This is a genomic window from Streptomyces sp. NPDC104226 (assembly GCF_055584085.1).
Window position 1 is genome coordinate 1,185,335 of the sequence record NZ_JBVJMS010000001.1, and the last position, 46,330, is coordinate 1,231,664.

A 46,330-nucleotide genomic window follows, 5' to 3' on the forward strand; every position below is an offset into this window, starting at 1 on the left:
GTCGGCCGCGGCCGCCGGATGGGGGGTGGCGCCCCGCTACGGAGCTCCAGACGTCCGACAGCTGCTGGTCTCGGCGGCCCTGTCGACGGCGATGGGGATCCGGAACGTGACGAGCCTGCGGGTGAACCTGGCCGGGGTGCCGACCACCCTGGTGACCCGCTCGCTGACCTCCTTCCTCGGCGGCTCGGTCATCGGACAGGACCGGGCCTTCGGGTACGGGACCGCGGCCTGGGTGCGGCGGGGCTCGTCGGTCGGCGCGATGTTCGCGGGCGGGCTGGCCGGGGCGCTGCTCGTCCGCACCGGCTGGTCGGTGGGGTGGCTGCTGCTGCCGGCCGCCGTACTGGTCCTGGCGGTGGCGCTGGTGTACCTGACCCAGCCGCTGATGCACCCCGGCGGGGAGGCATCGGTCTGACCGGCCTGCCTCACCGAAAAGCGATGCGGAAACGGTGCAAGTTGGTTGCGGATGCCGTTCTCGCGAGGCTCGGGGCATGGACAACCAGGACGACACGCGGCTGGCGGCGGGGTTCACGGCGGGCGACGAGCAGTGCGTGGCCGTGGTCTACCGGCGCTGGCGGCCGCTGGTGCACGGGCTCGCCGTGCGCTCGCTCGGCGACGAGCGGGAGGCCGAGGACGTGACCCAGCAGGTCTTCCTCGCCGCGTGGCGGGGCCGCGGCGGATACCGGCCCGGGCCGGGCGGCCTCGGAGCCTGGCTGACCGGCATCACCCGGCACAAGGTGGCCGACGCCCTGGAGGCCCGTACCCGGCGGGCCCGGGTGGTCCGGGCCGCCGCGTGCGTCTGCGCGCAGGCCCGTCCGGAGCCGGAGCCGGGACCGGAGCGGGCCGTGGAACGGGTGCTGCTGCTCGGTGAGCTGGCCCGGCTGCCCTCGACGCAGCAGCGGGTACTGCGGCTCGCCTTCTACGCGGACCTGACCCAGTCGCAGATCGCGGACCGCACCGGGCTCCCGCTGGGCACCGTCAAGAGCCACATGCGGCGGGCGCTGCATGTCCTGCGGCAGTCCCTCGCGCCGTCCCTGGAACGCTCCCTCGAACCCCGGATGCCACAACCGACTCGATGACGGCCAGCCCCGAGCGCAGCCCGAACAGCCGCTCGGCGCGGACGGGCGGGGCCGTGGCCGCGGCGCCCCAGCCGGGTCCGGCGAGCAGCAGCGCCGAGTGGCCGCGGGCACCGCGCGGGCCCCATTCGATGGCCGCCACCGACCGGGCGAGCGAGGCGTCCGCGGTCGTACGGGACTGCGCCCACAGGACGACGGCCCGCGGACCCGTCCGCCGGACGGCCTCGCACAGGGCGTCCGCCGGCAGGGCCGCCCCGAACATCCGCACCGGCAGGGCACGTTCGCCCAGGGCGGCGGCCAACGCCTCCATCGGCAGGCTGTGTTGCTCCCCCGGTGTGCAGGCCAGCAGCACGGGCGGGGCTGGGAGCCGCTCCGGGGCGGGCCGGATCCGGTGCAGGGCCGCGGAGACGTACCAGGACAGGAGGTGCTCGACCTCGACGTAACGCTCCCCCGCCGTGGCCCACTTGCGGCCCACGGCGTGCAGCGTCGGCGCGATGACCTCCTCCCAGGCCGTGACCGGGCCCAGATCCGCGAGCACGGCCGCCAGCAGGTCCTCCACGGCCGGCGCGTCCAGGCGTACGGCGGCCCGCGCGAGCCCCCTGCACTCCGGGCGGACGTCCCCGAGGCGGAGCGCGCGGGGCCCTCCGGGAGTCGGGGCGGCGAGATCGACGGGATCGGCGGGATCGGCGGCGGCCGGCTCCTCCGCGGTGACTCCCCTGGCCACCCGGGCGGCTTCGGACGGGGGTGCGCCCTGGGCGGTGAGGCGGCACATCAGTTCCAGCCGGGCGATGTCCTCGGGGGTCCAGCGCCGGTGCCGGCCCGCTTCGCGGCGGCCCGGGCCGATGGCGTAGCGGCGCTCCCAGGAGCGCAGCGTGGTCGGGGAGACGCCGAGGCGCCGGGCGACGGCCCCGGTGCCGAGGGCGACGGGCGGGGGCTGCAGCCGGGTCTGCGGGGGTTCGGGCTCCACCGTTCCACCGTACGGCGCGAGCGCCGGGCGGGGGGTCACGGGGAGTCCGGCCCCGCCCTGCGGCCGGCGCGGAAGCGGTCGAGGCCGTCGGCGAGGGCGACCAGCGGGTCGGGGTAGTCGTAGCCCGCCCGTTCCAGGCCGCGGAGCCGCCAGGGCTCGTGCACGCGCGGCGCGGGGAGGCCGGCCAGCTCGGGGACCCAGCGGTGGACGTAGCCGCCGTCGGGGTCGTACCGCAGGCCCTGGCGGACCGGGTTGAGGACCCGGTTGGGGCGGGTGTCGGTGCCGGTGCCCGCCACCCACTGCCAGTTGAGCTGGTTGTTGGCGAGGTCTCCGTCGACGAGGAGGTCCATGAAGTGGCGGGCTCCGACGCGCCAGTCCACGTACAGGGTCTTGGTGAGGAAGCTCGCGACCAGCAGCCGGGCGCGGTTGTGCATCCAGCCCTCGTGGGCCAGTTGGCGCATGGCCGCGTCCACGACCGGATAGCCGGTGCGGCCCTCCTTCCAGGCCAGGGTCTCCTCCTCGGCGGCGGGGCCGGTGCGCCAGAGGTCGCCGCGGTCGCGGTAGTCCGCGGCGGCGGCCGCGGGCCGGGCCGCGAGCACCTGGTGGTGGAAGTCGCGCCAGCACAACTGCCGTACGAAGGCCTCCGCGCCGGGGCCGCCGGCGGCGCGGGCGCGGTGCACGGCCTCGGTGGGCGAGAGCGTGCCGAAGTGCAGGTGCGGGGAGAGCCGGGAGGTGGCGTCGCCGGCCAGGTCGTCGTGGGTCTCGTGGTAGCGGTCGATGCCGGAACGCAGCCACCGGGCCAGCAGCCGGCGCGCCTCGGACTCCCCGCCGGGGGCGAGGCCCGGGGAGGTACCGGTGACGGCGGCGCGCTCGGGCAGGGGCTCGGAGCGGATCGCGTCGGGCACCGGGACGGCGCGGGGCGCGGGAGCGGCGGCCCGCAGCGGGTGCTCCGACCAGCGGCGGTGGTACGGGGTGAAGACGGCGAAGTGGTCCGACCCGGCCCCGCTGGGAGTGACGGCCCCCGGGGCGACCGCGGTGATCACGGCATCGTGGACGTGGAACCGCCTGCCCTCCGCTTCGAGGGCCTCCCGCAGCCGCTCCTCGCGGGCATGGGCGTAGGCACTGACTCCGGCCGCCATGTGCACCTCGTCGGCATCGGCCTCCCGCACGAGGGCCATGGTCGCGGCGACCGGGTCGCCGGACCGTACGACGAGGCGGCCGCCGCGGGAGCGCAGTCCGGCGTCGAGCGCGGCGAGACTGTCGGCGAGGAAGGCGAGCCGGTTGGGCGGGGCGGCGACGGACGGGTCGCGCACGAAGAGCGGCACGACCTGCTCCGATGAGGACAGGGCGGCCCGCAGCGGCGGATGGTCGTGCAGCCGCAGGTCGGAGGTGTAGAGGACCACCGCGACGTTCATGGGGTTCGCTCCGCGTGAGGGGGGTGGGGTACGGGCTGTCGTGGGGTACTTCAGCGCCTGCCCCCTCCCCGGATGCGGTGGCGCCACCGCTCGGTGCCCGGGGTGTCCGGCACGGGCGCCCCGGGGTGTCCGGAGCGGTGCCCGCGCGGCGTCCACCCGCAGGGCGTCTACCGCGGGGGGTTCCCGGGGGTTCCCCTCGGCTCGGGCCGGCGCAGGGACGCGTCCAGGACGGTCATGAGCTGCGCGGTACGGCTCGGGCCGACCGGGGCCGGAGGATATCTGCGCAGGACGTCGACCAGGACGGGAGCGGCGCGCCGGCGGGCCTCCTCGATCAGCCGGAGCCCGACGGCGGGATCGTCGTCCGCGTTCAGCTCGCCGATGCGTGCCGCGCTCGCGGCGGCCCTCAGGATGTGTCCCACCTGGGTGGCCTTCGCGATCGGGTGGAGGTAGGCAGCCGCCGCGGCGTCCCCCGCGGCACGCGCGGCGAGCCGGGCGGCCTCCGTGCCCGCCTCCCTGGCCGCCCGGTGGGCGTCGGTGGAGGCAGTGCGCTGGAGGTTGGTCCTCCTGGCACCGCTCACGAAGGCCGCCGCGGCCTCGACGGCCGCACGGGGCCGGCGATCGCCGGGCACGGCTTCCTCGAAGACGTGCAGGACCTCCTCGGCGCTCTCCAGCGCGTAGCGCGCGACGACGCGCAGTTCGTCCATGGTCAGTTCGAAGTCTCCGGGTCCGGTCGTCACGGGCCCGAGTCTCCCATCGCCCCGGACCGCCCATCGAGCGGTCGTCACCTGCGGTCCGGGGAGGGACCCGGCGTGCCGCTTTGACGGTCCTGTGCCGCACCCGTGTCGCCGTCGCCCGCCCGCTCCGCCGCGCGGGCGATGTTGCGTGCCATGCCGCCGAAGACGACGGCGTGGAACGGTGACACGCTCCACCAGTACAGGTGGCCGAGCAGGCCGTGCGGATGGAACAGCGCCCGCTGGCGGTAGCGGGACCCGGTCTCCCCCGGGGACGGCGGATCGGCGTGCAGTTCCAGCCACGCCAGCCCCGGCAGCCGCATTTCGGCGCGCAGCCGCAGCAGCCGGCCCGGTTCGATCGCCTCCACCCGCCAGAAGTCCAGGGAGTCCCCCACCCGCAGCCGCGCGGCGTCCCGGCGGCCGCGCCGGATGCCGACTCCGCCGACGAGCCGGTCCAGCCAGCCCCGTACGGCCCAGGCGAGCGGGAAGGAGTACCAGCCGTTCTCCCCGCCGATGCCCTCCACCACCCGCCACAGCGCCGCGGCAGGTGCCGCGACGGCCAGCTGCCGGCGGTCGGTGTAGAGGCTGCCGCCGGCCCAGTCGGGGTCGGTGGGCAGCGGGTCGCTCGGCGCGCCCGGGACGGCGGCGGAGGACCAGCGGGTGGTCACCCGGGCCTCGCGGATCCGCCGGAGGGCCAGGGCGAGGGCCTCGTCGAAGCCGATGGGCGCGCCCGGCGGGTCCGGGACGTGGCCGGCGATGTCGTGCTCCGCGCAGACCACCTCGTGCCGCAGGGATTCGGCGAGCGGCCGGGCCAGCGCCCTCGGCACGGGGGTGACCAGGCCGATCCAGTGGCTGGACAGCCTCGGGGTGAGCATCGGGACCCGCAGGATGAGGCGGGTGGGCAGCTGCGCCACGACGGCGTAGCGGCGCATCATCTCCTCGTACGTCAGCACGTCGGGCCCGCCGATGTCGAAGGCCCGGTTCACCTCGGGCGCCATGCCCGCGCTGCCGACGAGGTAGCGGAGCACGTCGCGGACGGCGATGGGCTGGCAGCGGGTGCCGACCCAGCTGGGGGTGACCATGACGGGCAGCCGTTCGGTCAGGTAGCGCAGCATCTCGAAGGAGGCGGACCCGGAGCCGATGACGACGGCGGCGCGCAGCACGGTCGCCGGGACGGCTCCGGCGAGGAAGACCTCGCCGACCTCGGCGCGGGAGCGCAGGTGCGGTGAGAGGCTCCGGACGGGGAGGTCCGTGGGGGTGAGGCCGCCGAGGTAGACGATGCGGCGGACCCCGGCGGCGCGGGCCTCGTCCGCGAAGGCCCGGGCGGCGTCCCGGTCGCGCTGCTCGAAGTCGGATCCGGTGCCGAGGGAGTGCACGAGGTAGTAGGCGACGTCGATGCCGGTCATCGCCCCCGCGAGGGACGAGGGGTCGGTGACGTCTCCGCGGACGGTCTCGACGTCCCCGGCCCAGGGGTGGTCGCGCAGTTTCTCCGGGGTGCGGGCCAGACAGCGGACCCGGTGCCCGGCGTCCAGGAGTTCGGGGACGAGGCGTCCGCCGATGTATCCGCTGGCCCCGGTGACCAGGCAGTTCTTGCCCGTCATGGCTGTCTCCGCTCTGTGCGCGCTGCTCTTCGGTACCTCCGCCCTCCCCTTCCGATTCCCCGCGGCGCGCCGGATCGGATGCGGGATTCCCCCGAACGGCACATCCAAGACCCCCCTCCGCTCCGAAGAAGGGGTGCCGGGATGGCCCGGTGACGGGGGGACGAGGAGGAACACGATGACCGAGCGAGGGGCGCCGCGCCCGCGGACGGCCGTGATCGGCGGGGGCGTGTCGGGGCTGACGGCGGCGTACGTCCTCGCGCGCTCGCACGAGGTGACCCTGTACGAGGCGGACGACCGGCTGGGCGGGCACGCGCACACCCACGAGCTGAAGGGGCCGGACGGGGTGGTGCGCGCGGTGGATTCGGGGTTCATCGTCCACAACGACCGCACCTACCCGCATCTGCTGCGGCTCTTCGGCGAGTTGGGGGTGGCCACCCGGCCGACGACGATGAGCCTGTCGGTCCGCTGCGAGGGGTGCGGTCTGGAGTACGCGGGTGCGCGCGGGCCGCGCGGGCTCTTCGCCGGGCGCCGGTCCGCCGCGAACCCGCAGTACCTGCGGATGCTGGCCCGGATCCCGGCGTTCCACCGGCGGGCCAGGAGCCTGCTGGCCGCCCCGTCCGCGGCCACGACCTCCGGCACCGGCACCGGCACCGGCGAGATCACCCTGGCCGAGTTCCTGGAGCGGGGCCGCTTCGGGGCCTACTTCACCGCGCACTTCGCGATCCCGCTGGTCGCCTCCGTGTGGTCCTGCCCTCCGGACACGGCGCTGGGGTACCCGGCCCGGTACCTGTTCCGGTTCCTGGAGCACCACGGCCTGCTGTCGGTGGGCGGCTCGCCGCGCTGGCGTACGGTCGAGGGCGGCTCGGCGCGCTACGTGGAGCGGGTCCGCGAACGGCTGGACGCCGTGTACCTGGCCGCGCCGGTACGGGCGCTCGCGCGCACCGGGCAGGGCGTGTCGGTCACCACCGCCGGCGGGGCCACCGAGCACTACGACGCGGCGGTCGTCGCCGTCCACGCCGATCAGGCGCTGCGGCTGCTGGCCGATCCGACGGACGCGGAACGCGCCGCGCTCGGCGCCTTCCGCTACTCCCGCAACCGGACCGTGCTGCACACCGACACCTCGGTGCTGCCGCGCACGCCCGGCGCCCGGGGCTGCTGGAACTACCGGCTGTCGGGGTGCCGTCCGGCCGATGCGCACGTACGGGTCAGCTACGACATGAACCGGCTCCAGGGGCTGGACGGTCCCGAGCCGTACATGGTCACGCTGAACGCCGGCGACGCGGTGCGGCCGGAGTCGGTGCTGGCCGAGATGGAGTACGAACACCCCGTCTACACCACGGAGTCGGTGGCGGCCCAGCGGCTCCTGCCGGCCCTGTCGGGGCCGGTGACGGCCTTCGCCGGCGCCTATCACGGGTGGGGGTTCCACGAGGACGGCTGCCGCTCGGGCGTGGAGGCCGCCGCCGCGCTGGGGGTGACGTGGTGAGCCCCCTGCGGAGCGGGGACGGCCCGGCGGAGCCACGTCTCTACGCGGCCGACGTCCGGCACGTCCGGTCGGGCGGGAGCAGCTACCGGCTCCGGCACCGCACGTACCTGTGGCTGGTGGACCTCGACCGGCTGCCCCGCCTCCCGCGGGCGCTCCGGCCGCTCGCCCGGTTCGAGGCCCGTGACCACTTCGGCGGTGGCGCCCCCTCGATCCGGGCCGGGCTGGACGCGTTCCTCGCGGCGCACGGCGCCGGACTCCCGGCGGGTTCGCGGGTGTCGATGCTGGCGCACGCCCGGGTGTTCGGCCACGTCTTCAACCCGCTGACCGTGTACTGGTGCCACGGACCGGACGGCGCCCTGCGGCAGGTGGTCGCCGAGGTGCACAACACGTACGGCGAACGGCACTGCTACCTCCTCCCTCCGGAAACGGCCCGGAGCGGCCCGCGCGGACCCGAAGACACCGCCGTCCCCAAGGAGTTCTACGTCTCCCCCTTCCTCCGGGTGGAAGGGGACTACCGCATGCGGCTGCCCGAGCCGGACGACCGCCTCGCGCTGACCGTCCGGCTGGCCGGCGGTACCGACGGCGCCCGCCTGACCGCGACCGTCCTCGGCACCCGCCGCCCGGCCGGCGCCCGGGGACTGCTGCGCGCGGCGCTGCGCCGTCCCTGGTCCACCGCCGCCGTCAGCCTCGGCATCCGCTACCACGGCGTCCGGCTGTGGCTGCGCGGGCTGCCGGTCCGCCCGCGACCCCGACACGTACCCCAGGAGGGCATGAAGTGAGCACGTCGACCACCACCACCGCCGGCGCCCCGGCCGTACCGCAGTGCTCCCGGGCCAGGGCCGCCGTCGGGCGGCTGCTGATCCGCCGGGCCCTGGACCGGCTGCCGCTCCAGGTCCGGATGGGTCCCGACGGGACCCTGGGGCGGGGCGGCCCCGCGATGGCGGTGTACGACCCGGACGCCTTCGAACGCCGGATCGCGGCCGAGGGGCTCATCGGCTTCGGCGAGTCGTACCTGGCCGGGGAGTGGGACGCGCGCGACCCGGTCGCCGTGCTGACCGTACTGGCGGGGCACGTGACGGGGCTGGTCCCGGCCCCGCTCCAGCGGCTGCGCGGCCTGTGGGCCTCCCGCCACCCGGCCTCCGAACGCAACACCCCGGACGGTTCGCGGACGAACATCCAGCGCCACTACGACCTGTCCAACGAGCTCTTCGCCGAGTTCCTCGACCCGACGATGACCTACTCCTCGGCGGTCTTCCACACCCTGCCCGCCGGCCGGGAGGAACTCGCCGAGGCCCAGCACCGCAAGATCGACATGCTGCTGGACCTGGCGGAGGCCGGTCCCGGCACCCGGCTGCTGGAGATCGGCACGGGCTGGGGCGAGCTCGCCGTCCGGGCGGCCCGGCGCGGTGCGCACGTGGTCACCCTGACCCTGTCGCGGGAGCAGCGGGAGCTGGCCCTGCGCCGGATCGCGGCCGCCGGGCTGTCCGACCGCGTCGAGGTGCGGCTGTGCGACTACCGGGAGGCCGAGGGGAGTTACGACGCCATCGTGAGCGTCGAGATGATCGAGGCGGTCGGCGCCGAGTACTGGCCGGTGTACTTCGCCACGCTGGACCGGCTGCTGGCCCCCGGCGGGCGGGTCGCGCTCCAGGCGATCACCATGCCGCACGAGCGCATGCTCGCCACCAGGGACACGTACACCTGGATCCACAAGTACATCTTCCCCGGCGGCATGCTGCCGTCGGTGCGGGTGGTGGAGGAGATGGCGCGCTCGCACACCGGGCTGCGCGTGATCCGCTCCGAGGCCTACGGGGCCCACTACGCGCAGACGCTGCGGCTGTGGCGGGAGCGCTTCGCCGAGCGGGCCGACCGGGTGGCGGAGCTCGGCTTCGACGCGGCGTTCCAGCGGATGTGGACCTTCTACCTGGCCTACTGCGAGGCGGGGTTCGCCTCGGGCTACCTGAACGTGCACCAGTTCCTCCTGACGGCCGAGGGCGGTGGTACCCGGTGAACTGGGGGGCCTTCGGGCTCAACCTGGCCGTCTCGGCGGGGGCGGCCCTCGCCGTCATGCTGGCCGCCTTCGCCGTCGGGGTCCGCCTGGACAGGCACCGCGGGGTGGACGTGGCCTGGGGCCTGGCCTTCGTCGCCGTCGCGGTGGCCACGTACGCGCTGTCGGGCGGCCGACACCCGCTGCCGGCGGTCCTGGCGGTCGTGTGGGGCCTGCGGCTGTCCGGGCACATCGCGTGGCGGGGCCGGGGGCACGGCGAGGACCCGCGCTACGAGCGGATGCTCGCCAAGGCTCCGGGCAGCCGGAACGCGTACGCGCTGCGCATGGTCTACCTGCTCCAGGCGGGCCTGGTCTGGCTGGTCTCGCTGCCCGTGCAGGCGGCGGCGTACGCCACCGGGCGTCCCGGGGCCCTGGCCGTGGCGGGCGCGTTGCTGTGGCTGTGCGGGCTGCTCTTCGAGGCGGTCGGCGACCACCAGCTGGCCCGGTTCAAGGCCGATCCCGCGAACCGGGGACGGATCATGGACCGGGGCCTGTGGTCCTGGACCCGGCACCCGAACTACTTCGGCGACTTCTGCGTGTGGTGGGGGCTGTCCCTGGCCGCCTGGACCTCGGGCGGAGCGGTGGCGGTGTCGGTTGTCTCCCCGCTCGTGATGTCGTACCTGCTGATCGGCGGCAGCGGGAAACGGCTGCTGGAGCGGCACATGGCGGAGCGCCCCGGCTACGCCGCGTACCGGGCGCGGACCAGCGGATTCCTGCCCCTGCCGCCCGGGCGGGCCCGGCGCCACCGCAGGTCACAGGGGGTTTGATCCGGGACGCACGAGGTCGCGTTGGTACAGTCGCGGCATGGCGGTGGACGAGCTCGACACACGGATCCTGCGCCTGCTGATCGAGCAGCCGCGCACCAGCGTCCGGGAGTACGCCCGGATCCTCGGCGTCGCGCGCGGCACCCTCCAGGCCCGGCTCGACCGGCTGGAGCGCACCGGGGTGATCACCGGAACCGGCCCCGTGCTCTCCCCCGCCGCGCTCGGGCATCCCGTCCTGGCCTTCGTGCACATCGAGGTCACGCAGGGGCACCTGGACGAGGTCGGCGATGCGCTGGCCTCCGTACCGGAGATCATCGAGGCCTTCTCCATCACCGGCGGCGGGGACCTGCTGACCCGGGTGGCCGCCCGGGACAACGCGCATCTGGAGGACGTCATCCAGCGGCTGATCCGGCTGCCCGGCGTGGTGCGCACGCGGACCGAGGTCGCGCTGCGCGAGCGGGTGGCGCACCGGCTCCTCCCCCTGGTCGAGTCCGTGGGACGAGCGGCGCGGAAACCCTAGAAATCCTGACAAGATGGTCGGGACAGAACAAGACAGGCACCGGCAGGACGGGCACAACGGATGATCTCCGTCATATTCGATCTCGACGGCACCCTCGTGGACAGCGAGCCGAACTACTACGAGTCCGGGCGGCGCACCCTGGAGCGCCACGGGGTCCCCGATTTCACCTGGGAGCAGCACTCCCGGTACATCGGCATCGGCACCCTGGAAACCCTGGAGATCCTCCGGGAGGCGTACGGGATCGCGGCACCGGTGGAGCAGCTGCTCGCCGAGCAGAACGCCGCCTACCTGGAGCTCGCCCGGACGCACACCGAGGCCTACCCCGAGATGAGCGCCTTCGTGCGGCGGCTGCACTCCGAGGGGGTCCCGATGGCGGTGGCCTCGGGCTCCTCGCGCGAGGCGATCGACGCGGTCCTGTCGGGCACCGGGCTGGACGCACTGCTGACCACCGTGGTCTCCGCCGAGGAGGTCGCCCAGGGCAAGCCCGCCCCGGACGTGTTCCTGGAGGCAGCGCGCAGGCTGGGCGCGGACCCGGCCGACTGCGTGGTCGTCGAGGACGCGGCGCCGGGCGCCCTGGCCGCGCACGCGGCGGGCATGCGGTGCGTGGCGGTCCCGTACGTGGCGGCCACCGCCGACGACCCGGCCTTCGCCGCGGCCGGGCTGCTCTTCCCCTCCGGGCAGACGGAGTTCAGCGCGGAGAGCGCCTACAGCTGGCTCACCGCGGCACAGGCGGCCTGAGCCGTCGGACGCCGGGGTCCGTCGCGCTCTGGCGCCCTGGGGGCGGCGCTGTCACCATGCCGGGGTGACCGCCACCCTGACGCCCCCGGGCTCCGAGCGCGGACCGCGCCGCTGGCCCCTGGTGGGGAACCTGCCCGCCTTCGCCCGCGATCCGCTGGCCTTCTTCGAGTCGCTGCGAGACGAGTACGGGGACTGGGTGCCCTGGGCACTCGGCCCGCAGCGCAATGTCCTGGTCTCCCAGCCGGAGCACGCCGGTGAGCTGCTCGGCGCCGTGGAGTCCACCTTCAAGCCGACCGAACTGGGCTGGGCCTTCCGGCAGTTGCTGGGCAACGGGGTGGTCGTGGCCACCGGCGAGGACTGGCGGCGCAAGCGGGCACTGGTCCAGCCCTCGGTGCGGCCGCGCCAAGTGCGCGCGTACGCCGCCACGATGGTGGAGTGCGCCGACGCGCTGGTCTCCGGCTGGAGCGACGGCGCGCAGATCGACGTGCACCGGGAGATGGCCGGACTCACCCAACGCATCGCGGTGCGGACCCTGTTCGGGAGCGATGCCGCGGGCCGGGAGGCACCCATCAGTGCGGCCATGGCCACGGCGCAGCGCGAGCTGGGCGCCGAGTTCCGGGGTGTGACGATGTTCCTGCCGCCCTGGGTGCAGACTCCGGGGCGGCGCCGGATGCGCGCCGCCGTGGACGTCCTCGACCGCGAGATCGAGCACGTCATACGGGAGCACGAGGCGGCCTCGGCGGCCGGCGAGGAGCGGGACGACCTCCTCAGCAGGCTCCTCTCCGCCCGTGACGAGGACGGCGGGCCGCTGTCGCGCACGGAGCTGCGGGACGAGTCGATCACCCTGTACATCGGCGGCCACGAGACCACGTCGACCACCTTGACCTGGGCCTGGCAGCTGCTCTCGGGGGCGCCGGAGGCCCGCGAACGGCTGACGGAGGAGCTGGACCGGGTGCTCGGCGGCCGGCTGCCGACGTACGAGGACTACGCGCGGCTGCCCTGGACCCAGCAGGTGGTCAAGGAAGCGCTGCGGATCTACCCGCCGATCTGGCTGATCTCGGCGGTGGCCGGGGAAGGCGCCACGCTCGGCGGCCGCCCGATCCCGGCCGGCCTGTCGGTGTGGATCAGCCCGTGGTCGATGCACCGGGACGAGCGGTGGTTCCCGGAGCCGGAGGCCTTCCGCCCCGAGCGCTGGTCCGCCGATGCGGGCGCCGCCCAGCAGATCCCGGAGCACGCCTGGTTCCCCTTCGGCGGCGGCCCGCGCGCCTGCCTGGGCGCCCGCTTCGCCCTGGTCGAGGCCGCCCTGGTGCTGGCCGTCGTGGCCCAGCGCTTCCACCTGGACAGCGGCCCGGCCCGCGCGAGGGTCCTCCCGGGGCTCACCCTCCAGCCCCGGGACCCGGTCCTGGCCACGCTCCGCGCGCACCGCTCCTGACGGCGGTGGCGGGGGCCGGGATCCGGGAAGATCTCGGCCCCGCCGCCAGTTGGTAGAACCGTGAACGATTTCGCGGTGCAGGACGTGAGTGCGGACGTGGACGTCGACGTGGATGCTGACGTGGACGTGGTCGTCGTGGGCGCGGGACAGGCGGGACTGTCCAGCGCCTACCACCTGGCGCGGGCGGGCATCCGCCACGTGGTCCTGGACCACGCACCGCGCCCGGGCGGCGCCTGGCAGTTCCGCTGGCCCTCGCTCACGTACGGCAAGGTCCACGGCATGCACGCCCTGCCCGGGATGGAACTGACCGGCGCCGATCCGCTGCGGCCCTCCTCCGAGGTGATCGCCGAGTACTTCGCCGCCTACGAGGAACGCTTCGGCCTGCACGTGCGCCGCCCCGTGGACGTCACGGCCGTACGCGACGGGGCGGACCGCCGGCTGCTGGTGGAGTCCGGATCCGGGACCTGGTCGGCGCGGGCCCTGATCAACGCCACCGGGACCTGGGACCGGCCGTTCTGGCCGCGCTACCCGGGACAGGAGCTCTTCCGGGGCCGCCAGCTGCACACCGCGAACTACCCCGGGCCGGACGAGTTCACCGGGGCCCGGGTCGTCGTCGTGGGAGGCGGCACCTCGGCGGTGCAGCACCTGCTGGAGATCGCCGAGGTGGCGGCGGAGACCACCTGGGTCACCCGGCGGCCCCCGGTGTTCCGCGACGGGAAGTTCGGCGAGGAGCAGGGCCGAGCGGCGGTGGCCCTGGTGGAGGAACGGGTACGACAGGGGCTGCCGCCCCGGAGCGTGGTCAGCGTCACCGGGCTGCCCCTGAACGAGGCGGTCCGGGGCGGGCTGGAATCGGGCGTCCTGGACCGCCGGCCGATGTTCGACCACCTCACGAGGACGGGGGCCGCCTGGCCGGACGGCAGCCGCGTGGAGGCGGACGTGATCCTGTGGGCCACCGGCTTCCGCCCCGCCATCGACCACCTGGCTCCGCTACGCCTGCGCGAGCCGGGCGGCGGCATCCGCCTCGACGGCACCCGCGCGGTCCGCGACGAGCGGATCCACCTGGTCGGCTACGGCCCGTCGGCGTCGACCATCGGCGCCAACCGCGCCGGCGGCGCCGCAGTCCGCGAAATCCACCGCCTCCTCACCCGCACCGGGGCCGTGGCCTGATTCCTTGCGGCGGAGGCGGGCTCAGGTCGCGCGTGACGCCGCGCGGAGGCGGTTGAACTCGGCCACGTGGCGCTTGTGTTCCTCGTACGTCGACGAGAAGCGGGTGTCGCCCTGTTTCACGGTGACGAAGAAGAGCCAGTCACCGGGTGTCGGGGCCACTGCGGCCGCCATGGCCTGCAGGCCGGGGCTGTCGATCGGGGTGGGCGGCAGGCCCTGGCGTTCGTACGTGTTGAAGGGGCTGTCGATCTTCGTCTCGCTCAGCTTGGTGTCCACCGTGGAACGGTTCAGCGCGTAGTTGATGGTGGAGTCCATCTGGAGCGGCATCGATTTCGCCAGCCGGTTGTGCACCACCCGGGCGACCTTGCCCATGTCTCCGCGGGTCTCGGCCTCCGCCTCGATGATGCTCGCGAGGGTGGCCGTCTGGTACGGGGTCATCCCGTGGGCCTTGCCGCCGTCCGCCACGGACTTGGTGGCGAGGCTCTTGTTGGCCGTCTCGACCATGTAGGTGATCAGCGAGGCCGGGGTGGACTGCGAGGTCACCGGATAGGTGGCCGGGAAGAGGTACCCCTCCGGGTTGCCCTTCGCCTCGGCGGGCAGGGGCAGCGCGATCGTGGCGACCGCGGCCTTGGCGGAACCGGCCGGGAGCTTCAGTTCGCGGTCGATGGCGGCGTAGACCTGTGCGGCCCGCCAGCCCTCGGGGATCAGCAGCAGGCGCGGCTTCTCGGGAGCCCGTTCCCCGGGAAGCAGGGGGATCAGGAGGGCTGCCCCGAGTCCCAGGACGGTTCCGAGGAAGAGCGCCAGCCTGCCCCGGCGGGTGAGCCGGGAACGGCGCGGTGACGGCGGCCGGTTCTCATGAGGCATGCGGGCACGCTAACCCGCGAACCGCCGGATTCCCGGCATCCCACCCGTGTGCCGGTCATACGATCACACGTTTACCGGGGTCTGCTCGGTGCCGCGCAGGGTGTCCGGCTTGAACGTCCCGGGCTTGAGCAGATCCGCCTTGCGCATCTCGGAGCCGAGCGCCCCGAGGAGCGCGCCGGACGCCGGAGCCTCGGGCTTGAGGGCACTCTCGCGGTCGCGGCGGACGAGGGCGGCGTACCGGCCGTCGGCCCGCAGCAGCTCCTCGTGGGTGCCGCGCTCCGCGATCCGGCCGCCGTCGAGCACCACGATCTGGTCGGCATCGCGGACGGTGGAGAGGCGGTGGGCGATGGTGATGGTGGTGCGCCCCTGGGAGAGGTTGTCGATGGCGCGCTGCACGGCGTGCTCGGTGCGGGTGTCCAGGGCGCTGGTGGCCTCGTCGAGGATCAGGACCGGCGGGTCGCGCAGGATGGTGCGCGCGATGGCCAGGCGCTGCTTCTCCCCACCGGAGAACCGGTACCCGCGCTCGCCGACCAGGGTGTCGTATCCGTCGGGCAGGGACTCGATGTGATCGTGGATCTGGGCCGCGCGGGCCGCCTCCACTATCTCCTCGTCGGTGGCGTCCGGCTTGGCGAAGCGCAGGTTGTCGGCGACGGAGGCGTGGAAGAGGTAGGTCTCCTGGGAGACCACGCCGATGGAGCGGGCCAGGGAGTCGAAGTCGAGGTCGCGCACGTCCACGCCGTCGAGGGCGACCCGGCCGCCGGTGACGTCGTAGAGCCGGGGCACGAGGTAGCTCAGCGTGCTCTTGCCTGACCCGGTCGGGCCGACCACCGCGAGGGAACCGCCGGCCGGGACCGTGATGTCGATGCCGGTCAGGGTGGGGCCGCTCTTGGCGTCGTAGGCGAAGTGGACGTCCTCCAGCCGGACCTCGCCCTTGGCGCGGTCGAGGCGGACGGGGTCCTCGCGCTCGGTGATGTCCACCGGCAGGTCGAGGTACTCGAAGATGCGGGCGAAGAGCGCCAGGGAGGTCTGGATCTGGACGCCGGTCGACAACAGGCTCACGGCGGGCCGGAACAGGCCCTGCTGGAGGGTGACGAAGGCGACGAGGGTGCCGACCGAGAGCGAAGGGGCTCCGCTCTGCAGGGCTATGCCGGCCGCCCAGTAGATGAGCGCGGGCATGGCGGCCATGACGATGCCGATGGTGGACATCCGCCAGCGCCCGGCCATGCTGGAGCGCACTTCGAGGTCGACGAGCTTCTCGGACTCCTCCGCGAAGGAGGTGGTGAGCGAATCGGCGCGGCCCATGGTGCGGCCGAGCAGGATGCCGCTGACCGACAGGGACTCGGTGACCGTCGCGGCCATCGTGGCCATCTGCTTCTGGCGCTGCGCGGTGATCTTCTTGCGCTCGCCGCCGACGCGGCGGCTGATCCACACGAAGACGGGCAGCAGGGCGAGCGAGACGAGCGTGAGCCGCCAGTCGAGCGCGAGCATCGCGACGACGGAGGCGATGACGGCCGTCGCGTTCGAGACGAGGGAGGTCGCCGTGGAGGTGACCGTGGCCTGCATGCCGCCGATGTCATTGGCGATGCGGGACTGCACCTCGCCGGTGCGCGTACGGGTGAAGAAGGCCAGCGGCATCCGCTGGAGCTGTGCGTAGACGGCGGTGCGCAGATCGTGCATGACGCGCTGGCCGACGGTGGTGGATATCAGGGTCTGGAGCACGCCGAAGATGCTGGTGACGACCGCGGTCGCGATCATGCCGAGGGCGAGCAGGCTGAGCAGCCCGGTACGGCCCTGCGGGATCGCGACGTCGAGGACCTCCTTCAGCAGGAAGGGGGTGGCGACTCCGACCAGCGAGGAGGCGGCGACGAGGATGCCGACCACGGCGAGGCGGCCGCGGTAGGGCCGGAAGAGACCGGCGATGCGGCGCAGTTCGCGCGGCCGCTCGTGCGGCGCGGGGCCGCCGGGGTCGAGGGATTCTTTCGAGGGTTCCCACTCGGGTTCTTTGGGGCGCATGGGCCTCCTTCATGACAGATGACGAGACTCGCATGAGCATAGCTCATTGTTACCTATACTCACAATGAATCTGGTCCTGATATCGTTCCCATTATGAGGACCGCAGCATGAGCACCGCTTCCGAGACCGACAGCAGCCAGGGCGCCGGCGGCACCGCCGCACCCGACGGCACCGACGGCGCCGACACCACCGACGGCGTGCTCGCCGAGCAGCTGCTCCGCCTGACCCGGCGGCTCCACCGCATCCAGAAGCGCCACCTGGAGCCGCTCGGCATCACCCCGGCCCAGTCCCGACTGCTGCGCACCGTCGCCCACCTCTCCACCGTGCATCCGCCCCGGATGGCGGACCTCGCCGCGCGTCTGGAGGTCGTGCCCCGTGCCGTGACCACGCTCGTCGACGGCCTGGAGGGCGCCGACTGCGTGCGCCGCGTGCCCGACCCGGCGAACCGCCGTGTCATAAGGATCGAGCTCACCGACACCGGCCGCGCCACGCTGCGCCGCCTGCGCAACGCGCGAACCGGGGCCGCAGAGGAGATCCTGGCTCCATTGACCGCCGATCAGCGCGAGGTGCTCGGCGGTCTGCTGAACGCCCTGGCCGACGCTCCGGCGGAGCAGGGCTGCTGACGGGCGACGGTCCGGCCGGAACCGGGCCGGGGCTGCGCCGAACGAGTGAGATCGACCCAGTGAGACCGACCCAGTGTGATCGACCGACACGGCGCGAGTTGAGGGGCTGCAGATGCCACTGCTGGAACCGAAGCCGGGGGCCCTGCGCCCGCGCACCCTCGGCGGCCCCGCCCCCGACCGGGTGCCCGACCGCGCCTCGACGGGCACCCCCGAGCCGCTGCGCAGCGAGCTGGCGGAACTGCTGGGGGCCGACAAGGTGCTCTCGGGCGTCTCGGACCTGGTCCGCTACGCCTCCGACGCCTCCCCGTACCGGTTCCTGCCGCAGGTCGTCGTGATCGCGGAGGACATCGACGACGTCTCCGCCGTCCTGTCCTACGCCCACGGCAAGCAGCGCGAGGTGGTCTTCCGGGCCGCCGGGACCTCCCTCAACGGGCAGGCCCAGGGCGAGGACATCCTCGTCGACGTCCGCCGCCACTGGGCCGGGGTCGAGGTGCTCGACGAGGGCCTGCGGGCCCGGATCCAGCCCGGCACCACGGTCCTCCGCGCCAACGCCGCGCTCGCCCGGCACGGCCGGATCCTCGGCCCGGACCCGGCCAGCGCCATCGCCTGCACCCTCGGCGGAGTCGTCGCGAACAACGCCTCGGGCATGACCGCGGGCACCACGAGGAACTCGTACCGCACCCTGTCCTCCCTCACCTTCGTGCTGCCGAGCGGCACCGTGGTGGACACCGCCGATCCGCTCGCCGACGAGGAGCTGGAGCACGCCGAGCCCGCCCTGTGCCACGGCCTGATGGAGATCAAGAAGGAGATCGAGGCCGATCCGGAGCTCGTCGCCCGCATCCGGGCCAAGTACGAGATCAAGAACACCACCGGCTACCGCCTCGACGCCTACCTCGACGGCGCGACCCCCGTGGAGATCCTGCGCGGGCTGATGGTCGGCTCCGAGGGCACGCTCGGCTTCATCGCCGAGGTCGTCTTCGACACCCTGCCGCTGGACCGCGAGCTCACCAGCGCCCTGCTCTTCTTCCCCTCGCTTCCCGCCGCGGCCGCCGCCGTACCGCTCTTCAACGAGGCGGGGGCCCTGGCCGTCGAGCTGATGGACGGCAACACCCTGCGCGCCTCGGTGAGCGTCGCGGGCGTCCCCGCCGACTGGGCCTCGCTGCCCAAGGACACCACCGCGCTGCTGGTGGAGTTCCGGGCTCCCGACGAGGCCGGCCGCGCGGAGTACGAGCGGCGGGCCGCCGAAGTGCTGGCCGGGCTGGACCTGGTGGCCCCGGTGGCCTCGGTGACCAATGCCTTCACCCGCGACGCCAAGACCATCTCCGGCTACTGGAAGGCCCGCAAGGCCTTCGTCACCGCCGTCGGCGGCGCCCGCGCCTCCGGCACCACCCTGATCACCGAGGACTTCGCGGTCCCCCCGTCCCGGCTGGCCGAGGCCTGCGAGGCGCTCCTCGAACTCCAGGCGGAACACGGCTTCGACGCAGCCGTCGCCGGGCACGCCGCCCACGGCAACCTGCACTTCCTGCTCGCCTTCGACGCCGCCCGGCCCGCCGACGTCGAGCGGTACGCCGCGTTCATGGACGCCTTCTGCCGGCTCACCGTGGAGCGCTTCGACGGCTCGCTGAAGGCCGAGCACTCCACCGGCCGCAACATGGCCCCCTTCCTCGAACTGGAGTGGGGACCCCGGGCCACCGAGATGATGTGGCGGACCAAGCGGGTCGTCGACCCGGACCTGGTGCTCGCCCCGCGGATCCTCCTGGACCGCGATCCCACGGCGCACCTGCGCGGCCTCAAGACGATCCCGCAGGTGGAGGCCGTCGCCGACCCCTGCATCGAGTGCGGGTTCTGCGAACCGACCTGCCCCAGCGAGGACCTGACGACCACCCCGCGCCAGCGGATCGTGCTGCGCCGGGAGATGATGCGCCAGCAGCCCGGCTCAACCGTGCTCGACGGCCTGCTCGACGCCTACGGGTACGACGCCGTGGACACCTGCGCCGGCGACTCCACCTGCAAGCTCGCCTGCCCCGTCGGCATCGACACCGGCGCCCTGATGAAGGACTTCCGGCACCGCCGGCACAGCCCGCGCGAGGAGCGCGCGGCCGAGCTCGCCGCCCTGCGGTTCGGCGCCGTAGAGGTCGCCGCACGGCTCGCCGTGGCAGCCGCCGACAAGATCACCGACGCCGTCGGGGACGGGCTCCTGGAGGCCGTGACGGGGGCGGCGCGCAGGATCGTACGGCCCGACCTGGTCCCGGAGTGGCTGCCGCAGGTCCCCGGCGCCGCGGCCCGGAAACTGCCCGTCACCCGGCGCGGGGGCGCCGCCGCGGTCTACTACCCGGCCTGCGTCAACCGGATCTTCGGCGGCCCCGGCGGCGCCGGCGGACCCTCCCTGCCCGAAGCCGTGGTGGCGGTGTCGGAGCGGGCCGGCAGGCCGGTGTGGATCCCCGGGGACGTCCGGGGCACCTGCTGCGCGACCATCTGGCACTCCAAGGGGTACGACGCCGGGAACCGCGTGATGGCCAACCGGATCGTGGAAGCCGCCTGGGGCTGGACGGCCGGCGGGCGACTGCCGCTCGTGGTCGACGCCTCCTCCTGCACCCTGGGCATCGCCCACGAGGTGGTCCCGTACCTGACGGACGACAACCGGTCGCTCCACGCCGAGCTGCGGATCGTCGACTCCATCGTCTGGGCGGCCGAGGAGCTCCTTCCGCACCTGGAGGTCCGGCGCACGGTCGGCTCGGCGGTGCTCCACCCCACCTGCTCGATGCGGCACCTCGACGACGAGGCGCACCTGCGGGCCGTGGCCGAGGCCTGCGCCGACGAGGTGGTGGTCCCGTACGACACGGGGTGCTGCGCCTTCGCGGGCGACCGCGGCATGCTGCACCCGGAGCTGACGGAGTCGGCGACGGCGCGCGAGGCAGCCGAGGTGACGGCCCGGCAGTTCGACGCGCACCTGTCGGCGAACCGGATGTGCGAGGTGGGCATGGACCGGGCCACGGGCCGCAGCTACTACTCGGCGCTGCTGGAACTGGAGCGCGCCACCCGGCCCTAGGTCGTCTCTTTCGGATCTTGCCGGGCCCGCGGTGTCTGGTACCGCGCCCGGCCGCACTGCCGGGGCGACCACGTACACCCAGCACGCGAGCGCCCCGACAGCACGCCCAGGCACGGCACCAGACACCGCGAGCTCGACCGACAAGATCCGAAAGAGACGACCTAGAAGTTCTCGCGTCGAGGTCAGATCACGCTCACCGGGTGGCGCACCACCGCGTCGAACAGGTAGCCCTGCGTGTTGTGGGGCGTGGTCGCCGGCTGGGTCCGGCCGGTGGTGTCGGTGGCCCGCGCCAGCAGCGCGGTCGGGCCGGTGGCCCGGGGCGTCCAGGGCAACGACCAGCGCACCCAGCTGCCCCGGCACGGGACGTCGTGCAGCCGGGCCCGCTGCCAGTGGTCCCCGCCGTCGGTGCTGACCTCCACCCGGTGCACGGGCGCCGCTCCCGACCAGGAGCGCCCGGTCAGCAGCCGCGTCCGGCGGACGGGCACGGTCGCGCCCGGCTCCAGCTCGAAGGCGCTCTTGATGGTCTGGCGGGTCAGCGGGGCACTGCCCTGCGGCGGCTGGTCGGGCCCGAACAGCCGGTACAGGTCGGTGTTCCACGGTGTGTAGAGGGGCTGCCCGCTCACCTCGATGTCCCCGACCCACTTGATCGAGGAGATCCCGATCCAGTTCGGTACGACCACGCGGACCGGACCGCCGTGGTCGGGCGGCAGCGGCTCGCCGTTCATCTCGTACGCGAGGATCACGTCGTCGAGGGCCTTGGAGACGGGCAGTGGGCGCCGCACCCGGCCCAGGTTCACCCCGTTCGTGACGACCTCGTCGTCCAGCCCGCGGGGCAGCACGTCCACGGCCCCGCGGGTCAGGCCCGCCCGCCTCAGGACGTCGGACAGCCGGGCGCCGCGCCAGCGGGCCACACCGATCGCGCCGAGGGTCCACGCGGTCCCGCTCACCTGCTGGCCCTGCTGCGTGGTGTAGAAGCTGCGGCCGTTGCCCGCGCACTCGATGAACAGGGTCCGCTCGACCGCCGGCAGCGCGCGCAGCCGGTCGTAGGAGAACTCCACCGGCCCGCCGGACAGGGCGTCGCCCCACACCGTCAACCGCCAGTCGTGCGCGTCGAGGCGCGGGGTGACGGTGTGGTTGCGTACGAAGAACCGGTCGAGGGGGGTCAGGGGGCCCGTGCCGCGCAGGGCGGCGAAGTTGGTCTCCGCGTTGGTGCCCCGGATGGTGAACAGCTCGGGCGGCAGCGGCTTCACGGTCCCGGGCAGCGCGGCAGCGGCGGTCGCCGCACTGCCGGTGGCGGCCGCGGCGGTTCCGGCGGCGCCCAGTCCGAGGGAGCCGGCCGTGGCTCCCGCCACGAACAGTCCGAGCAGGTCCCGGCGGTCCACCCCGGCGGAGCGTGCGCGGTCGCGCGCCCACTGCTTCAGGCGCAGGCGGTCGTACTGGCTCTCGTCCGACAGGTCGAGGGGCATGGCGGGGCGCTCCTTGGTCGTGATTCCCGACGGACCGTAGAACCCCGGCCCCACCTGCGGGAACCTCCTCGTCCCGATGGCCACGAACCTGCAACACGGCCGCAATGACAGCCGGTTCACCCCTCAGTGGCCGGTGCCCGGCTGCCGGAACAGCCGGTTCTCCAGGCACTGCGTCAGATAGGGGACGCCGTCGGTGTAGCCCGAACCGTGGGCGTCGCCGAGCATGCGCGCGGCCAGACCGCGATGTGCCGACTTCCACCGCTGGTGCCCGCGCTCCAGACGGCCGATCGCCCTGTCGAGGCGGGTCCACCGCGCCGGGTCGACGCGCCCTCCGCTCCGGAGGTCGTGGTAGGCCCGGGTGACGGTGTCGTGGCCGGGATCCCGCACCTCGGCCCGTACGGCGGGCACGCTCGTGAATGCGGACGAATCCAGGCGCGGTACGGGCGGAACTCCGCACAGGCCCTCGAACCGTTTGTACTGTTCGGACTGAATGGCGCTGGCGCCCTGGGTGTACTGCCGGAAAGCGGAGAACTGTTCCGCCCGCATGGTGGCCACGACACGGAAGAGCGTCGCGGCCCGCTCGAACATCGCCACCCCGTGATCCACTAGCTCCGCGGCCCTTTCCGGATCCCCCGCACGCAGCGACCCGATCACCTCTTTCATGGCAGCCGCCAGTGCGGTGAAATGCATTTCGTGGGTCTGGAGGACACGAATGAAGAAGTATTCGTCGTGCACGGTGGAAACCGGCTGGACGGTGACGTCGAACCACCGGGCATGGTCCGTCGCCGACGGTCTGGGCAGGCGATCGGCAAGGTCTTCGAGGCGGGTCCGGGGAGCGTGCGCCAGCCGCGACGGAAGGTCGCCGTCCTGCGCCCGGTCGAGCCCTGTCACGAGGCGCAGGGCATGCCGCAGCCGCGTGCTCAGCGTGGGTGCATCCGGCCGGTCCCGCCCGGAGCCCTCGGGCGACCCGGCTGCCGCCTCGATCTCGAAGCGCACCACGTCGGCCATCAGCAGGGTCGACATCCGGTCCGCGCTCGGCGCGGCGTGCCGGTCGTCCATGAGGAGTTCCAGGACCGGCAGCGCGAGGTAGGTCCGGTTCTGGAAGCGTCCCTCGTGTTTGTCGAGGGTGCAGTCGAGAAAAGCGCTGAGGAACGGCCGGTCCGCCCCGTGCCGTCGCCCGATGTCGCTCAAACGCAGGAGCGTTTCGTTCGAAAGGAAGTGCTTTCCCGTCCGTCGTACCTGGTTCGTCACGGACCGGGCGAGCGAGATTCCGTCGCATTCCTCCGGCATGCGGTCGGCGGACGCCCAGCGCGTGATCTCGGAGTGTGTCGCCATGCGTCTCTCCCAAGCCGTCCTGCGGAATGAAGGGTCGCTTTCCACTAGGCACGATCGGAACACCGCACGTCATGTCTCGGAAATTCGGGGCTTGACAGCGGGACCCGGATCCGCTCCGGCAGGCCCGGCCGCCGGGTGCGCAGACCCTGCTGCGAGGAGGCGCGGCCAACGGAAAATCGATTGCCCCGGACCGGTCCGGAACGCGAACCTTGCACGGTTTGGAACACTCGACCAGTCATGGGGCGTCATGCAGATCAGCGATCTTCCGTATCCGGACCCAGGGGTACCCGACGCTCGCTCCGGCCCCCGCTTCCTCTGGTGGCTGGGGCGGGGCCAACTCGGCGGACAAGCCAAAAGCCTGTGCTGGGGGCTCCTGCACTTCGGCGGCGTCGCGGGGCTGCCGTACACCGTGGGCCTGGGTGTCGACGCGGTCGTGGACCGCGACGGCGCCCGGCTGCTGTGGGTCGGCGGCCTGATCGCGCTGCTCGGCGTCGCGATCTCGGTCGGCGACGCGATGCTGCACCGCACGGCCGTCACCAACTGGATCACCGCCGCCGCCCGGGTCCAGCAGCTGCTCGCCCGCAAGACCGCCGAGCTCGGTTCCGCCCTGGCCCGACGGGTCGCGGCGGGCGAGGTCGTGGCCGTGTCCACGGGCGACGTGGAGAAGATCGGCTGGTTCGTCGAGGCGGTCTCCCGTTTCCTGGCCGCCGCCCTGACCCTGGTCATCGGCTGCGCCGTCCTGCTGTTCTACGCGCCCACGATCGGCGTGGTCGTGGCGATCGGCATGCCGGTGCTCGCTCTGGCCGTCCTGCCGCTGCTGCCGCGCGCCACCCGGCGCGCCGACGTCCAGCGGGAGAAGGCGGGCAAGGCCACCGAACTGGCCTCGGACACCGTGGCGGGGCTGCGGGTGCTGCGCGGCATCGGCGGCGAGGAACTCTTCCTCGGCCGCTACCGCGAGGCCTCGCAGCAGGTCCGCGAGGCAGCGGTGCACAGTGCCCGGATGTGGGCGCTGATCTCCGCGATCCAGGTGCTGCTGCCGGGCGCGCTGCTGGTCACCGTGGTCTGGTACGGGTCCGCGCTCGTCCTGGACGGCCGGCTGGACGTCGGCGAACTCGTCGCCGCCTTCAGTGCGGTGGCGACCATGCTCTACCCGCTGCGGCACTTCGAGGAGATCGCCATGGCGTACTCCTTCTCCCGCCCCTCCGCGAAACGGGCCGCCCGGGTGCTGTCGCTGACCCGGACCGGCGCACAGGCGGAGGCCGGTGTGGAGCCGGAGAGCGCCGGGTCGCCGGAGACGGCCGCGCCGCCGGAAAAGGCTGCGGAGCCCATCGTCGCCACCGAGGCGGTGCGGGCCCCCGCCGCCGGCGGGGACCTGTACGACCCGGAGACCGGGCTGCTGGTTCCGGCGGGCCGGTTCACCGCCGTGGTCTGCGGGGACCCCGACCTGGCGGGCCGGCTCGCCGAGCGCCTGGGCGGGCACCCTATGGACGCGGCGGCCGGTCCCTCCGTCCTCCTGGGCGGGGTCGCACTGGACGAGCTCGCGCTCGCCGATGCGCGCACGCTGGTCCTCGTACAGGACAAGGATCCGGTCCTGCTGTCCGGAACGCTGCGCGAGCTGTTCGACGTACCGGCATCCGGAGCGGTCGTACCGTCCGAGGCGCTCGCGGCGGCCCAGTGCGCGGACGTGCTGGACGCCCTGCTGCAGTCCGCCCCGGACGGGGTCGACGACCCGATGGACGCCCGGATCACCGAGCGCGGCCGCTCGCTGTCCGGCGGGCAGCGCCAGCGGCTGGCGCTGGCGCGGTCCCTGGTGACCGACCCCGAGGTGCTGGTGCTCGACGAGCCGACCTCGGCGGTCGACTCGCACACCGAGGCCCGGATCGCGGAGGGCATCTCGGCGCTGCGCTCCGGTCGCACGACGGTGGTACTGGCTTCCTCGCCGCTGCTGCTGGACCGCGCCGACCGGGTCGTCCTGATCCACGAGGGCAAGGCGGCGGCGAGCGGCACGCACCGCGAGCTGCTGCACGGCGACCCGCGCTACCGGGCGGTCGTCACCCGCGAGACCGAGGAAGAACAGCGGCTCCCGCGGCTGGAATCCGTACTGACAGAGATCGAGGAATCCGCATGATCGGCGTGGCGCCGCCGCACTACGATCCGGCCGCCCCGGAAACGGCCGCGACCCTGCCCGTGGGCAGCTCCGCGACGGTACGGAGCTACGTGCGCGGCCTGTTCCGCCGCCACCGGCGGGCCTTCCTGGTCCTGGTGGGGGTCAACACGGTCGCGGTGATCGCCTCCATGGTCGGCCCGTACCTGCTGGGCCAGGTCGTGGACCGGCTCTCGGAAGGGGCCCGCGAACTCCATCTGGGCCGGGTGGGGCTGCTGTTCGCCCTGGCACTCGTCGTCCAGACCGTGTTCGTGCGGCTGGTCCGGCTACGCGGAGCGATGCTCGGCGAGGAGATGCTGGCCGATCTGCGCGAGGACTTCCTCGTGCGGTCGGTGGGCCTGCCGCCGGGCGTGCTGGAGCGTGCGGGAACCGGTGACCTGCTGTCGCGGATCACCACGGACATCGACCGGCTGGCCAACGCGATGCGCGAGGCCGTGCCGCAGCTGGCCATCGGCGTGGTGTGGGCGGGCCTGCTCTACGGGGCGCTCGCGGTGACCGCGCCGCCGCTGGCGCTCGCCGCGCTGGTGGCGCTGCCGGTGCTGGTCGTCGGCTGCCGCTGGTACTTCAAGCGGGCGCCCCGGGCCTACCGCTCCGAGGCGGCCGGGTACGCGGCGGTCGCGGCCGTGCTCACCGAGACGGTGGATGCGGGCCGCACCATCGAGGCGCACCGCCTCGGCGCGCGCCGGATCGAGCTGTCGGAGCGGCGGATCAAGGAGTGGACGGCGTGGGAGCGGTACACGCTGTTCCTGCGGACGGTCCTCTTCCCTGTCGTCAACGTCACCTACGTGACGATCCTCGGCTCGGTGCTGCTGATCGGCGGGTACTGCGTGATCCAGGGCTGGATGTCGGTGGGGCAGCTGACCACGGGCGCCCTGCTGGCGCAGATGATGGTCGACCCGATCGGTCTGATCCTGCGCTGGTACGACGAGCTGCAGATCGCGCAGGTCTCGCTGGCCCGGCTGGTGGGCGTACGGGAGATCGAACCCGACGCGGGCGACGCGGGCGTCCGTCCGGACGGCAGGGACGTCCGGGCGGACCGGGTGCACTTCGGGTACCGCGAGGGCGTCGACGTACTGCACCAGGTGTCGATGGCGGTGCCGCCGGGCACCCGGATGGCCCTCGTCGGGCCCTCGGGCGCCGGCAAGTCCACACTGGGCCGGCTCCTGGCGGGCATCTACGCGCCGCGGACCGGGGAGATCACCCTCGGCGGGGCGCAGCTGTCGCAGATGCCCGCGGAAAAGGTCCGCGAGCACGTGGCCCTGGTCAACCAGGAACACCACGTGTTCGTGGGCTCCCTGCGGGACAACCTGCGCCTCGCACGCCCGGAGGCCGGTGACGGCGAGCTGTGGGCGGCGCTCGGCGCCGTCGACGCGGAGGACTGGGCGCGGGCGCTGGACGCCGGCCTGGACACCGAGGTCGGCTCGGGCTCCACGGCGCTGACCCCGGCGCAGGCGCAGCAGATCGCGCTGGCCCGGCTGGTGCTGGCCGATCCGCACACGCTGGTGCTGGACGAGGCCACCTCGCTGCTGGACCCGCGCGCGGCACGGCACTTGGAGCGCTCGCTGGCCCGGGTGCTGGACGGCCGCACGGTGATCGCGATCGCGCACCGGCTGCACACCGCGCACGACGCGGACGTGATCGCGGTGGTCGAGGGCGGCCGCATCACCGAACTCGGCTCGCACGACACCCTGGTAGCGGCGAACGGCGCCTACGCCGCCCTGTGGAACTCCTGGCACGGGTGACGGCCCCCGCGCCGCCTGCCCTGGACCCGGCCTACGTGGTCCAGGGCAGGCGGACGGCCTCGATCTCGGGATCACGGAGCAGGGCGTCGACCAGTCGCTCGGGACCGATGACCTTGGTGGCCCAGAGGTCGTAGTCGGTGTACACGATCCAGGAGCGGTCCTCGGGCCACAGGTTGGAGGGGCTGAAGTCCGCTTCCGGGTTGTCGTAGAGGGCGTGTGCGTCTCCGAGCCGGCCCACACGGACGTGCGGTGCGTCGAAGTCGACGGTGGCCAGCATCAACGGGTTGTAGTACGCCAGGCAGCGCGTGTCCGCGCCTTCGGGGGCGTGGGCGGTCAGCAGGTCGATCAGCCGGTCCCAGGTGGGTCGGTCGAGGCTGCCTTCCGTGGGTGGCTGCAGGCCGACCGGCCAGCTGTCGTCCAGCTTCGCGGACGGGAAGCAGCGCCAGGAGGGAAGGCTCCCTTCGGGGACCATAGGGTCCCCGCAGCGCGCGGACAGCTCGGCCCAGCGCAGGCGGCGGTACTGCGGCCCCGGGTGTTCCGCGCGTCCCACTCGGCCGCCCGTGGCGACCCCTATTTCCAGGTCGATGTCGCCGAACCGGGCGGGTTCGACGGCGCCGGCGGCGATGGCCACCTGCCGCGCCTCGTGGTGGGAGATGCTCAGGATCCCGCCGGTGTGCTGGTACATCGCGTTCAGCACCCAGGCCGCGTCCGGCCTGCGGGGCGGGGGGAAGCCGAGGGTCCCGTCCCCGCAGAGCTCCGTCAGCCAGTCGGTCTCGGAGGAAGGCGCCAGGGGCCAGAGCTCATGGATTTCGGGCATCCCACCAGGCTACGGGCCTCAGAAGAAACCGAGGGCCGAGGCTCCGCCGATGCCGCCCAGGAGCATGAAGACCGGCATGAGGACCTTGAGCTCCACCCAGCTGCCGGCGCGGAAGCGCATCATCTTCGGCGGGCCGATGGGGTACCAGCGCTTGCCCGCGATGGGCAGGGGCCACAGGATCGGGCAGCCGGAGACGGTCAGGGCGTCGCCGATGTCGTGGACCAGGGCGCCGAGCACGATGGGCAGGCCGAGCCACAGGTATTCCTGGCCGGGGGCGGTGAAGAGCCAGTCGGAACCGTTGCCGGGCTGGTCGAGCACGCCGGCCAGTATCCAGGCGCTGGTCGCGCCGAGCAGCCAGACCAGGACGTCGCTGGACATGCGGGCGGCCCGCCACAGCAGGCCTTCGACGGCGAGGACCAGGTGGACGAAGAGGAGCGCGAGGACGCCCCAGCGGTCCGCGGTGACGGCGATCGCGGAGGAGCCGGCGCCGATCAGGACGGCCCAGAGCCAGGTGTGGGTCAGGGTGCGGTGGCCCCCGGTGCGGCGGGCGTCGCGCGGGGCCCGGGTGGCTTTGTAGACCGCGTAGGAGATCTTGTCGACCACCTCGCACAGGACCCGGGAGAGCGGGCCGAAGGCGCGGGAGATCGTCGCCGACTTGTGGTCCAGGTCGGGGGCAAGGGCGGCTCCGGCACAGATCAGCGCGCCGACGACGAGGACGGGCCAGGGCATCGGGTGCCCGTAGGCGGCCGCCGCGGCGCCCACCCCCAGCCAGGCCGCTGCCCCGGACAGTGAGTGCGCCGGACCCATCATGGTCGTTCCCCGCCCCGGTGGTGTGCTGGTCGGGCCCTGTTGACGGTGTCGTTCGGGCCGCATCGACGGCACAGCGTACCGCCGATGATCTTCCTTCTGTCCGCCGGTTCCCTGATCCGGGGGGAAGCCAGGCAAGATGGGGGGTGTGACCCTCATTGATCAGCTCCCGCCGAACGCCGACCCCGACGCCCTCTTCGAGGCTTTCTCCTCGTGGGCCGAGGACCAGGGCATCACCCTGTACCCGGCTCAGGAGGAGGCGCTGATGGAGGTGGTCACCGGCGCGAACGTGATCCTGTCCACGCCGACCGGCTCCGGCAAGAGCCTCGTCGCGGCCGGCGCCCACTTCACGGCCCTGGCCCAGGACAAGGTCACCTTCTACACCGCGCCGATCAAGGCCCTGGTCTCGGAGAAGTTCTTCGACCTGTGCAAGCTCTTCGGCACCGAGAACGTCGGCATGCTGACCGGCGACGCCTCGGTGAACTCGGACGCCCCGGTGATCTGCTGCACCGCCGAGGTGCTGGCCTCGATCGCCCTGCGCGACGGCAAGTACGCCGACATCGGCCAGGTCGTGATGGACGAGTTCCACTTCTACGCGGAGCCGGACCGCGGCTGGGCCTGGCAGATCCCGATCCTGGAGCTGCCGCAGGCGCAGTTCGTCCTGATGTCCGCGACCCTCGGCGACGTGAAGCGGTTCGAGGAGGACCTGACCCGGCGCACCGGCCGCCCCACCGCGGTGGTGCGCTCCGCGACCCGGCCCGTCCCGCTGTCGTACGAGTACGTCACGACGCCGATCACCGACACCATCACCGAGCTGCTGGAGACCCGGCAGGCGCCGGTGTACATCGTGCACTTCACCCAGGCCCAGGCGGTCGAGCGGGCGCAGTCGCTGATGAGCATCAACATGTGCACCCGCGAGGAGAAGGACAAGATCGCCGAGCTGATCGGCAACTTCCGCTTCACCACCAAGTTCGGCCAGAACCTCTCGCGTTACGTCCGCCACGGGATCGGCGTGCACCACGCGGGCATGCTGCCCAAGTACCGCCGCCTGGTGGAGAAGCTGGCCCAGGCCGGTCTGCTGAAGGTCATCTGCGGCACCGACACCCTCGGCGTCGGCGTCAACGTCCCGATCCGCACGGTGCTGTTCACGGCGCTGACCAAGTACGACGGCACCCGGGTCCGCACGCTGCGCGCCCGCGAGTTCCACCAGATCGCCGGCCGCGCCGGCCGGGCCGGCTTCGACACCGCCGGCTATGTGGTGGCCCAGGCGCCCGAGCACGTCATCGAGAACGAGAAGGCCCTCGCCAAGGCGGGCGACGACCCGAAGAAGCGCCGCAAGGTGGTCCGCAAGAAGGCCCCCGAGGGCTTCGTGGCCTGGTCGGACACCACCTTCGAGAAGCTCATCGCCGCCGACCCGGAGCCGCTGACCTCGCGCTTCAAGGTCACCAACATCATGCTCCTGTCCGTCATCGCCCGGCCCGGCGACGCCTTCCAGGCGATGCGCCACCTGCTGGAGGACAACCACGAGCCGCGCAAGGCCCAGCTGCGCCACATCCGCCGGGCCATCGCCATCTACCGTTCGCTGCTGGACGGCGGTGTCGTCGAGAAGCTCGACACCCCGGACGCCGAGGGCCGCACGATCCGGCTGACGGTCGACCTCCAGCAGGACTTCGCGCTGAACCAGCCGCTGTCCACCTTCGCGCTGGCCTCCTTCGACCTGCTGGACCCGGAGTCCCCTTCCTACGCGCTGGACATGGTCTCGGTGGTGGAGTCCACGCTGGACGACCCGCGCCAGATCCTCGCCGCCCAGCAGAACAAGGAACGCGGCATGGCCGTGGGCGCGATGAAGGCCGACGGGGTCGAATACGAGGAGCGGATGGAGCGGCTCCAGGAGATCACCTATCCCAAGCCCCTCGAAGAGCTGCTCCTGCACGCCTACGGCGTGTACAGCAAGAGCCACCCGTGGGTCCGTGACCACCCCGTCTCGCCGAAGTCGATCATCCGCGACATGTACGAACGCGCGATGACCTTCACCGAGTTCACCTCGTACTACGAGCTGGCGCGCACCGAGGGCATCGTGCTGCGCTACCTGGCGAGCGCCTTCAAGGCGCTGGACCACACCATCCCCGACGACCTCAAGTCCGAGGACCTCCAGGACCTGATCGAGTGGCTCGGCGAGCTGGTCCGCCAGGTCGACTCCAGCCTGCTCGACGAGTGGGAGCAGCTGGCGAACCCGGAGGTGGAGACGGCGGAGCAGGCCCAGGAGAAGGCCGACCAGGTCAAGCCGGTCACCGCGAACGCCCGCGCCTTCCGCGTCCTGGTCCGCAACGCGATGTTCCGCCGGGTCGAGCTGGCGGCCCTGGACCACGTCAACGTGCTGGGCGAGCTGGACGGCGACTCCGGCTGGGACGCCGACGCCTGGGGCGAGGCCATGGACGGCTACTGGGACGAGTACGACGACCTGGGCACGGGCCCGGACGCGCGCGGCCCCAAGCTGCTCCAGATCGAGGAGGACCCGGCGCACGGCCTGTGGCGCGTCCGGCAGACCTTCGCCGACCCCAACGGGGACCATGGCTGGGGCATCAGCGCCGAGGTGGACCTCGCGGCCTCCGACGAGGAGGGCCGGGCGGTCCTGCGCGTCACCTCGGTCGGCGAACTCGGCCAGCTCTGACCTCCTCCCGGCTCCGTCCGGGCGGGCACCCGACCCGTAACCGACCCTCGACCCGCAACCGGCCGGCGCCCGCCCGGCCGCCGGGCCCGACCGTGGAGATCCTCTGATGACGAACCCCGCCGAAAGGCTGGTCGATCTGCTCGACCTGGAGCAGATCGAGGTCAACATCTTCCGGGGCGCCAGTCCCCAGGAGTCCCTCCAGCGCGTCTTCGGCGGCCAGGTCGCCGGCCAGGCGCTGGTGGCGGCCGGCCGCACCACGGAGGGCGACCGGCCGGTCCACTCCCTCCATTCGTACTTCCTGCGCCCCGGCATCCCCGGAGTGCCGATCGTGTACCAGGTGGAGCGGGTGCGCGACGGGCGCTCCTTCACCACCCGCCGGGTCACCGCGGTCCAGCAGGGCAAGACCATCTTCAATCTGACCGCCTCCTTCCATCAGCCGGAGGAGGGCAGCATCGAGCACCAGCTGCCTCCCCGCCTCGACTTCCCGCACCCGGACACGCTCCCGAAGGTCGTGGACGAGATCCGGGAGCACCTGGGCACGCTGCCGGAGGCTCTGGAGCGGATGGCCCGCCGCCAGCCCTTCGACATCCGCTACACGGACCGGCTCCGCTGGACCCCCGAGGAGCTCAAGGACGCCGATCCGCGCAGTGCGGTGTGGATGCGCGCCGTCGGCCCGCTGGGCGACGACCCGCTCGTGCACACCTGCGCCCTCACCTACGCCAGTGACATGACCCTCCTCGACGCCGTGCGCATCCCCGTGGAGCCCCTGTGGGGCATGCGCGGTTTCGACATGGCCTCCCTCGACCACGCCATGTGGTTCCACCGGCCGTTCCGGGCCGACGAGTGGTTCCTGTACGACCAGGAGTCGCCCATCGCGCACGGCGGCCGGGGCCTGGCACGCGGTCGCATCTACGACCTCGAGGGCAAGCTGCTGGTGTCGGTGGTCCAGGAAGGGCTCTTCCGCCCGTACGGCGCGAAGGCCTCCAAGCCGGCCGTGTCCCCGCAGTAGTCCCTCCCCTCCACGAAGAACTGAGTGCTTCCATGCCCACCCCGGCTCCCGCTCCAGCCGTCCCCTGCCCCTGCGGGCTGCCCGCCGCCTACGCGGAGTGCTGCGGCCGCTTCCACTCCGGTGAGCGGCAGGCTCCCACCGCCGAGCTGCTGATGCGCTCCCGCTTCAGCGCCTTCGCCGTCGGCGACACCGCCTATCTCCGGCGCTCCTGGCACCCGTCGACCCGGCCGGGTGTGCTCGACCTGGATCCCGGGCAGCGCTGGGAACGGCTGGAGATCCTGGCCACCGAGCGCGGCGGGATGTTCGAGACGGAGGGCTCGGTGGAGTTCCGCGCGCACTACCGAGAGGGCCGGCACACCGGTTCCCTGCACGAGCACAGTTCCTTCGCTCGGGACAACGGGGCCTGGGTCTACCTGGGCCCCCTCTCCCCCGTCGACTTCGACTGACCCCTCGCTCCGGTCAGGGCGAAGTCGAGGCTGGTGCGGTACCAGCCGGTCTCGTCCGGTGACCCGGCACGCAGCAGCCGGGTCGCCACCTCGGCGGCCGCCGGCACCTGCGGGTGCCCGTAGGGCGGGGGCGGGGCCAGCGCGCACAGCAGGATGCGCTCCGCCGCGTCCGGCACGATCGCCCGCACGTCGTCCCCGGGGAGCACGGAGGCCAGTACGGCAGCCCGCTCCCAGGGGTCGGCGGTTCCTCTCAGCAACAGCCCGACGTGCCGTTCGCGCCACTTCCGGGGGCGCAGGTCCGCCCCGGCCGCCATCAGCTCCCGGTCCGCCGGCGGCGCGCTCCCCCGCAGCATTCCGGGCTCGCGGTCCGCGAAGTCCCGTAGCTCCACGGTCAGGTAGAGCCACACCACCGCCCGGTAGCGGTTGATCCGGTATCCCACCGGAGTGAGGTGGCCGCAGCGTGCGAGCCGGGTGAACCGGCTCGGGCCGACCCCCAGCACGGCGGCCGCGGCCTCCGCTCCCGCGACCGTCTCCACCCGCTCGCGCAGCGCGTCCGGGAACCCCTCGGCCGACCGGACCCGGTCGAGCTCGGTCCGGGTGTACCGCGCGGCCCCGGCGGGCCCCGGAGGTCCCGCCCGCACCAGGCCCAACTGGACGGCGCGGGCGAACTCGCTTCGACTCAGTCCCAGTTCCTCGGCGGCTCGTCCACCGCCGATCAGCCCGGAGGCCTCCGCGCATGCCGCGGGAACGGGCTCCACCGTCTGGATCGTCTGTGCCATCACGCTCTCCCCACCAGAGTGATTACTGTGTGTGAAGAACGTAACTCAGGGCTACGACGCCTCGCAGTGCCTGTGGACAACCCCGCCCGACTAGCCGCCGGTGATCCGCCGCTCCGCGACGCCCAGGTGCTCCCCCACCCGGTTGACCAGCAGCGTCATCTCGTACGCCACGTGCCCGATATCGGCTTCGGAGGCGCTCAGCACGCACAGGCAGCTGCCCGCACCCGCCGCCATGACGAAGAGGACCCCGTCGTCGTACTCGACCATCGTCTGGCGGACCTCACCCGCCCGGAAGTGCCGCCCCGAGCCCTTCGCCAGGCTCTGCAGACCCGCCGCGACCGCCGCCAGGTGCTCCGCGTCCTCCCGTGCCAGCCCCGCGCTCGCGCCCGTCACCAGGCCGTCGTTGGAGAGCACCACCGCGTGCCGCACCTGCTGCACCCGCCGCGTCAAGTCGTCGAGCAGCCAGTCCAGCTGCTTGTCCAGCGCCATATACAGCCCCTCCCCGTGGACGCGGCCGAACCGGCCGCGCCCCACCCCGCATAGTCGTGCCGCCAGCCTCACCCACCAGCGGCTTTCCGGCAAGGAGGATGGCCCCATGGTGAAGAAGATGACTCAAGAGGAATGGCGGGCGTTCGTCTCCCACTCCACCCGCACCGGGAAACTGTCCACCGTCCGTGAGGACGGAAGCCCCCACATCGCTCCCATCTGGTTCGTTCTCGACGGCGACTCCTTCGTGTTCAACACCGGGAAGGACACCGTCAAGGGGCGCAATCTGGCCCGCGACGGCCGCGTCGCCCTCTGCGTGGACGACGACCGGCCGCCGTTCTCCTACGTCGTCCTCCAGGGCCGGGCCGAGATCAGCGAGGACCTGGACGCGATGCTCCCCTGGGCGACCAGGATCGGCGCCCGCTACATGGGAGAGGAGCACGGCGAGGCCTTCGGCCGCCGCAACGCCGTCCCCGGCGAGCTCCTCGTGCGCGTCCCCATCGACAAGGTGATCTCGGCCGCCGGCGTGTCCGACTGACGGCTCGTCCGACCGACGGCACCGCACCGCGGGCCGGTTCACACCGAATCGGCCCGCGGCTCCACCGACTCCAGCAGCCGGGCCGTGTGCACCCGTCCCGCGTACTCCACCAGCCGGATCAGCACTTCCTTGCCCGAGTCCTTGTCCCGTGCGTCGCACAACACCACCGGCGTCCCCTGCTCCAGGTCCAGCGCCCGCGCGACCTCGTTCGAGGCGTACCTCCGGGCGTTCGCGAAGCAGTTGACGGCCACCACGAACGGGATCTTCCGGTGCTCGAAGTAGTCGACGGCCGGGAAGCAGTCCTCCAGCCGCCGCGTGTCGGCGAGGACCACCGCGCCCAGCGCTCCCTGGGACAACTCGTCCCACAGGAACCAGAACCGGTCCTGCCCGGGGGTCCCGAACAGGTACAGCGAGAGCCCCGACCTGATCGTGATCCGCCCGAAGTCCATCGCCACGGTGGTGGTCGTCTTCTGGTCGACCCCTCCCGTGTCGTCGACCAGCTCCCCGGCCTCGCTGAGCAGTTCCTCCGTGCGCAGGGGCCGGATCTCGCTGACCGAGCCGACCAGGGTCGTCTTGCCGACGCCGAAGCCGCCCGCCACGAGTATCTTCAGCGCGAGCGCGGCCAGTTCCTCGCCGCCCCCGGCAGCGGGCGCAGGCCCGTTGTCGTGCAGTCCCATCACAGCGCTCGCAATCCCTCGATGACTTCACGCAGAATCCGCTCGTCCGGCAGCTGTGCGGGCGGCACCGGCCGGCTGACCTTGACGTGCCCGGCCTCCAGCAGGTCTCCGAGCAGTACGCGCACCACGCCCACGGGCAGGTCCGCGTCCGCCGCGAGTTCGGCCACGGACTGGGTCTCGTCCCGGCACAGTCCGAGCAGCGCCCGGTGCTCCGGTCCCAGCAGCGACTCGGCCGCCTCGTCCGATCCCGCCGGGTCCACGGCGACCAGCGCGATCAGGTCGAACCGGACCCCGTGGGGTCCCGGCTTCGTCCGTCCGCCCGTCATGGCGTACGGACGGACGAGCGGGCCCGCGTCGGCGTCGTACCACCGCCCGTTCATGCTCAAGGCCGCCGCCCTCAACCGGCGGCCGGCGGCCGCGCCGCGAACCGGGCCGGGGTGTACAGGTGCTCGCCGACCCGCTTGACCAGCCGGGCCATCTCGTAGGCGATGAGCCCCATGTCGGCGCCGGCCCCGCTGAGCACTGCCAGGCAGGAGCCGTCTCCGGCGGCCGCCACGAAGAGGAAGCCCTCGTCCATCTCCACCATCGTCTGGCGCACGCCCCCGGCGTGGAAGTGCCGGCCCGCGCCCTTGGCCAGGCTGTGGAAGCCGGAGGCCACGGCCGCCAGGTGCTCGGCGTCCTCCCGGCTGAGCGCGCTGGAAGCACCCACCGCCAGGCCGTCGTTGGACAGGACGACGGCGTGCCGGACCTCGTGCACCCGGACCACGAGGTCGTCCAGGAGCCAGTCGAGTTCGCCCGACCTGCGGACGCCGTCGAGGTCGATCCTCTGATGTTCGATCATCACCGTGCTCCTTCGCCTTCGCCAGAACTGCCTGTGCCGCCCGTGCCACCCGTGCCGTCCGCGCCGGCTTCGCCGCTCGCCTGTGTGCCCCGCACCCAGCCCGCCCGGTACGCCGCCATCCGCTCGCGCGCCTGCTCGGGGCTGCGCCCGGGCGGTGCCTCCGCCCCCCGGACCCCGGCCGGGGCCTTGGGAGCGGGGGCTTCGCGCAGCTGCGGGACGAGGCTCGCCTGCCGGACACGGCGCGGCAGTTCGGTGACCGACGCGGCCGGGCCGGAACCGGCGGGACCAGAACCGGCGGGACTGGATCCGGCAGGGCCCGTGGGAGCCGGGCCCGAGGGGGCCGCCGGAGCCGCCGTGACCGCCGGGGCGGGCGTACGGGGAACCGCGCCCGCGGAGCCGCGCGGCCGCAGCGGGGCCACCGGGGAGGGCCGGGGCTCCTCGCGCACGGGGCTCCGGTCCGGGACCGGGACCCCGCGCGCGTCGTCCCGTACGACGCTGATGGTCGGGGACGACTCCCGGTACCGCTCCCGGACCGGTTCGGCGAGCGGCTCCGGCGTCGGCACGGGGGCCGGGGCCGCGGCCGGAGCTGCGCCGTGCTGCTCCTCCGGGTGCGGCGGGGCGGCCGTCAGGGCGCCCTGGAGCAGGGAGTTGGGGAGCAGTACCACCGCGGTGGTGCCGCCGTACGGTGACATGCGCAGGTGCACCTTCACCCCGTGGCGGGCCGAGAGGCGGCTGACCACGAAGAGCCCGAGCCGGTCGCTGTCGAAGAGATCGAGGGCCTCGGACTGCTCGATGCGCCGGTTGGCCTCCTGGAGGGATTCGCGGCCCATGCCGAGTCCGCGGTCCTCCACCTCCAGGACGTAGCCGGCGCCGACGGGTTCTCCGCTGACCCGGACCTTGGTGTGGGGCGGGGAGAACTGGGTGGCGTTCTCGATGAGTTCGGCCAGCAGGTGGGTCAGGTCGGCGACGGCTCCGCCGACGACGGCGGCCTCGGCGAGCTGGCGGACCTCGACGCGCGGGTAGTCCTCGATCTCGGATACGGCTGCCCGGACGACGTTCGTCAGCGGGATGGGCATGCGCCAGGCACGTCCGGGAGCGGCGCCCGAGAGGATGATCAGGCTTTCCGCGTGCCGCCGCATCCGGGTGGTGAGGTGGTCGAGGCGGAAGAGGTCGCCGAGCTCGTTCGGGTCGTCGGCGCGGCGTTCCATCGAGTCGAGCAGGGTGAGCTGCTTGTGCACCAGGACCTGGCTGCGCCGGGCGAGGTTGACGAAGACCCCGCTCACGCCGCTGGCCAGTTCGGCGCGTTCGACGGCGGCGCTGAGGGCGGCCCGGTGGACCGTGCCCAGCGCCTCGCCGACCTGGGCGATCTCGTCGTCGGCGGCCGGTCCCCGCGGGGTCTCAGCTGCCACGTCGATGTCCTGGCCGGACCGCAACCGGTCCATGGCCTGCGGGAGTTTGCGGTGGGCGATCTCCAGCGCGGTGTTGCGCAGCGAGACCAGTTCGACGACGAGGGCCCGGCCGATGCGGACCGAGATGACGAGGGAGGCAGCCACGGCGGCGAGGCCGAGGAGGACGGCGGCTCCGGCGGGGCTCAGCGCACCGGCGGCGAACGGGTCGGTGCGGTCGGCCGAGGCCGCGTGGGCGGCGTCCGTGATCTCCCGCATCGAGCCGGCGACGGAGGTGTAGGCCGCCTCCCAGCCGGGGGGCGGGCCGGCTGCTGCGGCACCGGCCGCGGCGGCCAGCGCCCGGTCCTCGGCCCCGGTGAGGTCGGCGTAGGCGGCGCTCTTGGCCACGGACTGCCAGGCGTCCTGCTGTGCGCCGGGCAGGTCCCGGGACGCGGTGGCGGTCAGGGCCCGGCGGGTCTCGACCGCGCCGGTCAGCCGGCGAAGCGTTTCGGCGGTGCGCGGTCCCGGCGCCGTCAGCAGGGCGTCCTCCCGCGACAGCTGTTCCCCGGCCCGGGCGAACTCCAGCAGGACCCGGGCGTCGACGCCCAGTTCGGCGTCCCGGCCCCCTCCGGAGAGGGCCCCGCCGACGTCCAGGGCCGCGTCGATCACCCGGGTGTACGTCTCGTACGCGGCTTCCGGGGTGGCCCGGTGTCCGGCGACGTCCTTGCGCGCCGGCCCCAGCCCCTCGGCGGCGGCGACGAAGTCGCGCAGCCGGATGACGATGTCGGTGCGGTAGTCGCCGGAGTCGGCCACGGTGTTGCGGTCGCCGAGCCTCAGGGCCCGTACGGCGCCGTCGGTGCGGCGTGCCTGCTCGTCGAGGGCTGCGGCCTGGCCGGGTGCCTGGGCGGCGGCCGCCTGGCCGTCGGTGGGATCGGCCAGCAGCCGTACGGCCGTGCGCCGTTCGGCCTGCAGGGCGGTGACGGCGGCCTCGACCGGTGCCCGGAGCTCACGGTCGACGCGCTGGGCGCGGGTGAGGCGGGCGACGTCCTGGGCCGCGTCGACGGTGGCGAAGGCCCAGAGGGCGAGCAGGGAGACCACCGGCACCATCAGCAGCGAGACGATCTTCGCCCGGACGGTGGCGGGGCGCAGCCGCGCGCGCAGACCGCGGGCCCCGCCCCCGCCGGGTATCGCCCCGAGCACCTCGGAGCTGGCGCGCTCCACGGGCTCCTCGGCGGGCGGTCCGGCGTGCGCCCGGCGGCCCGGCCCCTTGCCGCGGCCACCCGCCGGCGCGGGCGCGGGCGGCCGCGACGCCGCTGCTTCCGGTGTTCTGCGGGGTCTGCGCATGGGCTCCTCGTTCCGGGCGGTGTGCACGTACGTGACGGTCGCGGGGGCAGTGGCGGGGCGGCGGGTTCGGCGGCCGGTGGCGGCGGGGCCTCAGCCGGTGGGCGCGGTGGCGGTCCGCTCCCCCAGGCGCAGGTCGGCGGAGGCCGTCGCGGAGGCTTCCCGCTCGTCGGCCGTCGGCGAGAGGGCGACGAACGCGGAGGTGATGAAGAGGTAGGAACCGAGGCCGACGGCGAGCGGGAAGATGAACTGCATGGCGGTGGCGCCCGGGAGGGCCGCGTCCGAGGGGGTGACCTGCACGGCGACCGCGAGCATGCCGGTGTAGTGCATGCTGGTGACGGCGCCGCCCATCACGAGCGAGGCGACGGCGACGGCCACCGGGGACTTGATGTTGAGGGCCGCCCACAGGGCTGCCGTGGCCGCGACGACCGCGATGGCGACGGAGAGCCCGACGGCGAGCGGCTCGTAGGAGACCGAGCCGTGCAGGCGCAGGGCCGCCATGCCGAGGTAGTGCATGCTGGCGACGCCGAGGCCGGTGGTGAGGCCGCCGACGACGAGGGATCGGTTGCGGTCCTTCCCGTAGCCGACGGCGAAGACGCCGGCGCCGACGACGATCATCGCGACGAGGAGGCTGAGGATGGTCAGCGGCACGTTGAAGCGGATCTCGGTCCCGGCGACGTGGAAGCCGAGCATGGCGACGAAGTGCATCGTCCAGATCCCGGTGCCGATGGCCGAGGCCGCCGTGAGGAGCCAGTTGCGGCGGGAGGTTCCGGTCGTCGCGGCGAGCGCGCGAACGGTGCAGCGCAGGCCGAGGGCGGCGCCGATCGAAGCCATCACGTATGACAGCACGGGGGTAAGCCAGCCATAGGCGGCGTGGTCCAGGTGTCCCATGGCCACGGAAGCTAGTCCGGGTGAGGGAGCGAACACGGGCCGCATTTCGAAAGCCACTGGAACTGCTGGAATATGACAGAGCTACGTTCATCTTCGATCACGCCGCGTACCACCTTGCACACGTTCCGCAGGCATGTGCCGGAGCCCCGGTGAGGGATCATGGGCACATGAGCGAAGACCGCACACAGGACCAGACCCGGGACCGTGGCCACGTACAGGAGTTCTTCGGGGCGCGCGCGGCCGGCTGGGACCGCAAGTTCCCCGGCGACGGGCCCGCCTTCGCGACCGCCGTCGGCGAGTTCGGACTGCACCCCGGCGACCGGGTGCTCGACGCGGGATGTGGCACCGGGCGGGCGCTGACCGCGCTCCGCGCGGCCGTCGGCCCGTCGGGAACGGTGCTCGGCGCCGATGTCACCCCGCAGATGCTGGCTGCCGCGCACGAGGCGGGCCGGGACGCGGAGGGAGCCCTGCTGCTCGCGGACGTGGCCCGGCTGCCGCTGCGCGACGGGGCGCTGGACGCCGTGTTCGCCGCCGGGCTCATCGCCCATCTGCCCGACCCCGGTGCCAACTTGCGCGAGCTCGCCCGCGTGGTGCGCCCGGGCGGCCGGCTCGCGCTGTTCCACCCGATCGGGCGGGCGGCCCTCGCGGCGCGCCACGGCCGCGAACTGACCCCGGACGACATGCGCGCCGAGCACAACCTGGGCCCGCTGCTGGCCGGTTCGGGCTGGCGGATGACCTCGTACGCCGACGAGGACTCGCGCTTCCTCGCACTGGCGGTCCGGACCCCCTGATCGCGTCCGGCGCATCCTCTACGCCGGCCACCTGCCCGGAGCGGCGGCCGTACGCCGGCCGCGCACCGGCCGTCCCCTGGGCACGCCGTCGGCGGCGCCGAGCGCTTTCCGTGGCGGGTGGCCGACGCTCCGTGCAGGTGACGGGCTCGGAAATCGCCTCCCGCCAGCTCTCGACGCGGTGGTTACTCGCTGGTTAGGGTGCGCCGACGAGAGAACGACCGGGAGGCCACGTGTCCGAAGAGGAGGACGGCGGGTCGCTGTACGTGCTGACCGCCGTGCTGCTGACCCCCGCGCAGTTCCCGAGCATCCTGGGTGACGACTACCCCGAGGCCTGCTCGCTGCTCGGCGTGCCGCCGGCGGCCGCCGGGTACGGCCTGGTGCTGGGGCAGGACGAGGAGGGCGCGCGCTGGACGGTCGTCGTCGACGACGTCTCGCTCGTGGCCATGGCCATCGCCTCGTGGGACTGCGGGATGGAGTACGACCTGTCCCCCGACGAACGGTCCATCGTGGTCTCGCTGGCGGGCTGGCCGCTGGCGCTCGCGGTGGCCAAGGCCGGGATCCCCGAACCGCACGATCCCGAGCAGGGTGCGGACGGCACCGGGCGGGTGCCGCTGGCCCCGCCGTCGGCCGAGACCTGGGGGCCGGTGCAGCGGCGGATGGGCGCCGACCAGATAGCCCGGGAGTGGGCCGACTGGAGCGAACGCGTGGCCACGGACGGCGGGGCCGCGGCCTCCGCGCACCCGGGGCTGGCGCGGGCCTTGGCGGAGGCCCTGGCGTACACGCAGAGCCCGCCGCCGCCCGGCAGGGTGCGGTCCTCCTTCGCGGGCGCCGAGGCGCGGACGCTGCGCGTCGACGGGCCGGGGTGGTCCCTGGTGGCCCGCACCGACGGGGCCGCCTTCGTCCTGCTCGACGAGGAGCCGAGCGAGGTGCTGGCCGTACCGCAGGAGGCCCACGGGGAGCTTCCCGAGCTGTCGGAGCTGCTGGCGGCCCTGGACCGGGTGGCCCTGCGGCCCGCCTGACCGGGGCGGGGCGGGGCCGGGCCGGGTCGGGCCGGGCCGAGCTGCGGTTCGGCGTGGCCTGGTGTGCGGCCGGGCGCGGCGCGGGTGAGCCGCGTGCAGGGTGTTCGACGTACAGGCTGGGATTGAGGGGGAGGATGCCTGATGGATCCGGTGGAAGTGGTCCCGGTGGGCAGGGTGGTGGGCGGCCGCTCGGAGGTCGTCGACGACGACTGGGGGCGGGAGACGGCGGTGATCCGGCTGGACCGGGAGCGGTTCGGTCCGGAAGCCCTGTACGGGCTGGAGGACTTCTCGCACGTCGAGGTGGTCTTCCACTTCGACCGGGTTCCGCAGGAGAAGATCGAGACGGGTGCGCGGCGCCCCCGGGGCAATCCGGACTGGCCGCTCGTCGGCATCTTCGCCCAGCGCGGCAAGAACCGGCCCAACCGGCTGGGCCTCTCGTGCTGTCGCGTCCTGAAGGTGGACGTACTGGCCGCGGACGGTCCGGAGTTGCACGTGGAGGGGCTGGACGCGGTCGCGGGCACGCCGGTGCTCGACCTCAAGCCGTACATGACGGAATTCGGCCCGCGCGGCGAGCACCGCCAGCCGGAGTGGGCCACGGAGCTGATGCGGGACTACTACTGAGTCGCGCGGGGCGGGGCGGGGCTCCGCGTGTAGGGTCCGAGACTCCGTGAGCACGTTGGGCGAGCCGACAGGAGTGCGGCATGACCGTGGTGACCCGTCTGGTCACGTACACCGATCTGCACGCCGGCGCCACGAACGACCGGCAGTTGTCGGTGTCGGCACGGCTGGAGGCCGTCCTCGCGGACGGCCGCAGCGTGGTGCTGCTCGACGATCGCGGCTGGAGCAGCTCGGGCCCGTCGGGCATGCCCGCGCTGACCTCCCCCGAGGACATCGCGGAGACGGCCCGGATGGTGGTCGGACCGGACGAGCCGTTCGACGGCATGACGCAGGAGCAGGCGGCCGCCGGACACTGGGGCCACCTGGCCGGCGTCCTCGGGGCACAGGGCGTGGACGTGACGGCCCGCGAGCTGGAGCGGCTGCCCCACGACGTGGTGATCGGCGAACGTCTGCGAGCGTGGCTCGGCTGAGCGATCAGACGCGGTCGAGGGCGATGTGGGGAGTCGGCGGCAGGGTGACCTCGATGGTGTCGCCGGGCTGGATGGTGCCACCGCGGTGGACCACGCCCATGATTCCCGCCTTGCGGAGCACGTTGCCCTCGTCGTCCCGGCCGACCACCTGCTTGAGCAGTCCGTGCTGGAAGTCGTCGATCTGCAGGCAGGGGTTGCGCAGCCCGGTCACCTCGACCACCGCGTCCGCACCCAGGTGCAGCAACGTGCCGGTCGGCAGGGCGAGCAGGTCTATGCCCTCGGTGGTGACGTTCTCCCCGAGCTGGCCCGGCTCGACCTGGTGACCGGCCTCGGCGACCTCCGCGAAGAGCTCCCGGTGGATCAGGTGCACCTGCCGGAGGTTCGGCTGCGTGGGGTCCTGGGCCACACGGGAACGGTGCTTGACCGTGACCCCGGCGTGGACGTCGCCCTCGACCCCGAGCCCTTCGAGGAGCGTGATGCTCTCGCGGGTGGGCTTGGTGAACGAATAGACCCCGTTGCTGCTGACCGATGCGACCTGCGCCGTGCCTGCCGTGCTCGCCGTGCTCGCCGTGCCCATGGTTGACCCCCCTGCCGCCGTCAGCGGCCGATCTGCTTCCTGGATATGCCCCGCAGCCTACGACGCTGGGAGGAGTCCAACAGCAGGTAGGCGGCTACCGGAACGCCGATCAGGACCAGCAGTCCGGCCCAGAAGCCGACCGTCGAGAACAGCACGATGGCTGCCACCACACCGGCAACCGCGATCTTTCCGCTCGTGGACATCAGCGGCACCCTCTTTCTCCGTAGGCCGTGGGCCACTACCTGACACAACGCGCGCTCCGGGCCGCGCGTTCCCGGCTCCTCGTTCCCGGCTCCTCGTTCCCGGATCCTCGTTCCCGGCCCTCGTTTCCGTCCGGTCCGCCGTCCCGCTCGCGCGAACGCCCGAGGACGTGACCCGGGTCACCGCGTCGCCGCGGGCCGGGGCGGCCGCCGGTGGGTTACTCTCGGCCACTCCGTATTCGGTAGTCAAGTTTGAGGAATGCGTGCTCCCAACGATCTCCGGCCTCATCCCCTGCTCCGCCGTCTTCCTCCCCGCCGAGCCGGCCCGCGAGGGCCGGATCGCCTTCTGGCGGCCCGACCCGGCCGAAGGCATCCGCCTCGGCGGCCTGGGCACCCCCGAGCAACTCACCGTCGTCACGCCCGACCTGCGGCGCGTCACCGTGCCCGCCCTCGCCCTGCCCCTCACCGAAGCCCTGCCCCTGCTCACCCGGGTCCGGTCCGCCGCATCCGCCGGAGCCGCGCCCTTCTGGGGCGCCGCCACCCTGCTCGCCCTGCGCTTCGCCGCGCGCGGGCTCCTGCTGCCGGGGCTGAGTCCCGCCGGGTACGACGCCTGGCGGCTCGGGCCCCTGGACGCCGCCGATCTGGAGGAGGTCCGGGAGCTGGCGGCGGCCATGCCGCCCGACGCGCACTGCGTACCGGTCGACCTCGGCCTCAGCTTCGGCCTCAGCGAGGAAGACGCCGACTCCGGGGATCGTGACCTCCCCGTCCCGCCGCGGCTGCCCGCCCCGGAACCGCTGCTGCGTGCCTTCCTCGACGCCGTCGCCGACACCCTGCCCCGCTCCCCCGCCGCGCCCGCGGCCGCCGGTGGCCCCGCCTACGCCGCCCGCCCGCCGCAGCTCCACCCGGAACTGCGCGACTGGGCCGCGGAGGTCGCGGCCGGGCACGACGCCGGGGTGCGCCTCTCGCTCCGCATCGAGGTGGATCCGGACGCCCGGCCCGCCGTCTTCCGCGCCGTCCTGCAGATGCACGGCCTCGCCGACGCCGCGCTCGTCGCGGACGCAGCCGACGTCTGGGCCGGGTCCGGGCCCGCCGCGGCCGCCTTCCCGCCCGGCGCCCGCCTGGACGCCCTCCGGGCCCTGCGCCGCGCCGCCCGGCTGTGGCCGCCGCTCGCGCCCCTGCTCGGCGCCGCCGTCCCGGACGCCGTGAACCTCGCCGACGAGGAGGTCGCGGAGCTGCTCGGGGAGGCCGCCGGCGCCCTGGCGGCCGACGGGGTGCAGGTGCACTGGCCGCGCGGGCTCGCCCGTACGCTCACCGCACGGGCCGTCGTGGGCCGGCCCGCCCCCGGCTCCGATCTGCCGGGCCTGTCGGGCCCGCTCTCCGCCACCTCCGCGCACCCCGTCGGCTGGCGCTACGCCCTGAGCGGCCAGGGCGATCTGACCGCCGATGAACTGGACGGGCTCGCCGAGGCGAAGCGGCCCCTGGTCCGGCTGCGCGACCAGTGGGTCCTGATCGATCCGGCCGCGGCCCGCCGGGCCCGGGCCGTCGCCCGCGAGAACCGCGAGGTGACGGCCGCCGACGCGCTGGCAGCCGTACTGACCGGCTCGGCGGAGCTCGGCGGCACTCGGTACGACGTAGAGGCCACCGGTCCGCTGGAACGGCTGCGCACGCTCCTCACGGCCGACCCCGAGCACCCCGCTCCGGAGCACTCGGACGCGCAGGCCGGCGTACGGGCCCCCGCGCAGGCCGACGTACAAGCCCCGGCCGCCCTTCGGGCCACCCTGCGCGACTACCAGCTCCGCGGCCTGCGCTGGCTCGCCCGCCTCACCGGGCTCGGCTTCGGGGCCTGCCTCGCCGACGACATGGGCCTCGGCAAGACCGTCACGCTGATCGCCCTGCACCTGCACCGCCAGGAGCACGGGCACGAGGGCCCGACGCTGGTGGTCTGCCCGGCCTCGCTGCTCGGCAACTGGCAGCGCGAGATCGAGAAGTTCGCCCCGGGCACGCCGGTGCGCCGCTTCCACGGCGCCGGCCGCAGCCTCGACGGGCCGGCCGGCCGCCCCGTCGAGGGCTTCGTCCTCACCACCTACGGCACCATGCGCCTGGACGCGCCCCGACTGGCCGCCGTGCCCTGGGGCATGGTCGTCGCGGACGAGGCCCAACACGTCAAGAACCCGCGCTCCTCGACCGCCAGGGCCCTGCGCACCATCCCGTCGGCGGCCCGCGTGGCCCTCACGGGCACCCCGGTCGAGAACAACCTGTCCGAGCTGTGGGCCGTCCTCGACTGGACCACGCCCGGCCTCCTCGGCCGCCTCGGCACCTTCCGCACGCGCTACGCCGAGCCGGTCGAAAGCGGCCGCGACCCCCGGGCGGCGGCCCGGCTCGGGGCGCTCGTCAGGCCGTTCCTGCTCCGCCGCAAGAAGTCCGACCCCGGGATCGCGCCCGAGCTGCCGCCGAAGACCGAGACCGACCACGCGGTGTCCCTGACCCGTGAACAGGCCGGGCTGTACGAGGCGGTCGTGCGCGAGACGCTCGCCGCGATCGCCGCTGCGGACGGGATGGAGCGCCGCGGGCTCGTCGTTAGACTGCTCACCTCGCTCAAGCAGATCTGCAACCACCCCGCCCAGTACACGAAGGAGCAGCACGGCTCGAAAGACTCCATCGGGGCGGCCTCCGGGAAGCTGGAGCTCCTCGACGAGCTGCTCGACACGATCCTGGCCGAGGGCGGCTCGGTGCTGGTCTTCACCCAGTACGTGACCATGGCCCGCATCATCGAACGCCA

At 73.5% G+C, this 46,330-nt stretch carries 42 protein-coding genes (1 of these 42 only partly in view); 23 read left to right on the top strand and 19 right to left on the bottom strand.

Annotation, left to right across the window (positions count from 1 at the left end; all coding sequences use genetic code 11):
- On the top strand, positions 1–412 hold the 3' portion of the coding sequence (locus ACZ60J_RS05220) for a YoaK family protein (protein ID WP_469679032.1). The gene continues 296 nt to the left of window position 1, outside the view; only the last 412 of its 708 coding nucleotides appear in the window; its start codon lies beyond the left edge, outside the window; its stop codon occupies positions 410–412.
- 76 nt (positions 413–488) lie between these two features.
- Positions 489–1,076 (top strand): RNA polymerase sigma factor, encoded by a 588-nt coding sequence (locus ACZ60J_RS05225; RefSeq protein ID WP_469679033.1) that lies wholly within the window; start codon positions 489–491, stop codon positions 1,074–1,076.
- Here ACZ60J_RS05225 and ACZ60J_RS05230 read toward each other — a convergent pair.
- From ACZ60J_RS05230 to ACZ60J_RS05245, 4 genes are all read right to left on the bottom strand, one after another.
- A complete protein-coding gene (locus tag ACZ60J_RS05230; protein WP_469679034.1) occupies positions 976–2,040 on the bottom strand; it encodes a MerR family transcriptional regulator in 1,065 nt (354 codons plus the stop codon). The genes ACZ60J_RS05225 and ACZ60J_RS05230 overlap by 101 nt on opposite strands.
- A 35-nt stretch (positions 2,041–2,075) precedes the next feature.
- Positions 2,076–3,455 carry a cryptochrome/photolyase family protein gene (locus tag ACZ60J_RS05235; protein ID WP_469679035.1) on the bottom strand — a complete coding sequence of 460 codons (1,380 nt, stop codon included), beginning with the start codon at positions 3,453–3,455 and terminating at the stop codon, positions 2,076–2,078.
- Positions 3,456–3,622: 167 nt separating this feature from the next.
- Positions 3,623–4,192, bottom strand: coding sequence for a putative immunity protein (locus ACZ60J_RS05240; RefSeq protein WP_469679036.1), 570 nt, complete (start codon positions 4,190–4,192; stop codon positions 3,623–3,625).
- 44 nt (positions 4,193–4,236) lie between these two features.
- The gene (locus ACZ60J_RS05245; RefSeq protein WP_469679037.1) at positions 4,237–5,787 is read right to left on the bottom strand and encodes an SDR family oxidoreductase; all 1,551 of its coding nucleotides are present in this window, start codon (positions 5,785–5,787) and stop codon (positions 4,237–4,239) included.
- A gap of 175 nt (positions 5,788–5,962) precedes the next feature.
- Here ACZ60J_RS05245 and ACZ60J_RS05250 point away from each other — a divergent pair, with 175 nt between their 5' ends.
- The 8 genes from ACZ60J_RS05250 to ACZ60J_RS05285 all read left to right on the top strand — a co-directional run bounded on the left by ACZ60J_RS05250 (position 5,963) and on the right by ACZ60J_RS05285 (position 13,935).
- Positions 5,963–7,270, top strand: coding sequence for an NAD(P)/FAD-dependent oxidoreductase (locus tag ACZ60J_RS05250; RefSeq protein WP_469679038.1), 1,308 nt, complete (start codon positions 5,963–5,965; stop codon positions 7,268–7,270).
- Positions 7,271–7,275: 5 nt separating this feature from the next.
- Positions 7,276–8,049, top strand: coding sequence for a DUF1365 domain-containing protein (locus ACZ60J_RS05255; protein WP_469679118.1), 774 nt, complete (start codon positions 7,276–7,278; stop codon positions 8,047–8,049).
- Complete coding sequence (locus ACZ60J_RS05260; RefSeq protein ID WP_469679039.1) at positions 8,046–9,278, top strand: class I SAM-dependent methyltransferase; 1,233 nt, start codon at positions 8,046–8,048, stop codon at positions 9,276–9,278. Before ACZ60J_RS05255 ends, ACZ60J_RS05260 begins: the two co-directional genes overlap by 4 nt.
- 56 nt (positions 9,279–9,334) lie before the next feature.
- Positions 9,335–10,081, top strand: a complete 747-nt coding sequence (locus tag ACZ60J_RS05265; protein ID WP_469679119.1) for a DUF1295 domain-containing protein — start codon at positions 9,335–9,337, stop codon at positions 10,079–10,081.
- A 37-nt stretch (positions 10,082–10,118) separates the two neighbouring features.
- Positions 10,119–10,598 (top strand): Lrp/AsnC family transcriptional regulator, encoded by a 480-nt coding sequence (locus tag ACZ60J_RS05270; protein ID WP_249764881.1) that lies wholly within the window; start codon positions 10,119–10,121, stop codon positions 10,596–10,598.
- A gap of 60 nt (positions 10,599–10,658) precedes the next feature.
- Positions 10,659–11,336: an HAD family hydrolase gene (locus ACZ60J_RS05275; RefSeq protein WP_469679040.1), complete on the top strand. Its 678-nt coding sequence runs from the start codon at positions 10,659–10,661 to the stop codon at positions 11,334–11,336.
- A 64-nt stretch (positions 11,337–11,400) separates the two neighbouring features.
- On the top strand, positions 11,401–12,768 hold the full coding sequence (locus ACZ60J_RS05280) for a cytochrome P450 (RefSeq protein ID WP_469679041.1): 1,368 nt from the start codon (positions 11,401–11,403) through the stop codon (positions 12,766–12,768).
- A 60-nt stretch (positions 12,769–12,828) separates the two neighbouring features.
- The gene (locus ACZ60J_RS05285) at positions 12,829–13,935 is read left to right on the top strand and encodes an FAD-dependent oxidoreductase (RefSeq protein ID WP_469679042.1); all 1,107 of its coding nucleotides are present in this window, start codon (positions 12,829–12,831) and stop codon (positions 13,933–13,935) included.
- Between the two features lie 21 nt (positions 13,936–13,956).
- Here the strand turns inward: ACZ60J_RS05285 and mltG are convergent, their stop codons facing one another.
- Together mltG and ACZ60J_RS05295 are read right to left on the bottom strand one after the other, a co-directional pair.
- Positions 13,957–14,796: an endolytic transglycosylase MltG gene (mltG, locus tag ACZ60J_RS05290; protein ID WP_469679043.1), complete on the bottom strand. Its 840-nt coding sequence runs from the start codon at positions 14,794–14,796 to the stop codon at positions 13,957–13,959.
- 63 nt (positions 14,797–14,859) lie between these two features.
- Positions 14,860–16,809: an ABC transporter ATP-binding protein gene (locus ACZ60J_RS05295; RefSeq protein ID WP_469679044.1), complete on the bottom strand. Its 1,950-nt coding sequence runs from the start codon at positions 16,807–16,809 to the stop codon at positions 14,860–14,862.
- A gap of 107 nt (positions 16,810–16,916) precedes the next feature.
- On the opposite strand from ACZ60J_RS05295, the gene ACZ60J_RS05300 reads away from it, so the two are divergent.
- Complete coding sequence (locus tag ACZ60J_RS05300; protein ID WP_469679045.1) at positions 16,917–17,432, top strand: MarR family winged helix-turn-helix transcriptional regulator; 516 nt, start codon at positions 16,917–16,919, stop codon at positions 17,430–17,432.
- A 112-nt stretch (positions 17,433–17,544) separates the two neighbouring features.
- Entirely contained in the window at positions 17,545–20,481 is a 2,937-nt protein-coding gene (locus ACZ60J_RS05305; protein ID WP_469679046.1) for an FAD-binding and (Fe-S)-binding domain-containing protein, read from the top strand.
- Between the two features lie 182 nt (positions 20,482–20,663).
- On the opposite strand, the gene ACZ60J_RS05310 is transcribed toward ACZ60J_RS05305, so the two are convergent.
- Together ACZ60J_RS05310 and ACZ60J_RS05315 are read right to left on the bottom strand one after the other, a co-directional pair.
- Positions 20,664–21,947 (bottom strand): sulfite oxidase, encoded by a 1,284-nt coding sequence (locus ACZ60J_RS05310; protein ID WP_469679047.1) that lies wholly within the window; start codon positions 21,945–21,947, stop codon positions 20,664–20,666.
- Positions 21,948–22,070: 123 nt separating this feature from the next.
- On the bottom strand, positions 22,071–23,282 hold the full coding sequence (locus ACZ60J_RS05315; RefSeq protein ID WP_469679048.1) for a tryptophan 2,3-dioxygenase family protein: 1,212 nt from the start codon (positions 23,280–23,282) through the stop codon (positions 22,071–22,073).
- Between the two features lie 247 nt (positions 23,283–23,529).
- Here ACZ60J_RS05315 and ACZ60J_RS05320 point away from each other — a divergent pair, with 247 nt between their 5' ends.
- Both ACZ60J_RS05320 and ACZ60J_RS05325 read left to right on the top strand, forming a co-directional pair.
- Entirely contained in the window at positions 23,530–25,410 is a 1,881-nt protein-coding gene (locus ACZ60J_RS05320; protein WP_469679049.1) for an ABC transporter ATP-binding protein, read from the top strand.
- Entirely contained in the window at positions 25,407–27,188 is a 1,782-nt protein-coding gene (locus ACZ60J_RS05325; RefSeq protein WP_469679050.1) for an ABC transporter ATP-binding protein, read from the top strand. The genes ACZ60J_RS05320 and ACZ60J_RS05325 overlap by 4 nt, the downstream gene beginning before the upstream one ends.
- Before the next feature lie 31 nt (positions 27,189–27,219).
- On the opposite strand, the gene ACZ60J_RS05330 is transcribed toward ACZ60J_RS05325, so the two are convergent.
- Both ACZ60J_RS05330 and ACZ60J_RS05335 read right to left on the bottom strand, forming a co-directional pair.
- Positions 27,220–28,005, bottom strand: coding sequence for a hypothetical protein (locus ACZ60J_RS05330; protein ID WP_469679051.1), 786 nt, complete (start codon positions 28,003–28,005; stop codon positions 27,220–27,222).
- 18 nt (positions 28,006–28,023) lie between these two features.
- Positions 28,024–28,815, bottom strand: a complete 792-nt coding sequence (locus ACZ60J_RS05335; protein ID WP_469679052.1) for a metal-dependent hydrolase — start codon at positions 28,813–28,815, stop codon at positions 28,024–28,026.
- Between the two features lie 145 nt (positions 28,816–28,960).
- On the opposite strand from ACZ60J_RS05335, the gene ACZ60J_RS05340 reads away from it, so the two are divergent.
- The 3 genes from ACZ60J_RS05340 to ACZ60J_RS05350 all read left to right on the top strand — a co-directional run bounded on the left by ACZ60J_RS05340 (position 28,961) and on the right by ACZ60J_RS05350 (position 32,938).
- The gene (locus tag ACZ60J_RS05340; RefSeq protein ID WP_469679053.1) at positions 28,961–31,483 is read left to right on the top strand and encodes a DEAD/DEAH box helicase; all 2,523 of its coding nucleotides are present in this window, start codon (positions 28,961–28,963) and stop codon (positions 31,481–31,483) included.
- A 106-nt stretch (positions 31,484–31,589) separates the two neighbouring features.
- Entirely contained in the window at positions 31,590–32,492 is a 903-nt protein-coding gene (locus tag ACZ60J_RS05345) for an acyl-CoA thioesterase (RefSeq protein ID WP_469679054.1), read from the top strand.
- Between the two features lie 32 nt (positions 32,493–32,524).
- The gene (locus tag ACZ60J_RS05350) at positions 32,525–32,938 is read left to right on the top strand and encodes a YchJ family protein (protein WP_469679055.1); all 414 of its coding nucleotides are present in this window, start codon (positions 32,525–32,527) and stop codon (positions 32,936–32,938) included.
- Here ACZ60J_RS05350 and ACZ60J_RS05355 read toward each other — a convergent pair.
- Together ACZ60J_RS05355 and ACZ60J_RS05360 are read right to left on the bottom strand one after the other, a co-directional pair.
- Positions 32,902–33,717 carry a DUF6397 family protein gene (locus tag ACZ60J_RS05355; RefSeq protein WP_469679056.1) on the bottom strand — a complete coding sequence of 272 codons (816 nt, stop codon included), beginning with the start codon at positions 33,715–33,717 and terminating at the stop codon, positions 32,902–32,904. The two genes, ACZ60J_RS05350 and ACZ60J_RS05355, sit on opposite strands and share 37 nt — an antisense overlap.
- 90 nt (positions 33,718–33,807) lie before the next feature.
- Entirely contained in the window at positions 33,808–34,206 is a 399-nt protein-coding gene (locus tag ACZ60J_RS05360) for a roadblock/LC7 domain-containing protein (RefSeq protein ID WP_243340556.1), read from the bottom strand.
- Positions 34,207–34,312: 106 nt separating this feature from the next.
- On the opposite strand from ACZ60J_RS05360, the gene ACZ60J_RS05365 reads away from it, so the two are divergent.
- Complete coding sequence (locus tag ACZ60J_RS05365) at positions 34,313–34,741, top strand: PPOX class F420-dependent oxidoreductase (protein ID WP_469679057.1); 429 nt, start codon at positions 34,313–34,315, stop codon at positions 34,739–34,741.
- Between the two features lie 38 nt (positions 34,742–34,779).
- Here the strand turns inward: ACZ60J_RS05365 and ACZ60J_RS05370 are convergent, their stop codons facing one another.
- The 5 genes from ACZ60J_RS05370 to ACZ60J_RS05390 all read right to left on the bottom strand — a co-directional run bounded on the left by ACZ60J_RS05370 (position 34,780) and on the right by ACZ60J_RS05390 (position 39,876).
- A complete protein-coding gene (locus ACZ60J_RS05370; protein ID WP_469679058.1) occupies positions 34,780–35,418 on the bottom strand; it encodes a GTP-binding protein in 639 nt (212 codons plus the stop codon).
- Positions 35,418–35,798: a DUF742 domain-containing protein gene (locus tag ACZ60J_RS05375; RefSeq protein WP_469679120.1), complete on the bottom strand. Its 381-nt coding sequence runs from the start codon at positions 35,796–35,798 to the stop codon at positions 35,418–35,420. Before ACZ60J_RS05375 ends, ACZ60J_RS05370 begins: the two co-directional genes overlap by 1 nt.
- Before the next feature lie 17 nt (positions 35,799–35,815).
- Positions 35,816–36,259, bottom strand: coding sequence for a roadblock/LC7 domain-containing protein (locus ACZ60J_RS05380; RefSeq protein WP_469679059.1), 444 nt, complete (start codon positions 36,257–36,259; stop codon positions 35,816–35,818).
- Positions 36,259–38,865, bottom strand: a complete 2,607-nt coding sequence (locus tag ACZ60J_RS05385; RefSeq protein WP_469679060.1) for a sensor histidine kinase — start codon at positions 38,863–38,865, stop codon at positions 36,259–36,261. The genes ACZ60J_RS05380 and ACZ60J_RS05385 overlap by 1 nt, the downstream gene beginning before the upstream one ends.
- 213 nt (positions 38,866–39,078) lie before the next feature.
- On the bottom strand, positions 39,079–39,876 hold the full coding sequence (locus tag ACZ60J_RS05390; protein ID WP_469679061.1) for an MHYT domain-containing protein: 798 nt from the start codon (positions 39,874–39,876) through the stop codon (positions 39,079–39,081).
- A 167-nt stretch (positions 39,877–40,043) separates the two neighbouring features.
- On the opposite strand from ACZ60J_RS05390, the gene ACZ60J_RS05395 reads away from it, so the two are divergent.
- From ACZ60J_RS05395 to ACZ60J_RS05410, 4 genes are all read left to right on the top strand, one after another.
- Positions 40,044–40,667 carry a class I SAM-dependent methyltransferase gene (locus tag ACZ60J_RS05395; protein WP_469679062.1) on the top strand — a complete coding sequence of 208 codons (624 nt, stop codon included), beginning with the start codon at positions 40,044–40,046 and terminating at the stop codon, positions 40,665–40,667.
- A gap of 230 nt (positions 40,668–40,897) precedes the next feature.
- Positions 40,898–41,686 carry a hypothetical protein gene (locus ACZ60J_RS05400; protein WP_469679063.1) on the top strand — a complete coding sequence of 263 codons (789 nt, stop codon included), beginning with the start codon at positions 40,898–40,900 and terminating at the stop codon, positions 41,684–41,686.
- A gap of 141 nt (positions 41,687–41,827) precedes the next feature.
- The gene (locus tag ACZ60J_RS05405; RefSeq protein ID WP_469679064.1) at positions 41,828–42,307 is read left to right on the top strand and encodes an SAM-dependent methyltransferase; all 480 of its coding nucleotides are present in this window, start codon (positions 41,828–41,830) and stop codon (positions 42,305–42,307) included.
- A gap of 80 nt (positions 42,308–42,387) precedes the next feature.
- Positions 42,388–42,774 carry a hypothetical protein gene (locus tag ACZ60J_RS05410; RefSeq protein ID WP_469679065.1) on the top strand — a complete coding sequence of 129 codons (387 nt, stop codon included), beginning with the start codon at positions 42,388–42,390 and terminating at the stop codon, positions 42,772–42,774.
- A 4-nt stretch (positions 42,775–42,778) separates the two neighbouring features.
- Here ACZ60J_RS05410 and ACZ60J_RS05415 read toward each other — a convergent pair whose 3' ends face one another.
- On the bottom strand, positions 42,779–43,351 hold the full coding sequence (locus ACZ60J_RS05415) for an MOSC domain-containing protein (RefSeq protein ID WP_469679066.1): 573 nt from the start codon (positions 43,349–43,351) through the stop codon (positions 42,779–42,781).
- Positions 43,352–43,371: 20 nt separating this feature from the next.
- Positions 43,372–43,554, bottom strand: coding sequence for a hypothetical protein (locus ACZ60J_RS05420; RefSeq protein WP_469679067.1), 183 nt, complete (start codon positions 43,552–43,554; stop codon positions 43,372–43,374).
- A 260-nt stretch (positions 43,555–43,814) separates the two neighbouring features.
- On the opposite strand from ACZ60J_RS05420, the gene ACZ60J_RS05425 reads away from it, so the two are divergent.
- A partial coding sequence (locus ACZ60J_RS05425) for a DEAD/DEAH box helicase (protein ID WP_469679068.1) occupies positions 43,815–46,330 on the top strand: 2,516 nt, incomplete at its 3' end.

Excerpts from the sequence above, each read along its gene's own strand:
- ACZ60J_RS05295 (WP_469679044.1), bottom strand. The coding sequence starts at position 16,809 with ATGCGCCCCAAAGAACCCGAGTGGGAACCCTCGAAAGAATCCCTCGAC.
- ACZ60J_RS05405 (WP_469679064.1), top strand. The coding sequence starts at position 41,828 with ATGGATCCGGTGGAAGTGGTCCCGGTGGGCAGGGTGGTGGGCGGCCGC.
- ACZ60J_RS05345 (WP_469679054.1), top strand. The coding sequence starts at position 31,590 with ATGACGAACCCCGCCGAAAGGCTGGTCGATCTGCTCGACCTGGAGCAG.
- ACZ60J_RS05315 (WP_469679048.1), bottom strand. The coding sequence starts at position 23,282 with ATGGCGACACACTCCGAGATCACGCGCTGGGCGTCCGCCGACCGCATG.
- ACZ60J_RS05360 (WP_243340556.1), bottom strand. The coding sequence starts at position 34,206 with ATGGCGCTGGACAAGCAGCTGGACTGGCTGCTCGACGACTTGACGCGG.
- ACZ60J_RS05275 (WP_469679040.1), top strand. The coding sequence starts at position 10,659 with ATGATCTCCGTCATATTCGATCTCGACGGCACCCTCGTGGACAGCGAG.
- ACZ60J_RS05270 (WP_249764881.1), top strand. The coding sequence starts at position 10,119 with ATGGCGGTGGACGAGCTCGACACACGGATCCTGCGCCTGCTGATCGAG.
- ACZ60J_RS05350 (WP_469679055.1), top strand. The coding sequence starts at position 32,525 with ATGCCCACCCCGGCTCCCGCTCCAGCCGTCCCCTGCCCCTGCGGGCTG.
- ACZ60J_RS05265 (WP_469679119.1), top strand. The coding sequence starts at position 9,335 with ATGCTGGCCGCCTTCGCCGTCGGGGTCCGCCTGGACAGGCACCGCGGG.
- ACZ60J_RS05235 (WP_469679035.1), bottom strand. The coding sequence starts at position 3,455 with ATGAACGTCGCGGTGGTCCTCTACACCTCCGACCTGCGGCTGCACGAC.
- ACZ60J_RS05365 (WP_469679057.1), top strand. The coding sequence starts at position 34,313 with ATGGTGAAGAAGATGACTCAAGAGGAATGGCGGGCGTTCGTCTCCCAC.
- ACZ60J_RS05330 (WP_469679051.1), bottom strand. The coding sequence starts at position 28,005 with ATGCCCGAAATCCATGAGCTCTGGCCCCTGGCGCCTTCCTCCGAGACC.
- ACZ60J_RS05305 (WP_469679046.1), top strand. The coding sequence starts at position 17,545 with ATGCCACTGCTGGAACCGAAGCCGGGGGCCCTGCGCCCGCGCACCCTC.
- ACZ60J_RS05355 (WP_469679056.1), bottom strand. The coding sequence starts at position 33,717 with ATGGCACAGACGATCCAGACGGTGGAGCCCGTTCCCGCGGCATGCGCG.
- ACZ60J_RS05370 (WP_469679058.1), bottom strand. The coding sequence starts at position 35,418 with ATGGGACTGCACGACAACGGGCCTGCGCCCGCTGCCGGGGGCGGCGAG.
- ACZ60J_RS05225 (WP_469679033.1), top strand. The coding sequence starts at position 489 with ATGGACAACCAGGACGACACGCGGCTGGCGGCGGGGTTCACGGCGGGC.
- ACZ60J_RS05335 (WP_469679052.1), bottom strand. The coding sequence starts at position 28,815 with ATGATGGGTCCGGCGCACTCACTGTCCGGGGCAGCGGCCTGGCTGGGG.
- ACZ60J_RS05245 (WP_469679037.1), bottom strand. The coding sequence starts at position 5,787 with ATGACGGGCAAGAACTGCCTGGTCACCGGGGCCAGCGGATACATCGGC.
- mltG (WP_469679043.1), bottom strand. The coding sequence starts at position 14,796 with ATGCCTCATGAGAACCGGCCGCCGTCACCGCGCCGTTCCCGGCTCACC.
- ACZ60J_RS05380 (WP_469679059.1), bottom strand. The coding sequence starts at position 36,259 with ATGATCGAACATCAGAGGATCGACCTCGACGGCGTCCGCAGGTCGGGC.
- ACZ60J_RS05375 (WP_469679120.1), bottom strand. The coding sequence starts at position 35,798 with ATGAACGGGCGGTGGTACGACGCCGACGCGGGCCCGCTCGTCCGTCCG.
- ACZ60J_RS05320 (WP_469679049.1), top strand. The coding sequence starts at position 23,530 with ATGCAGATCAGCGATCTTCCGTATCCGGACCCAGGGGTACCCGACGCT.
- ACZ60J_RS05395 (WP_469679062.1), top strand. The coding sequence starts at position 40,044 with ATGAGCGAAGACCGCACACAGGACCAGACCCGGGACCGTGGCCACGTA.
- ACZ60J_RS05310 (WP_469679047.1), bottom strand. The coding sequence starts at position 21,947 with ATGCCCCTCGACCTGTCGGACGAGAGCCAGTACGACCGCCTGCGCCTG.
- ACZ60J_RS05390 (WP_469679061.1), bottom strand. The coding sequence starts at position 39,876 with ATGGGACACCTGGACCACGCCGCCTATGGCTGGCTTACCCCCGTGCTG.
- ACZ60J_RS05415 (WP_469679066.1), bottom strand. The coding sequence starts at position 43,351 with ATGGGCACGGCGAGCACGGCGAGCACGGCAGGCACGGCGCAGGTCGCA.
- ACZ60J_RS05420 (WP_469679067.1), bottom strand. The coding sequence starts at position 43,554 with ATGTCCACGAGCGGAAAGATCGCGGTTGCCGGTGTGGTGGCAGCCATC.
- ACZ60J_RS05250 (WP_469679038.1), top strand. The coding sequence starts at position 5,963 with ATGACCGAGCGAGGGGCGCCGCGCCCGCGGACGGCCGTGATCGGCGGG.
- ACZ60J_RS05325 (WP_469679050.1), top strand. The coding sequence starts at position 25,407 with ATGATCGGCGTGGCGCCGCCGCACTACGATCCGGCCGCCCCGGAAACG.
- ACZ60J_RS05300 (WP_469679045.1), top strand. The coding sequence starts at position 16,917 with ATGAGCACCGCTTCCGAGACCGACAGCAGCCAGGGCGCCGGCGGCACC.
- ACZ60J_RS05410 (WP_469679065.1), top strand. The coding sequence starts at position 42,388 with ATGACCGTGGTGACCCGTCTGGTCACGTACACCGATCTGCACGCCGGC.